This window comes from Stenotrophomonas sp. Steno-C18, assembly GCF_056393195.1.
Genome location: NZ_JBWJOX010000014.1, coordinates 1 through 57,060, shown reverse-complemented (window position 1 = coordinate 57,060; position 57,060 = coordinate 1). Strand labels below are relative to the sequence as shown.

Genomic DNA, 57,060 nt, shown 5'->3' with positions numbered 1-57,060 from the left:
CGGCGATTCTAGGCACGCCTTCGACAGGCTGAACAGTGACCCACGAAAAAGGGGCCCGAGGCCCCTTCTTTCCGGTCAATCGCACCGCAGCTTCAGTTCGGGCGCAGTTGCAGCTCACCATCGACCACGCTGGCCACCGCGGTGAAGGCCGCGTTGTCCACCTTGAAGCCGTCCAGGTGCAGGCGGCTGCCGGCACCCACGCCGGTCACCGGGATGGCAGTGAACTCCAGCGGCGTGCCGTCGCTGAGCCGCTCGGCGGCGCGCTGCGGCATCACCAGCCAGGCGTAGCCCCCGTTGAGCGAATACACCCGCGCACGCCCGTCAGCTTCCACACACAGGGCCGTATCCTCGTCCACGCCGATCCCGACGATGTCGCCCTTGCCGCTGTCCTGGGCCGCACGGGCGACGAAGACAATCAGCCGACCCAAGCGGTCGCGCTTGGCGAAATGGGTGTCGGTCACGACATTGGACAGGAAAGGCATGGTGAGGAAATCCTTGTCCATGGTGACTTCGCTGCCCATCGGGTCGCCCAGTGCGGATACCGAATCGACGCTCCCGCCATCCAGCGCGCCATAGGCATAGGCCCCGAGGATGGCCAGCCCGGCACTGGTGCCGCCAATCGGCTTGCCCGCCCGCACATGCGCGTTCAGTGCGTCATTGAGCTGCGTTCCCTTCCAGAAACGGATGTAACGCGCCTGGTCACCGCCGGCGATGAAGATCGCGTCGGCGCCACGCACCACGCGCAACACCTCCGGATCATCGGCGGCGGCGCGATTGTCGAACACCAGCGTCTGCACCGCGGTCACGCCACCGACGTCGTTGAATAGTTCCTTCTGCAACTCATCGTCGCCCGAAGCCCGCAGGATCACCACCCGTCCATGGCCGGCACGCTCGACCCACCAGTGGAATGCCTCCGGGGCCCAGTCGCCGCCGCCCATCAGCAGCATCGCCGCCTCCGTCTTGCCCGGGCGCGGCGCGTCGAGGTTGCCGATCTCGTAATAGCGGTAACCGTTCTGCGATGCAGCACCGGCCTGTGCCACGGCGGTACCGGCGATGCCCAGCGCCAACAGCACCAGCGCCAGCCGCCCAAGGCAGAAATTCACGCGTTTCATCCCCATCATCCACCGATCACATGTAATCGCTTTCAGGCGTAATGCCAGACTTTTCGGCAGTGGTCAAGCATGTAAAAAAGGTGTTAGATGCAGGAACCCCATTCACAGTTTCTGACAGGGGTAGGCGGCATTTCCTGACAGGAACTGCCGGGGGGATTTCCAGAACACTTTTCATCAGAGAGCTGATTCATGCGTAAGCACGCAATGGTGTGTTCGATACAGCTGGCCCTGCTCGCCATGACCGCACCGGCCATGGCCCAAACCACTTCGGGGAGCCAGCCCCAACAACTGGATACCGTGCAGGTCACCGGTTCGCGCATCCCGCGCGCACAGGTGGAGGGGCCCGCACCCATCAGTGTCATCAATGCCGAACAGATCAAGGCCGCCGGCCTGACCTCGGTACCCGATGTACTTCGCGCGCTCAGCCAGAACAACGGCTACACGCAGGGACAGCAGAACACCACCGGCGCACAGTCCACGCCCGGCGCACAGGCCGTGGACCTGCGCGGACTCGGACCGAATCACACGCTGGTGCTGATCAACGGCCGTCGCATCGCCGACTTCCCCCTCCCGCTCAACGGCAAGAGCAACTTCACCGACGTCGGCAACATTCCGCTGGGAATGATCGACCGCATCGAAGTGCTCACCGGCAGCGCCTCGGCCGTGTACGGCTCCGACGCGATGGCTGGCGTGATCAACTTCATCCTGAAGAAATCCACCGATGGCACCACCATCGACTACCGCTACGGCGACACCAGTCGCGGCGGCGGTGAATCGCATGACCTGACCCTGACGACCGGCTTTGACCGCGGCAACTTCACCGGCATCGTCGGCGTGGAACTGATCAACAAGCGTCCGCTGTGGGGCAGCGATCGCAAGGCCCAGGATTCCACGTTCGACGGCCCGACCGAGCGCAGCCGGCTGCCGCACCTGGTGGCCCGTCGCTATGACGTGGACGATGACGTGGCGATGGACCCGGAAGGCGCATGCGCGAACCTGGGGGCGCTCAATGGCGGCAGCACCACGCTGGCCGCCGACCGCTATGGCGAGCCGTACTGCGGCAGCGACCGCGTCGTCGGCTATCGCACCATCGTCAACGAGCGCAAGGGCGCCACCGCCTACGGTTCGTTCGAGTACCGCTTCAACGACGCGCTGTCGTGGTTCGCCGATGTCCAGCTGGGCCACCAGAAGGTCAAGCTGATGACCGGCAACGGCGGCAACAATGCGGTCAGCGACAACATGGGCTGGGAGTTCCACGACCCCGCCTCGACCGACAACAACGACAAGGTGTTCTACAACGCCGGCACCGGCCACTACGAGATCTGGCAGCGGCAGTTCAGCCCCGAGGAAGTCGGCGGCCTGGGCAACCGCATGAACACCACCACCCAAAAGACACTGGCGGTGACCACCGGCCTGAAGGGCATGTTCGGCGAGAACTGGAACTGGGAAGCGGCCTACAACCATTCCCAGTACAAGGCCGACGTGAAGATGCCGCGCATCAAGGCCGACGCCGCCAACCGCTTCTTCCTGGGCGAACGCCTGGGTTACGACGCCGATGGCTATGCGATCTACAACCCCGATCCCGCCCGCCTGTACACCCCGCTGACGGCGGCGCAGTTTGCCTCGTTCGCCGCCATGTCCACCTTCCGCCCCGAGGCGAAGAACGACAACGTCAGCTTCACCGCCGACAATGGCTCGCTGTTCTCGTTGCCGGCCGGTGACGTGGGCTTTGCCGGCGTCATCGAGTACGGCCGCCAGTCGTACGCGATCAATCCCGATCCGCTGGCATTGACCGCCGATGCCTACTACGGCCCGCAGTACGGCGATGGCGATGGCAGCCGCAACCGCTGGAGCGCGGCGGGCGAACTGCGCGTGCCGGTGACCTCGAACCTGGAAGCCAGCCTGGCCGGCCGCTATGACCGCTACAGCTTCGGCAACCGTAACCCCGGCAAGTTCACCTACAGCGCCGGCCTGGAATGGCGTCCGTTCGACACCCTGCTGGTGCGCGGCTCGTACGGCACCGGCTTCCGCGCGCCGGACATGCACTACCTGTTCGCCGGCGATGATTTCTACCGCAAGGTTTCCACCGATTACTACCAGTGCCGTACCGATGAACCCGGCTTCAACAACGGCAAGTGCTACGACGAGGGCGACTGGGACACCAACACCCTCGACGTCTATGCCGGCAACGAGGAGCTGGACGTGGAGACCAGCAAGTCGTTCACGGCCGGCTTCGTGTGGTCGCCGATCGACGGCCTGGACCTGGCGGTGGACTACTACAAGATCAAGGTGATGAACCAGGTGCAGTCGCAGGACCGCGAGGTGCTGCGCATCACCGAAGCCAACTGCCGGCTGGGCGTGACCGACAGTGGTGCAGCGGTGGACATCAACTCGCCGACCTGCGTCGATGCGCTGGCCCGTGTCATCCGGGACGCCGACGGCACCATCACCAGCGTCCACTTCGCGCCGATCAACATCGCCCGCGAGGAGACCTCGGGCGTGGACGTGACCGCCAACTACCGCCTGCCGACCACCCGCATCGGCAACTTCAACCTCAGCGGCAGCTACACCTGGGCACGCAACCACACCCGCCAGCAGTATCCCGGCGACCCGACCGAGGACATGCTGGCCGTCACCTTCGTCGACACCACCATGCCGCGCGTGAAGTCCAACCTGGGCGTGAGCTGGGACCGTGACCAGTGGGGTGCCAGCCTGTTCGGCAACTACCTGGGCCGCGTCGCCAACTACGACAACGACGCGTGGACCGAGGCCACCTGGCGCTTCAACGCCGCGGCGCGGTATGACATCACCGACCACCTGCGGGTGTCGCTGACGGTCAACAACCTGTTCGACAAGATGCCGCCGAAGGATGCCACCTGGGCGGCCTATCCGTACTACAACACCTCGTGGTTCGACACCATCGGCCGCAGCTACTTCGTGCAGGTGACCTGGAAGCTGGGCGGCAAGCCGCTGTGATCATCAACTGACCTGCCGTACCCGAAGCCCGCCGCAAGGCGGGCTTCGTTTTTCCGCCATCCACCGGCGCCTCCTGTCCTCGGATGGCATTTTAGGAATCCACTGATGTGCGCGTCAGTGACCGCTCCCTAGCATGCAGCGATGCACCGCCTTCTTCCCCGGCGTCATGCCATGGACGCCCCCGTGGTCGCCGCCAGCGTCCTGCTGCGCGCACTCTCGCTGTGTGTGCTGTTGTGCCTGCTCGGAACCGCCGTCTTCTACCTGTTGGGCCAGCTGGACGAAGCAGTGTCGCAGCACCGTCGCGACATGAACGCCCGCGCCTACCGCACCCAGCTCTACTTCGACCAGCGCGAAGCATTGCTGAACTACCTGGCCGATTCGGTCGTGCAGGTGCCCTTGCCGGAGGATGCCCGCCTCCCGGTGATCGAAGGCGCGGTCCGGCACCTGCCGCTGGGCCAGGTTGGCAGCCGCCAGCAGTTGCAGCTGCTGCTGCCCGCGCGAGCCGAGCGCACCTTGCGGGAACTGGGGGTGCGGCTGATCCACGTGGGCCCGGGCACTGATGCCTCCGGGCGCTGGCTCTCCCCGGTCAACACCGAAACCGCAGGCGTCCCCATCGGCGTGGATGCAACCCGCCTGCGCCTGCATGCCGGGCCCGGTCAGAGCCCGCCACAGGTGCAATGGCTGGCCTCGCCCCAGGCGCCCGGCATGATCCACCTCTATCGCGCCATCGATGATGCCGCCGTACCGCAGCACTGGCTGGTACTGGCGCTGGATGCCGCCGCATCCGCCGCCGTCATCGGTTGCGGCACCACCAGCGCCTGCGCGCTGCTCGATGCCAGTGGACAGCCAGTGCCGGCCACGAACCCCGACCAGGGAGCGCCGCCCTCCCCATGGCTGCGCGAACTGCAGGGCGATCGCTTCGGCTTCGCATGGCTGCACGGGCTGTCATTGCTGAAGGGGATCGGCCAGGACGACTGGCGATTGGTACAGCATGTCCGTCCAGCGCGGCTGCTGAAGGACATCGGCCTGCCCCTGGCGGTGACCCTGCTGTTGTGCGCGGCGGCGGCCGTCACCCTGCGCGCGCTGACGCTGAAGCTCGACCGCCAGATCATCGGCCCGGCACGTGACCAGCACCGGCAGCTGTTGGAGAGTTTCCATTTCGGCAGCACGGTCGTGGAGATGGCGCCGGTCGGCATCTGCGTGCTGCGCTGCCACGATGGCCAGATCATGCTGGAGAACCAACTGGCACGCGACTGGTTGGGCGCAGACCACCGCGGCGAGGACTGGAATGCGGCGTGGCGCAACATCGCCCGCAGCAGCCATGCGTCCACCGCGGCCCGGCAGGCGCGCGACTTCACCACCCACGATGGCCGCGAGCTGCAGGTGCTGTACAGCGCCACCCGCTACCACAATGAAGACGTACTGCTGTGCGTGTTCAACGACATCAGCCGCCACCGCCAGATCCAGGCCGCGCTGGCCAATGCAAAGTTGGCCGCCGACAACGCCAGCAAGGCCAAGAGCGCATTCGTGGCGACGATGAGCCATGAGATCCGCACGCCGCTGCATGGCCTGCTTGGCACGCTGGAACTGCTTGCCGGCACCTCGCTGGATCCACGGCAGGCACGCCTGCTGGAAACCCTGCAGCAGTCCTCGGCGGTCCTGCTGCAGCTGATCAGCAACGTACTGGACGTCTCGCGCATCGAATCAGGACAGCTCGGCATCCGTCCGGCGCCGTTCTGCCCGCTGGACCTGGCCGAGACGACGCTGCGCGGCTATGCCGATGCAGCACTGCGCAAGCAGCTGCAGATCATGGTCTGCACCGACCCGACCCTGCCGATGCATGTCACCGGCGACGCCGACCGCATCCGCCAGATCCTGGGCAACCTGCTGAGCAATGCGATCAAGTTCACCGACAGCGGGCGGATCGTGATGCGGGTCTGGCCCGAGCAGGACGAGGCCGGCACGCAGCGCATCTGCTGGCAGGTCACCGACACCGGCGTGGGCATCCCCGTAGCGGCCCAGGCACACCTGTTCAAGCCGTTCCAGCAGGTCGAAGGCCAGCATCGCGCGGAGGGCAGCGGGCTGGGGCTGTCGATCAGTCGCCATCTGGTCGACCAGATGCACGGCGAGCTGCAACTGGTCAGCGCCCCCGGATTGGGCAGCAGCTTCACCATCCGCCTGCCGCTGCCCAGCACCGCCGAAGAGGACGGAAACACGCCGCGCCTGCTCGCCGAACCGGTGGTGTATGTGCGCTGCCCGGTGCTGGAGCTGACCGAGAGCGCCTGCCAATGGCTGCAGCGCTGGGGCGCCACGGCGCGACCATGGCCGGGACTGATGCAGGCCATTGAACCCGGCGCCATCCTGGTGGACAGCGATCCCGGCGGTGCAGCGCCCCTGTCCTGGTCCGGCCCGCGCGTGGTCGCCACGCCCGATGCCGGTGACCAGCCCATCGCTCATCCGGCGCGGCCGGATGAACGCATCGTCAGCCTCTTCAGCATCCGCGCCATCGCCGCCGGCGTGGCACAACTGCAGCAGAGGGTGCTTTTGCCTGCGCCCACCGCTGCTTCCCGTCATGGACATGCCCTCGGGTTGCAGGTGCTGGTGGTCGAGGACAACCCCATCAACCGCCTGCTGCTCCAGGAGCAGCTCGAAGTGCTCGGCTGCCAGCCGACCCTGGCCGCCGATGGCCGCGAGGCATTGGCCTGCTGCCGCGCACGCGACTTCGACGTGATCCTGAGCGACATCAACATGCCGCGGCTCGACGGCTACGCGTTGGCGCGTCGGCTGCGCGCGGTCGGCATCTCCACGCCGATCATCGGCGCCACCGCCAACGCCACGCCCGAAGTCCGCGTGCTCTGCCACGAGGCAGGCATGGACGACTGCCTGTTCAAGCCCATCACCCTGCAAGCCTTGCAGGCGAAGCTGGTGACGCTTGGCCTGCCCGCCCGGCCTGCGGTGCGGGAACCCGCCCTCACGCCTGCTTCCTGCACGGCCACGGAGGCGTTGCAGGTGCCAGCGGACGTACTGCAGGTGTTCCTCGACACGATGCATTCGGACATCGGCCAACTGGGTGTGGCGATGGCCGATGCCGAGCGCCCGCTGGCCTCACAGTTGCTGCACCGGATCCGAGGCGCGCTGGTGGTGGTCTCGGCCGTCGGCCTGGCCGATGCCGCCCAGCTCGCCGAGCAGCAGGTGGCCGGTGCTGCGCCCTGGGCCGATGCCATCGATTCAACCAACACATTCGTCTTCCGGCTGGAGGGCGCGCTGCGCCAGCTGGAGACGGCCGGCCCGGCAGCGTCGCCACCTGCGCCGATGCCCGCAGCAGGGACGGAGGACGCTGATGCACGCAACCGTAGTGATCGCTGACGATCACCCGATCGTCCTGGCCGGCATCCGCCACGCCATCGAGCGCGACCCCCGGCTGGAAGTGGTCGGCCAGGCGCAGGACCCCTCCTCGCTGGTGGCGCTGATGCATGCGCATGCCCCGGACATCGTCATCACCGACTACAACATGCCGGGTAACGACGCACTGGGCGATGGAATCAAGCTGGTCTCCTATCTGCTGCGGCATTTCCCGCACAGCCGCCTGCTGGTGCTGACCATGGTGTCCAACCCGTCGATCATCGCTGCGATGTATCGCGCCGGTGCCGGTGGCGTGGTGCGGAAAAGCGGTGACTCCGCCGAACTGGGGCTCGCGCTGTCCGCGCTGCTGGCACGCCGCATCTACCGACCGGTGGAGCAGACATGGGCTGACCGCGCCGCGGTATCCATGACGCCTGCCGCGCGGTTGTCGCCACGCGAGTTCGAAGTGCTGCGCCTGTTCGCCAACGGCCGCTCGGTGGGGGATATCGCGCGCCTGCTCAGCCGCAGCATCAAGACGGTCAGCACGCAGAAGGTCAGCGCCATGCGCAAGCTGGGTACGCGCACCGACCAGGAACTGATCTCGTTCTGCCTGGCGTCGGATCTGTTCCGGTGATCGCAGTCTGCGTTGTCGCGTACCAGGCGGGAACCTGCCGCTGATCACGGCGTGGACGCTGCATTGCCGGGGGAAACCGTGGTGCGCATGCAGTTTTCCACATGGCATGTGGAGAGTGATGGGAGAAGCGTGTGGATAACCGCGTGCAGCCCCTGCGCTGCAAGGGTTTCGAAAGCGTGATCATATTTTCGCCAGCGTGCAATCCCGGCACCGGCAGCGAGCGCCTCGTCCCCCGCCCTCCCCTTGGTTTCGCCAGAGGGAGGGGATGGATGCCAGCACTCGGACGGTTTTCCACACCCCATGTGGAAAGCGATGGGAGAAGCATGTGGATAAGTGCTTGCAACCCTTGCGCGACAAGGCGCTTCAACCACTGATCAATAATTCGCCATATCGTGCGCGGGCACCATCGGGCAGAAACAACAAGGCCCCGCGGTGCGGGGCCTTGTGATGCGGCAAACGTCCGCGAATCAGACGTTGAAGCGGAAATGCAGGATGTCGCCTTCCTGCACACGGTATTCCTTGCCTTCCAGCCGCAGGCGACCGGCTTCCTTGGCACCGGCTTCACCGCGGTACTTGATGAAGTCGGCGTAGGAAATGGTTTCCGCGCGAATGAAGCCCTTTTCGAAATCGGTATGGATCACCGCCGCGGCCTGCGGTGCGGTGGCACCCTTGCGTACGGTCCATGCACGGACTTCCTTCACGCCAGCGGTGAAGTAGGTCTGCAGGCCCAGCAGGTTGTAGGCGGCACGGATCACGCGATTCAGGCCCGGCTCTTCCAGGCCCAGGTCGGCCAGGAAGGTGTCACGGTCTTCGTCGTCCAGCTGCGACAGCTCTTCCTCGATGGCCGCCGACACCGGCACCACTTCGGCACCTTCGGTGGCGGCACGCGCACGCACGGCCTCCAGGTGCGGGTTGTTGTCGAAGCCATCCTCCAGCACGTTGGCGATGTACATCACCGGCTTGAGGGTGAGCAGGAACAGGTCGCGCACCAGCGCCTTTTCTTCATCGTCCAGCCCGACGCTGCGGCCGGACTTGCCGTCGGACAGCGCCGCCTGCAGCTTGGCCAGCACCGGCTTGCGCGCGGTCGCTTCCTTGTCGCCGCCCTTGGCGGCACGCTCGGCGCGGTTGAGCGCCTTCTCGACGCTGTCCAGGTCGGCCAGCGCCAGTTCCAGGTCGATGGTGTCGATGTCGGCGATCGGATCGACGCGGCCGGCGACGTGGATGATGTCGGTGTGTTCGAAGCAACGCACCACATGGGTGATCGCGTCCACTTCGCGGATGTGGGCCAGGAACTTGTTGCCCAGGCCTTCACCGCTGGCGGCACCGGCCACCAGGCCGGCGATGTCGACGAACTCAACCGCGGTCGGCACGACCTTCTGCGGGTTGATGATGCCGGCCAGTTCGTTCAGACGCTGATCCGGTACCGGCACGATGCCGACGTTCGGTTCGATCGTGCAGAACGGGAAATTGGCCGCGGCGATGCCCGCCTTGGTCAGTGCATTGAACAGGGTCGACTTGCCGACGTTGGGCAGACCGACGATGCCGCATTTGATACCCATGCTAACTCCACGATTCGAGATTCCGGCTTGCGCTCTCCCGCGGGCCATCGCCCGGGAAACCGCAAGCCGCAATCATGGCCGGGCGGTATGCAACCGCTTCATGGCCTCATTGAAATCCCCTGCCACCGCCAACGGCATCACGTCGATGGCCGCATCGATGGCCTGGTCCATCAGCACCGCATCCTGCGGCGACGGGCGGTTCAACACCCAGCCCACCACGCGGTCCTTGTGGCCGGGATGGCCGATGCCCAGGCGCAGGCGATGGAACTTGCCGTGACCGAGCAGGCGGATGGTGTCACGCAGGCCGTTCTGGCCACCGTGGCCGCCATCGAACTTGAGCCGTGCCACGCCGGGCGGCATGTCCAGTTCATCGTGCGCGACCAGGGTCTGTTCGGGCTCGATCTTCCAGAAGCGCTGTGCGGCGGTGATCGACTTGCCGGAAAGATTCATGAACGTCGACGGCTTGAGCAGCCAGACCGACTGGCCACCGATCTCGACCTTGGCCACTTCGCCGAACAACTTGCTTTCCAGCGTCCAGCGCGCGCCCTGCCGCTGTGCCAGGGCCTCTACGAAATGAAACCCGGCATTGTGCCGGGTCCGGGCGTGCTCGGGGCCGGGGTTACCCAGGCCGACGATCAATCGCAATCCAGTCATCTGTACGAATCATCTGCCTGGCCCGCCCCGAAGGGCGGACCGGGCATTGCCGATTACTCGGCCGATGCTTCTTCAGCGCCGGCGGTCTTGGCGATGACCACGGCGTCGTCGTGGCTCTTGCCCAGCTTCAGCGCCGGGATTTCCACACCGGCCGGCAGCTTCAGGCCCGACAGGTAGATGATGTCGCCAGCCTTCAGCTCGCCCAGGTCGACTTCGATCGACTCCGGCAGGTCCTTCGGCAAGCAGGCGATGCTCACTTCCTTCAGTTCGTGGGTGACCAGCACGTCGGCGGACTTGCCGGCCGGCGAGGTGTCTTCGTTGATGAAGGTCAGCGGCACCGAGGCGTGCAGCACTTCGTTGTCGTTCACGCGCTGGAAGTCCAGGTGCATGACCAGCTGCTTGTACGGGTGACGCTGCATGTCACGCAGCAGCACCTTGTGGATGGTGCCGTCGAGGTTCAGGTCGATGATCGACGAGTAGAACCAATCGTTGAACTGGGCCAGCCAGATTTCGTTGTGGTTGAACTGAACCTTCACCGGTTCGCGATCACCACCGTAAACGATGCCCGGCACCACGCCAGCGTGACGCAGGCGGCGGCTCGCACCCTGACCTTGCACGTCACGACGGGCGACCTTGATTTCGTGAGACTTTGCCATTGTTGACTACTCTAGGTTGATGCACCGCCTCGCGGCGCTGCGTAAAGACTCTTCCGCGACCAGAAGAGCCTGTTGTGATCCCCGGCGGGTGCCAGGGACCGGAAAATCAATCCACGTACATCGAGCTGACCGACTCACCGAAGGCGATGCGGCGCATCGTCTCGGCCAGCATCTCGGCCACGCTGATCTGGCGGATCTTGGGACAGACGCGGGCCACCTCGGACAGCGGGATCGTGTCGGTCACCACCAGCTCGTCGAGCTGGGAGTTGTTCAGGTTGTCCACCGCCGGGCCGGAGAGCACGGCGTGGGTGCAGTACGCGGCGACCTTCAGCGCGCCACGCGCCTTGAGGGCGGCAGCGGCGGCGCACAGGGTGCCGGCGGTGTCGACGATGTCGTCGACCATCACGCAGGTCTTGCCCTCGACGTCACCGATGATGTTCATCACGGTGGCGACGTTGGCACGCGGACGGCGCTTGTCGATGATGGCCAGGTCGGCATCATCCAGGCGCTTTGCCACGGCGCGGGCGCGTACCACGCCGCCGACGTCCGGGCTGACCACGATCAGGTTGTCGGTGCCGTAGGCGCGCCAGATGTCGGCGAGCAGCAGCGGCGAGGCGTACACGTTGTCCACGGGCATGTCGAAGAAGCCCTGGATCTGGTCGGCGTGCAGGTCGACCGTGAGGATCTGGTCGGTGTTCACGGCCGAGAACATCTTGGCGGCGACCTTGGCGGTGATCGGCACGCGCGAGGAACGCATGCGGCGATCCTGGCGGGCGTAGCCGAAGTACGGCACCACCGCGGTGACGGAGGCGGCGCTCGCGCGCTTGAGCGCGTCGATGATCACCAGCAGTTCCATCAGGTTTTCCGCGCTCGGCGCGCTGGTCGGCTGCACCACGAAAACGTCCTGCTTGCGGACGTTTTCCTGGATCTCGACCTGTACTTCACCGTCGGAGAACTTCGACACCAGGGCCTTGCCCGGGCGGACCCCCAGCTCCTTGCAGATGCTTTGCGCAAGGCGCTTGTTGGCATTGCCGGAAAAGACCAGCAGGTTCGGGGAGTCTTGCATGACAGCTCTCTCGGGCGGGGGACGAGTAGCGAAAGGATCGGCGGGTTACTGCAGAGATGATGCGTGTTCCGGGGCGCGCACATCCGTTGCGCTTACAACCACAGGGAAAGGAATGGCAGGGGCGGTAGGATTCGAACCTACGAATGCCAGGATCAAAACCTGGTGCCTTGGGCCTCTTGGCGACGCCCCTGCATCAAACTATTCCCGTCGTCTCCAGCGCATCGAGCAGTGGCGAGTGGTCAACACCCGCGGCCACCCAAGCCCGCAGTTCCTTCGGCAACTCCGCCAATGCCTGCTCTGCGGCAGCGCGCGTGGCGAACTCGACGAAACAACCGCTTCCCGACCCCGTGAGCCGTGCCCGACCGATACCTGACAGGGCCAGGAACGCCGCCTCGATGGCAGGTTCCCGACGCCGCAGCACCGGTTCGAACGCATTCCCGAGGACGGTCCCGGAAGCGAAGTCCGCTATTTTCACGGGCGCGGCATCCCGCGTCAAATCCGGCGAACGGAAAAGTTCAGCCGTGGGCACGTGAACCCCCGGATCGGCCAGCACGTACCAGGCCTGCGGCAGCCGGATCGGCAGCAGTTCCTCGCCCACGCCCTCGGCCCAGGCGCTGCGGCCGCGCACGAACACGGGCACGTCGGCACCCAGCGCCAGACCGAGGGTGGCCAGCGCATCCTCGTCCAGCCCCGTGCCCCACAGCGCATTCAGGGCGACCAGCACGGTGGCGGCATCGGATGAGCCACCGCCGAACCCACCGCCCGCAGGAATGCGCTTTTCAACGCGGATATCGACACCTTTGGCGCAATTGGCGGCACTTTTAAGCGCGAGCGCCGCGCGCACCACCAGATCATCGACCTCGGCCACACCCGGCACCGAGGGCCCCTCGCGGTGAACCTGACCATCTTCACGCACGCGCAGGCCGATGTGGTCACCCCAGTCCAGCAGCCGGAACACGGTCTGCAGCACGTGGTAACCGTCGGGGCGGCGCCCGGTGATGTGAAGAAACAGGTTCAGCTTGGCCGGGGCCGGCCAGAACGACCAGCCTGCGGCGTCGGGACGAAGGCTCATGGTGCGCCGATGCTCCATTCATCGACGATCAGGCGCACCTTGGCGTCGCCATTGACCGCTTCGATGCGGCGCGGCAGTGCAGGCCGGCCGGCTTCGGCCGGGTACCAGTCCAGGTAATCGACCTGCCAGCCCTGCTGCCGCAGCACGCGCGGGCGCCCTTCGGCATCGAACCCCAGGTGTTCCGGGGCGATGGCCCCTTGTGCAGGCAAACCTCGCACCCAGTCCGGCAACTGCTCGACCGGGATCTCCCAGCCGGTCGCCTCGGCCAGCACCTGGCCGGCGTCGTCACCACTGCGCGGACCACCGTCCAGCCCTTCCAGGCGGGCCGGCTGACCGTCACCACCGCTCAGCTGCCAGCTCTGCCGGGTCACCGGCGCGGCGAGGCTGATCTGGTAACCGCCCCCCTGCTGCTGCCAGTCGATCCGACCATTGCCGCCGTTACGGCCCTTGCTGATCGCCACGCGCCCCTGGAACGCCCAGGCCGGCTGCGCGCGCAGCGCATCGCGCCGGGCCTGCTCGGCGGCCTGCGCCTGCGCCGACACCTCGGCCACTTCCGGCGTGACCGGCGATGCCTGCCGCGTTGAAACCGAGCCACAGGCGCTGAGCACCCCGGCCATCACCAGCACCCACGGCGCCCGCCACGTCATCTGATTCATACACCCAGTTTCTCGATCGCGCGCAGCAGCGCGCGGTTGTCCGGATCCAGCTTGCGGGCCTCGTCGAAGAAGCGCCGCGCCTCTTCCTTCTGCCCCGTCACCCACAGCACTTCACCCACGTGCGCGGCCACTTCCGGATCCTTGGTCAGGCTCCAGGCGCGGCGCAGCTGCACCAGGGCCTCTTCGTTGCGTCCCAGCCGGTACAGCACCCAGCCATAGCTGTCGATGATGGCCGAGTTGTCCGGCTCGGCGACGCGCGCACGCTCGATCAGCTCCAGCGCCTCCTGATAGCGATGGGTGCGATCGGCCAGGGTGTAGCCCAGCGCATTGAGCGCGGCCACGCTTTCCGGCTCGGCGACCAGGATCTTGCGCAGGTCCGCCTCGGCGCGCGGCACGTCGTCCTTGCGCTCCCAGGCCAATGCACGCGCATACAGCAGCGCGCTGTCATCCGGGTAGGCGGACAGGCCGCGGGTCAGCACGTCCACCTCGGCGGCGCTGTCGCCGTCACGCTGCTGCAGGTCCGATTCGAGCAGGTAGGCGTCCCGGCGAACGTCATCGTCGACGGAAGCATCACCCTGCACCTCATGCACTTCCTTGAAGGCCTGGGCCTTCTCGCCCATCAGATGCAGCGCGTTGACCGCGCGCAGCTGCGCCTCGCCACGCTGGTCGCCGCCGGGCACGCCGTGGTACCAGTCCACCGCCTCCTGGTACCGCTTGAGGTACTCGGCGATCTTGCCCAGCAGCAGGCGCTGCTCCGGGTCCGGCTTGCTGGCCTTGGCCGAGATGTCCTCGTACAGCGCGAGCAGCGCGGCATCGTCCTTCTGCTTGGCCATCAGCGAGGCACGCATGCCCCAGCTGTGCAGGTCCTGCTCGCCCTGCGCCAGCACCTGTTCGGCGGCCTTGGGCTCGCCGAGCGCGTCGTAGGCGATGGCCAGCGCATTGCGCAGCTCGACGTCGGCCGCGGCCTTGGGCTCGATGTCCTTGAGCAGCGCCAGCGCCTCCTCCTTCTTGCCCGCCTGGTTCAACTGCGTGGCGTGCAGCAGCACCACCCGCGGCTCTTCGGGAAAACGCCTGACCACTTCGCCCACCATCCGCTGGGCCAGCTCCGGGCGCTCCATGCGCAGCGCCAGGCGGCCGAACTCCTGCCAGGCCTCCAGGTCCTCGGGAATCGCATTGGCATCGATCAGCATGCCCAGCACCTGCGCCGGCACCGCCGGGTCACGCCCACCGGTGGCCAGCGCCAGCAGGGCGTTGCGCCAGGCGTTCGGCTCGGGGGAACGCAGCACCACCAGCAGTTCCTTGCGCGCGGTTTCGACATCGCCCTTGCGCATGGCCAGCGAGGCCCGGGTGGCACGTACCGCGATCGCGCCCGGATCACGCTGCGCCCACAGCGCCAGCGCCTGGGTGGCGCGCTCGTCGTCACCGGCCAGCATGGCGATGCGGGTGGCCCGTTCAGCCAGCCCCACGTCGCCGCGCGCTTCCTGCGCGGCCTGCAGGTACCAGCGGGCGGCATCGGGCAACTTGCCGGCCTGCAAGGAAAATTCACCGGCAAGGACCGGTGTCAGCGGCGGCGCGGCTTCGACCACCGGCCGCGCCTGGGCGGCCTTGGCCGGGGCCGCCGACAGCGGGAAAACCGGCAGGGAAAGCAACAGAACGGTGCATATGCGATGGAATACGGGCATCTGGCGCAACCGGGCCGTAAAATGGCGGCCTTCAACAGCCAGCAGCTTATCGCAAGCAACTGAACAGATGACCCTCTGGGTGCTCGGACTGAATCACCACACTGCGCCGGTGGAACTGCGCGAACGCGCCGCCTTCGGTGGCGACGTGCTGCCGCGCGCGATGGATTCACTGCGCCGGAGCCCGCAGCTGTCCGAGGCGGTCCTGCTGTCCACCTGCAACCGCACCGAGCTGTACGCGGTGGCCGAGGATGGCCAGGCCCTGCAGCAGTGGCTGGAGCAGCATGCCGGCGACCTGCAGGGCTACCTGTACCAGCACGCCGACGCCGAAGCGGTGCGCCACCTGTTCCGCGTCGCCACCGGGTTGGACTCGATGGTGCTCGGCGAGCCGCAGATCCTGGGCCAGGTGAAGGACGCCTGGTCGCTGGCCCACGACAGCGGCGCCATCGGCCACCAGCTGGACAAGCTGTTCCAGCAGACCTTCTCCGTGGCCAAGCGCGCACGCACCGATACCCGCGTGGGCGCCAACCCCATCTCGGTGGCTTCCACCGCGGTACGGCTGGCGCAGGACTCGTTCGCACGCATGGACGAATCCACCGTGCTGCTGGTCGGCGCCGGCGAGACCATCGAGCTGGCCGCCAAGCATCTGGGCGAAGCCCGGGTGAAGCGCCTGCTGATCGCCAACCGCACCCTGGCCCATGCGCAGGACCTGGCCACCCGCCACGGTGGCGTGGCGTTGCCGCTGACCGAGCTGGAACGCCACCTCGGCGAGGCGGACGTGGTGTTCTCCGCCACCGCCGCGCGCGAGCCGGTGATCCTGCACCGCCAGGTCGCCAGCGCCCTGCGCAGCCGCAAGCACAAGCCGATGCTGTTGTTCGACCTGGCGGTACCACGCGACATCGAGGCCGAGGTGGGCACGCTGTCCGACGCCTACCTGTACACGGTCGATGACATGGAGCGTGCCGTCGAGGAAAACCGCCGTAGCCGCCGTGAGGCCGCCGCCGAGGCCGAGGCGATCATCGACCTGCAGGTCTCGCGCTACCAGGACAACCTGCGCGCGGCCAGCCTGCAGGCCCCGATGCGCCAGCTGCGCGCCTTCGGCGAGGCCACCCGCGCCGAACTGCTGGCCAAGGCCCGGCAGCAGCTGGCCCATGGCAAAGAGGCCGATGAAGTCCTCGAGCAACTGGCGCACGGCCTGACCAACCGCCTGCTGCACCCGCCCACCGCGGCGCTTCGCCAGGCCGCGCTGGAAGGCGATACTGACCTTACCCGCGCCGCCGAGCGCCTGTTCCCGGCCACGCCCGGGTACCACCACCCCGTAGCGAGAACCGATGACGCCGACCCTGCGCCGTAAGTTGCTGGCCCTGGCCGAGCGCCGTGAAGAACTGGAACGTCTGCTGGCCGACCCTTCGGTGGTCGCCGACAACGAACGCTTCCGCAATTTCTCCCGCGAGTTCGCACAACTGGAGCCGGTGGCCAACGCGCTGGCCGAGGAGTCGCGCGCCAAGGCCGACCTGGCCTCGGCCGAGGCCATGCGCGGCGACCCGGAACTGCGCGAGCTGGCCGAGGAGGAAATCAACGCTGCCCAGCAGCGCCTGCACGCTCTGGACGAGGAACTGGCGCTGCTGCTGGTGCCGCGCGACCCGCGCGATGAAGGCAACCTGTTCCTGGAAGTGCGCGCCGGCACCGGTGGCGACGAGGCGGCGATCTTCGCTGGCGACCTGTTCCGCATGTACGCCCGCTACGCCGAGCGACAGGGCTGGAAGGTGGAGATCGAGTCGGACAACCCCGGCGAGCACGGCGGCTACAAGGAAGTGGTGGCACGCGTGGTCGGCCGCGGCGCCTACTCGCGGCTGAAGTTCGAATCCGGCACGCACCGCGTGCAACGCGTGCCCGCCACCGAATCGCAGGGGCGCATCCATACCTCGGCGGCGACGGTGGCGATCATCCCCGAAGCCGACGACGTGGAAGACATCACCCTCAACCCGGCCGACCTGAAGGTGGACACGTTCCGCTCCTCGGGCGCCGGCGGCCAGCACGTCAACAAGACCGAATCGGCCATCCGCATCACCCACGTCCCGAGCGGCGTGGTGGTCGAATGCCAGACCGAGCGCAGCCAGCACGCCAACCGCGACAAGGCGATGAAGCGACTGAAGGCGCAGCTGCTGGACGCCGAGCGCAGCAAACAGGCCGCGGCGCAGGCGGAAAGCCGACGCCTGCAGGTCGGCAGCGGGGACCGCAGCCAGCGCATCCGCACCTACAACTTCCCGCAGGGCCGCATCACCGACCACCGCGTGGAAGGGCTGACGCTGTACGACCTGCCCAACATCATCGAAGGCGAGTTGGATGCGTTGGTGAGCCGCCTGCAGCACGAGCACCAGGTGGACGAGCTGGCGCGGTTGGCCGAAGGCAGCTGAGGCCTTGTTCTACGGCCTCGCGTGAGGCTGCGGAGACGGTTTCGAAGCAAACGCGGAACACCCCTCCCCAACCCTCCCCTTCGCTACGCGAAAGGGAGGGGGCCGACGCGTCGACTGCCGGCTGGCTTCCCGCTGTTGCTGTTGCCCTGCCCTCTCCCGCACGCGGGATGGCTGGGGTGAGGGCAGCCTTTGCTTCAAAGCCTCCTTCACTGCGCCAAACGATGGAGATCGAACAGCAACGCGCGGGTGACCTTCTTGCACGACCCGGGCGACCCAAGCAAAAACCACGCAGGCACGGCAGAATCCCCTGCAGTACCGTCCGTCGCCGTTGATCCCATGTCCCACGCTTCCAGCGAACGCGCGCAACTGCGCGCCGCCGTCACCCGCCAACCCGCGGACTTCATTGCCTGGGTCATGCTGGCCGATGCCGAACTCGGTGCCGGTGACATCCAGGCCGGCGAGCAGGCCGCGCAACGTGCCCTGCGCCTGCGACCGGACCACCCCGAAGCCCTCGCCCGCCTCGGCCGTGCGCGCTGGATGCAGAACCAGCATCAACAGGCGGCCGAACTACTGCAGCGCGCCTGCCAGCTCGCCCCGCACCATCCGGGCATGGCGCTGTGGCTGGGCCATGTCCTTGAGGATGCCAACCAGCCGGAGGCTGCCGCCGAGGCGTATCGGCGCGCACACGCGCTCGCCCCCGACGAGCCCTACATGGCAGCACAGTTGTTGAACTGGCAACGCCGCCTGTGTGATTGGCGCAACCTCGACGCGCTGTCACGCCAGGTGCGTGATGCGGTCGCACACGGCAACCCCGCCGTCGAGCCATTCGCCTTCCTCAGCGAGGACGCCAGCCCCGCCGAACAGTTGGCCTGCGCGCGCCAACGCGCACAGGTGCTGGCGCAATCCGTTCCGCGCCTGCCGCCACGCCCGCTGCGCAGCCACGGCCCGTTGCAGGTGGGCTTTCTTTCCAATGGCTTCGGCGCGCATCCCACCGGCCTGCTGACGGTGGCGCTGTTCGAACAGCTGCGCCGGCAACCGCAGCTGCAGGTACAGCTGTTTGCCCTCAACGCCGATGACGGCAGCCCGATCCGGCGACGCCTGCAGGCCGCCGCGCACGTGCTGCATGTGCTTGCAGGCCAACCGCATGCCGCCATCGCGCAGCAGATCCGCGCGGCCGACATCGACATCCTGTTCGACCTGCGCGGCTGGGGCGGTGGCGGCACCCCGGAAGTACTGGCGATGCGGCCGGCGCCACTGCAGGTCAACTGGCTCGCCTACCCCGGCAGCTCCGGCGCGCCGTGGATCGACTACCTGCTGGCCGACGGCTTCGTCGTGCCGCACACGGCCGAAGCGGGCTTCAGCGAGAAGGTGCTGCGCCTGCCGCGCGCCTTCCAGCCCTCGGACAACACCCGCAAGGTGGAGCCCGCGCCGACGCGCGCCGAGTGCGGGTTGCCCGCACAGGGCGTGGTGTTCTGCTGCTTCAACAACAGCTACAAGCTCAATCCGCGCAGCGTCGCCCGGTTCTTGCAGGTGCTGGCCGGCGTGCCCGGCAGCGTGCTGTGGTTGCTGTCCGGCCCCGGCCAGGCCGATCAGCGCCTGCGCCAGGTTGCCCGCCAGCAGGGCATTGATCCGGAGCGGCTGGTGTTCATGCCCAAGTTGCCGCATCCGCAGTACCTGGCCCGCTACCGCCACGCCAACCTGTTCCTGGACACACACCCCTACAACGCACACACCACGGCCTCCGATGCACTGTGGGCCGGCTGCCCGGTGCTGACCACGCCCGGGCAGACCTTCGCCGCGCGGGTGGCCGGCAGCCTCAACCATCACCTCGGGCTGGACGCGATGAACGTCGCCGATGACGCCACCTTCGTCGCCACCGCCATCGCGCTGGGCAATGACCCGGACGCACTGCAGGCAGTGCGCGGGCAGCTGGCGATCGCCCGCGAGCAATCCGGCCTGTTCGACATGGCCGCGTTTGCCGAGGACTTCACCGCCCTGCTGCACGGCCTGGCCCATGGGCATGGCTGGCAGGGCGATGACGCCGGCTGACACAGGGCTGCGCTAGTCTCGGCATTCCAGACCGGGAGCCATCATGGGCAAGCTCAAGCGCAAGGATTACGAACAGCTGCTGGAACCGATGCAGCTGGAACTGGCGAACATGGCCCGCTGGGCCCAGCATTGCGGGCAGCGCATCCTGGTGCTGTTCGAGGGCCGCGACACCGCCGGCAAGGGCGGCGTCATCCAGGACGTGGCCAAGCACCTGAACCCACGGCAATGCCGCGTGGTCGCCCTGCCCAAGCCCACCGAGCGCGAGGACACGCAGTGGTACTTCCAGCGCCACGTCGCGCACCTGCCGGCCGCCGGCGAGATCGTGCTGATGGACCGCAGCTGGTACAACCGCGCCGGCGTGGAAAAGGTGATGGGCTATTGCACCCAGGCCCAGTACCACGCCTTCCTGCAGCAGACGCCGGTGTTCGAGAAGCTGCTGGTGGACGACGGCATCCTGCTGTTCAAGTACTGGCTGTGCGTGGACCAGGTGCAGCAGGAGAAGCGCTTCGCCGAGCGCCGCGAGGATCCGCTCAAGGGCTGGAAGCTCTCGCCGGTGGACCTGAAGTCACGGCTTGCCTATGCCGACTACACCACGGCACGCGAAGCCATGCTGCAGGCCACCCATACCGCCCACGCGCCGTGGACGCTGGTGGATTTCAACGACCAGAAACATGGCCGCCTGACCCTGATCCGCGACCTGCTCGACCGGCTGCCCGACACCCGCGTCGACGAGCCGCTGGTCGCGCTGCCGCCGCTGCCGGGCAAGCCGAAGAAGGAAAAGTACGGCGTGGTGAAGCCGATCGCGTCGGTGCCGATCGGCATCGATTGAGGCCTGCCGGCAACCGCATCGCCCCCGCCATGGCACATGGGCGGGGTTGGGAACCCGGCCTACGTCGGCGCGTTCCGCGGGCCGGGTCAGGCCGCCTTGCCGCCGGCCGCGCTGATGGCCTGCTCGATCTCCTGCGCGTTGACCGGGCCAACGAACTGCTTGGCCACCTTTCCGTCCGGTGCGATCAGGTAGGTCATCGGCAGGCCACGCGGGGTCGCGAAGTCCTTGGGCGGGTCGTAGACATCGAGGATGGCGATGGGATAAGCCACCGGCCGCGCCTTGAGAAAGCCCTGCATCTCGTCCAGCTCGATGTCCTCGTAGGCCAGCCCCACCACCTCGACGTTGCTGCGCATGGCGTGCAATGCCGACAGCTCCGGCATTTCCTGCAGGCACGGCGCGCACCACGTCGCCCAGAAGTTGACCACCACCCACTTGCCGCGGTGGCTGGCCAGGTCGTAGGTCTTGCCGTCGACGGTGGCGACCTGCAACTGCGGGAACTCCGCGGTCTGCTGCACCGCTTCGACCGGCGCGTTGGCCGGTGCAGCCGGTGCGGCCGGAGCAGGTGTCGCCGCCTCCGGCGCGGCGGTGGGCGCCTGCGGCGTGCAGCCGGCCAGCACCAGTGCCAGCACGGCGAACGGAACGAGGGTGCGGTTCATCAGGTTTCTCCGGAAGATGTATAGATATCGTCGACGCGGCGCTTGAGCAGGGTGCGCAGCGGTACGCGCAGCTCATCCAGCGCGCGGCATGCGGCCTGCCCGAGCAGGTCATCGCGGAATGGCAGGTATTCCTCGGCCACGGGGATGCGCAGCTGCGAGCTTTCGTACAGCTCGGCCAGGCTGAGGCCATCCAGGTCGCGCGCCAGCAGCCACTGCCCGCGCTCGTCGCGGCGCAGCAGGTCGATGCGCTCCATCTGCTCGAGCAGCTGCTGCAGCAGCGAGTCGGTCAGCATCGGTTCGAGCAGCAGGATCTGTTCCTCGTCCAGCCCCTTGCCGTCCTGGCGCGCCTCGCGGAACCGACCGATCAGGCGCAGCAGGCCGTACAGCTCGCAGCCCTGCGGCAGGCGCAGCGCCACCGGCTGGTAACGGAAGGCAGCGATCGAGGAGGCCAGCGAGGCCCCCATCAGCACCGATACCCAGCCCAGGTAGATCCACAACAACAGGATCGGCACGAAGGCCACCGTGCCATACAGCTTCTGGTAGGACTGGAAGCTGCCCAGGTACAGCCCCATGCCCCACTTCACCAGCTCCAGCATCACCACCGCCAGCAATGCGCCGGGGATGGCATGCCGCCACTTCACCGAGTGGTGCGGCACCACCCGGTAGATCAGCATCACGCAGGCCAATTCGATCAGCACCGGCGCCAGGCGCAGGCCCAGGTCGGCCAGCCAACGCCCTTCGTTGGTCCCGAACAGGGGCAGCGACAGCACCTTGGCCGAAACGGCCAACGACGCCGCCGCCAGCAAGGCGCCCAGCGTCAACACCGTCCAGTACACCAGGAAGCGGGTCAACTGCGGGCGTGCCGAAGCCACCCGCCAGATGCGGTTGAAGGTCTGCTCGATGCTGTTGAGGGTGATCAGCAGCGATGCCACCAGGGCGATGAAGCCGGCCGCGGTCAGCTGCCCGGCGCTGGCCGAGAACTGGCGCAGGTAGCCTTCGGCGGCACGCGCGGCCGAGGGCACGAAATTGGAGAACACGTAGTCGCTGAGCGCTTCGCTCCAGCGGTCGAACATGGGGAATGCGGACAGCACGCCGAACACGACGATCGCCAGCGGCACCAGGGCGAACACCGTGGTGTAGGCCAGCGAGCCGGCGGCCTGGAACAGGCGGTCGTCGATGAAGCGGCGCCACAGGAAGCGTGCGAAGGTCGCCGTACGCGCCCGGTCACGCAGCCGCTCCGTCCATAGATTGAGTGAATCCAGAGGTTCCATTGGGGAAGGGTACCCGATGCAAAGCGCGGCCCGCATCGCCGATACTGCGGACTCCTGCGTGATGAATGGATGGTGTGATGGCGGAAATTCTGGTGCTGTACTACAGCCGCGGCGGTTCGGTGGCCCGGCTGGCCCGGCAGATCGCCCGTGGTATCGGCGAGGTGCCCGGCATGAGCGCCCGACTGCGCACGGTGCCGCCGGTGGCCGCCGTCACCCAGACCAGCGCCCCGCCGGTGCCCGAGGACGGCGCGCCCTACGTGGAGATCGCCGACCTGGCCGAATGCGATGGCATCGTGCTCGGCAGCCCCACCCGGTTCGGCAACATGGCCGCGCCGGTCAAGCACTTCCTCGATGGCCTGGGCGCGGAATGGGTGAACGGTACGCTGGCCGGCAAGCCGGCGGCGGTGTTCACCTCCACCGCCTCGATGCACGGCGGCCAGGAATCGACGCTGCTGTCGATGCAGGTGCCACTGCTGCACCACGGTTGCCTGATCGTCGGCATCCCGTTCACCGAACCGGCGCTCAGCCATACCACCACCGGTGGCACGCCCTACGGCGCCAGCCACGTCGCCGGTGCACAGGACGACCCGCAGCCCAGCGATGACGAAGCCCACCTGGCCCGCGTGCTGGGCCGGCGCGTGGCCGACATCGCGCGGCGGTTGGCCGCGCCATGAAGGCGCGGGCGCGCGACGGGGTCCTGGGCCTGGCGCTGCTGGCGCTGGCGGCCCTGTACGGCGTGTGGTTCCGGGCCGACCGTCATCTGGTCGCGGTGCTGCTGGTGTTCGTGGCCCCGCCGCTGCTCCTGCTGGCCGGTGTCATCGCCCGGCGCGCCGGTGCCCGTTTCTGGGCCGGTGTACTGGCCCTGTTCTGGTTCAGCCATGGCGTGATGAGCGCCTGGGCGCACCGCGAGCTCGCGTTGTACGCCTGGCTGGAGATCGGCCTGTCGCTGCTGGTGATCGGGCTGGTGAGCGTGCCCGGGGTACGCGCGCGGTTCGCGCGGAAGACACCGCGATAGCCGCTGGCACCGGGCCCTGCCCGGGTGGCGGCTTGGATTATCATGCGCAGCATCGCGGCATGGCGCCGCTGGCAGTCACCGCAAGGATTTACCGCAATGATGGAAGAACTCCTGGTCGTCACCACCGGCGGCACCATCGACAAGATCTACTTCGACGACAAGTCCGATTACCAGATCGGCGACCCGCAGATCGGCATGATCCTGCGCGAGCTCGGCGTGACCTTCCGCTTCAACGTGATCCCGATCCTGCGCAAGGACTCGCTGCACATCACCGACGATGACCGCGAGCTGATCCGCGCCACCATCGCCGCCCAGCCCACCCGCCACGTGCTGGTCACCCATGGCACCGATTCGATGGTGGCCACCGGCAAGGTGCTGCAGACCATCGCCGACAAGACCATCGTGATGACCGGCGCACTCAGCCCGGCGCGGTTCCGCGGCTCCGATGCCGAGTTCAACATCGGATGCGCGATCGGTGCGGTGCAGTCGCTGCCGCCCGGCGTCTACATCGCCATGAATGGCCGTATCTGGGACCCGACCAAGGTCCGCAAGAACGTGGACGCGAACCGCTTCGAAGCCGTCTGATGGCCAAGGGCACCCGCGCCACCGCGGCACTGGACAAGGCCGGCATCGTCCATGGGCTGCACGCCTACGATTACTCGGCCGACGTCGACAGCAAGGGCCTGGCGGCGGCGCAGGCGCTGGGCATCGACCCGGCGCGCATGTTCAAGACGTTGATGGCGTGGGTGGACAAGCAACCGGTGATCGCGGTGATCCCCAGCGACCGCCGGCTGTCGCTGAAGAAGCTTGCCGCCTGTTGCGGGGGCAAGCATGCACAGATGATGGACATCCCCGAGGCCGAACGGCGCAGCGGCTACAAGGTGGGCGGCATCAGCCCGTTCGCCCAGCAGCGCCCGGCCGGGGTGGTGTTCGCCCAGGACGCGCGGCTGCACGAGCGCCTGTACATCAATGCCGGACAACGCGGGCTGCTGCTGGACATCGCGCCCGACGCTGCCGTGCGTTTCCTGCAGGCCTCCCTGGTCGATGTCTGCGAAGACTGAGCCCTCGCACCAGCATCGCTGCACGCCCGACGCGTAAAAACGGCCCCGGCGGTGCCGGGGCCGTTACCTCATGCGCGTTGAGGACGGCGCCACCGAGGGCGCCGTCGTTGCCGCCGGATCAGAACGTGATCGACCAGCGGTTGATCCTGCCGGTATCACCACTGGCCTTGTCGTTCACCCGCAGCTTCCAGGTGCCGTTGAGGGCTTCGCTGGACAGGTTCACGTTGAAGGTCTGCTTGATGTCGTCGGCGCTGCCGCCGGCGTAGTTGCTCAGCACGTACACGCTGCCGTCCGGCGCCACCAGGTCCACCTTCAGGTCCCCCTTCCAGGTGTGGCTGATGTCCACCGCCACCGGCGTCGATGCGGGCGCATTGCCGCTGCGCCCGGACACGCTGATCGCGCTTTCCACCGTGGCGTTGTCGACGATGTTCACCGCCGTGGCGTTGCTGTAGGTCTGCGCACCCCCGGCTCCGCCGCCGGCGCTCCAGCTGGCCTGCAGGGTCACCCCCGAATAGGCCGCGTAGGCGTTGAGCATCACGTGGTAGGTACCAGCCGTGGGCGTGGCGAACGTGCAGCTTTCCGCATTGCCGCTCTTGTACGGCCGGCAATCGTAGGTGGAGGTGGTCGGCTGGCTGCCGGCACGCACGTACAGGTCGGCATCTCCACTGCCACCGGAGCTGGCGATCACCAGGTTGCTGGCACCGGCAGGTACCTGCACGGTGTAGTACTGGCTGCTGCCGGCGGCGCCGGACTGGCCGGTCAACGGCACGCCGTTGCCAAGCACCGTGCCACCCGGGTTCGGCGTGGTCCCGCCATTGACCGCATCCACCACCGCCTTGGCATTGAGGATGCCCGGGCCGATGGACTGCGACGGGGTCGACGGGAACGCGGTCACGTTGGCCTTGATCAGCGCCTCCACCTGGGCCGGCGTCTTCGGCGTGGTGGCCACCGCCTGGATCAGCGCCACCACGCCAGCCACGTGCGGGGTGGCCATCGAGGTGCCGTTGTAGGCCGCGTAGGTTTCCGTGCCCGGCGTGGTGCTGCCGGTGTTGAGCGTGGACAGGATGTTCGAACCCGGCGCGGCGATGTCGATCAGCGCCCCGTAGTTGGAGAAGCTCGAACGCGCGCCGGTGCTGGTGATCGAGGCCACCGCGATGACGTTGTTGCAGTTGGCCGGCGAGGCGTTGGACACGTTGACGTTGTCGTTGCCGGCGGCGATGACCAGGGTGGTGCCACGGCCGACCGCGCTGTTGATCGCGTTCTGGGTGGTGGTGCCGCAGGCACCGGAGCCGCCGAGGCTGAGATTGATCACCTCGGCCGGGTTGGCATTGGCCGGCACGCCGGACACGGTGCCACCCGAGGCCCAGACGATGGCATCGGCGATGTCCGAGTCATAGCCGCCGCAGGTGCCGAGCACGCGCACCGGCACGATCTTGGCGCCGTAGGCCACGCCGGCCACGCCCTTGGCATTGTTGGTCACCGCCGCGATGGTGCCGGCGACGTGGGTCCCGTGCCAGCTCGACCCCTGCGCGGCATGGATGCCACCGCACTGGTTGGCGCTGACCCAGTCGCCCGGGTCGCTGGGGTCGCTGTCGCGGCCGTCACCGTCGTTGGAAACGCTGGTGTCGTTGATGAAGTCGTAGCCGGGCAGCAGGTTGGCGTTGAGGTCGCTGTGGTTGGTGATGCCGGTGTCGAGCACCGCCACCACCGAGCCGGCCCCGTTGGTCACGTCCCAGGCCTGGTTGGCCTTGATGCCGTAGGTGCCGGAGTAGCCCCACTGCTCGCTGTAGCGCGTGTCATTGGGCGTCAGGCGGACCGTGTTGAGACGATCGACCTCCACGTATTCCACGTTCGGGTCGGCGGCGAGCTTGCGCATCAGCGTCTCGGCGTCGGCACGGTCAAGCTGGGCATCGGCGCGGATCACGTCCGCCCCCACCGCCAGCCGGCGCAGGTGCTGCACGCCCACGCCCTTGCCGGCACGCACCGGCAGCGCACGCGCCGCCGACCCCAGGGTCCGCTGCAGGGCGGCCTCGCCGGCAAGCTGCCGGCTGTCCTGCTTGTACTTGACGATGAAGCGCTGGTGCGTGGGCGCGCTGTCCAAGCCGGCCAGGTGGACATCACCGGCGAAGGCCGGCGTACACAACAACAGGGAGGACAACGACACCGTGCCTGCTACAACCAACCCACGGCCAAGCCTACGGTCTGATTTGCGTGACATTGATGAGCCCTTCTGCAAGAGGATGCCGCGTTGCGCGGCCAAGGTCCTGCCCGGGCTCCAGACATCGGTGGGGAAGCGTGTATTGCCCGGGTAGGACTACCCGAACCAGTCCCCTGTAACCGATCCGTCGGCCGAGAGTAAACGCCGGATAAACCCCTGCCAAGAGGGTTGCAGGCGAAACCATCGCTTCCGCCACTGCCATAAGTCGCTGTTTCACAAAACAAATGCGATGTAGTTCTCAGATTCTGGCAATGAAAAACCCGCCCGGGCACAGGGCCCGGGCGGGTTGGGATCGGTCACGCCGTGGCGGATCAGGCCAGGCGCACCAACCAGCCGTGGCGGTCCGGCAAGCGGCCGTACTGGATGTCGGTCAGTTCCTTGCGCAGCGACATGGTCACCTCGCCGGCCGGGGCGGCCAGGTCACCCACCGAGAAGCCTTCGCCCTTGAGCTGGCCGATCGGGGTGATGACCGCGGCGGTACCGCAGGCGAACACTTCGGTGATCTCGCCGGAGGTCACGCCCTGCTTCCACTCGTCGATGGACACCTTGCGCTCTTCCACGGTCATGCCGCGGTCGCGCGCCAACTGCAGGATCGACTCGCGGGTGATGCCTTCCAGGATGCTGCCCGACAGTGCCGGGGTGACCAGCGTGTTGGTCTTGCCGTAGACCAGGAACACGTTCATGCCGCCCAGCTCTTCAAGGTACTTGCCCTCGACCGGGTCCAGGAACAGCACCTGGGAGCAGCCCTGCGCCTGCGCCTGCTGTTGCGGCAGCAGCGAGGCAGCGTAGTTGCCACCGCACTTGGCCGCGCCGGTACCGCCCTTGGCGGCGCGGGCGTAATCGGTGGACAGCCAGATCGCCACCGGCGCCACGCCCTTGGCGAAGTACGGGCCGGCCGGGCTGGCGATCACGTAGTAGGTGGCCTTGTGCGCGCCGCGCACGCCGAGGAAGGCCTCGTCGCCGATCATGAACGGACGGAAGTACAGGCTGGCCTCGTCCGCGTCGGACACCCAGTCCTTGTCGACCGCGGTGATCTGCTTGAGTGACTCGACGAAGATTTCCACCGGCAGCTCCGGCAGCGCCAGGCGACGTGCCGAGCGCTGCAGGCGCGCACCGTTGGCTTCCGGACGGAAGGTCCAGATCGAGCCGTCGGCGTGGCGGTAGGCCTTGATGCCTTCGAAGATCTCCTGGCCGTAGTGCAGCACCGCTGCGGCCGGGTCCAGCGAGATCGGGCCGTACGGCGTGACCGCCGCATCGTGCCAGCCGGTGTCCTTGTCCCAGCGTACGGCCACCATGTGGTCGGTGAAGTACAGGCCGAAGCCCGGCTTTTCCAGGATCTTGGCGCGCTCTTCTGCGCTGCGCGGATGGTCCGAACGGGTGACGGCAAAACTCGGGGAAGACTGGGACACCGGATGATTCCTTCCAGATTGCGGGATGGGACACAACGCCGGCGCGGGGGGGTCACCGGTTCCAACGCGTCCGGCCGGCGGCAGCTGCGGTACGGGAAATGCCGGTACCGCAGGCACGCAGGCCAGCCGTTACAGCATGCCAGTTTCCAGACGGGCCGCCTCGGACATCATGTGACGCCCCCACGGCGGGTCGAACACCAGCTCGACGTCGGCCTGGGCCACCGTCGGGATCATTTCCAGCTTGCTGCGCACGTCGTCGACCAGGATCTCGCCCATGCCGCAGCCCGGCGCGGTCAGCGTCATCTTGACGTCCACCTCGCGCTGGCCGTCGTCCAGGTGCCTGAGGTCCACCTCGTAGATGAGCCCCAGGTCAACGATGTTGAACGGGATCTCGGGGTCGAAGCAGGTGCGCAGCTGCTGCCAGACCAGCTTTTCGACATCCTCGTCGCCGGCGTCGTCCGGCAGTTCCAGCCCCGGCGGCGGCTCCTTACCGATCGCGTCGCCGTCCTTGCCGGCGATGCGGAACAGGTTGCCTTCGACAAACACGGTATAGCTGCCACCCAGCGCCTGGGTGATGTAGCCATAGCTGCCGGCGGGCAGGGTCACGCTGTCGCCCTGCGGCACCATCACGGCCGGGCAATCACGTTCGAAATGGACGGGTTCGCTGCTACGGGAATACATGTGGATCGATATGGGGACGCGGTCGCTACCCGCAAGACGGCCATTTTATCCGACTGGGCGCGTCGCCCGCTGAAGGGCTATGCTGCGGGACCTGTCCGGGAATGCTCATGTCCTCCGTTTCCTCGTCGGCGCGCGCCGTCCACCACTGGCTTTGGCCGCTGTTGCTGCTGCTGGGAAGCATCACCCTGACCGTATTGTGGCTGCTGGTTGCCCTGTCGCTGGGCACCCAGGCCGGCTGGATGGCGATCGTCGCCGCGCTGGAAGCCGCGTGGATGCTGCGTCTTGGCGGTTTGCCCGGCGGCCGGGCGCGGGTCCTGATCACCCTGGCGGCCACCGTGCTGATCGCCGCAGCCACCAACTGGCTGATCGCCTCGGCCTACATGGGCGGGCCGATGGGGCTCACTCCGTGGGAATCTGCGTTGCGCATGGGGCCCCATCTGGCCTGGACCCTGCTGTCCATGGCCAACGGCCTGGCCGAGGGTATCTGGCTGCTGATCGCCCTGGTGGTCGGCTGGCGCATGGCCCGCTGAGACCCGCGGCCGGCAACTCCTGCTCGCCGTAGTATCCCCCTCCTCCATACCCCTGCCGACATGCCCGACGCCGCCGACGGCAGGTCGTTGCGGGGGCCGACCTTGCCTGCGCGCACGCCATGTGACGCCACGATCTCGCAATGTTTCAGACACTGCGAGACAAAATGTCAGTTCCGGCACATGGTTCCCTGCCGGAGACGCACATTTGTTGGAGTTAATAATTCGTAATTTCAAGGCTCCCCCGCACCAGCCAAGCGGAGTTGCCCGTGAGCATCAAGCCCCTGAGTCAGGCCGTACGTAGTGCACTGCTCCCCCTTTCCACCGCCGCCCTCGCATTGGGGGCCGCAGGCAGCGTCCTGGCCCAGGACACACCGCCCAAGGAGGAAGCCACCAACCTGGACCGCATCCAGGTCACCGGCTCGCGCATCAAGCGCGCCGACCTGGAGACCTCCAGCCCCGTCTTCACGATCGACCGCCAGAACATCGAAAGCTCCGGTGCGGCCACGGTCGGTGAGTTCCTGCAACGCACGCCGGCCATTGCCGGTGCGGCCACCAACCCCCAGGTCAACAACGGTGGCGGTGCCGGCGCGGCGACCGTGGACCTGCGCGGCCTGGGCGTGAACCGCTCGCTGGTGCTGGTCGACGGCAAGCGCTGGATCGGCACCATCTCCAACGCCAACGGCGCGGTGGACGTGAACTCCATCCCGATGGCGCTGATCGAACGCGTGGAAGTGCTCAAGGACGGCGCCTCGGCGATCTACGGCTCCGACGCCATCGGCGGCGTGGTCAACTTCATCCTGCGCAAGGACTTCCAGGGACTGGAAGCCAGCGCCTTCTATGGCATTTCCTCGCGCGGTGACGCCGATACCCAGCGTTTCGACGCCACCTTCGGCATGCATGGCGACAAGGGCCGGCTGATGCTCGGCGCCAGCTATGACAAGGAAGACTCGGTCAGCGCCGCCGACCGCACCTACTCCAGCCAGCCTTACCAGCTGTATGCCGGCGAAAAGGGCATCGGCGGCACCAGCCGCATCCTGACCGGCCGCTACGTGGTGCCGCGCACCGCCGCCGGCGGCGTGGACCTGAGCGACCCGAACTGCGGCACTGGCGACAACGTCACCCTGACCCGCATCGATGGCCGCCCGGGCACGTCGCAATCGGACTTCCGCTGCTTCAACGCGGCCACCGACGTCTACAACTTCCAGGCCGACGGCAACCTCAACCTGACCCCACAGGAGCGCACCTCGCTGTTCATGAGCGGCAACTACCAGCTCACCGACAACATCGAGGGCTTCCTGCTGGGTTCGTGGCTGCGCACCGAATCCTCGTTCTTCATCGCGCCGCTGCCGTTCGACGGCCGCGCGGCGGTGGACAACGTGCCGATCAGCGCGGACAGCATGTACAACCCGTTCGGCGTGGACATCACCGACGCACGCCTGCGCCTGCGTGACTTCATCCCGACCCGCACCACCCGCTTTGAAACCGAGACCTACCAGATCACCGCCGGCCTGCGCGGTGCCTTCGGCGACAGCAGCTGGAGCTGGGACGCCTCCTATGGCTACGGCCGCACCCCGCAGACCACCGCGGTCCGCGGCTACCTGTACAGCCCGGGTCTGACCGACGCACTGGGCCCCTCGATGGTCGACCCGGCCACCGGCAACCCGATCTGCGTGCGCACGCCCGGCGACCCGGCCACCGCCATCGCCGGCTGCCTGCCGGTCAACTTCCTTGGCCCGCCGCCGGACCCGAGCACCGCCGCCGGCCAGGCCCAGCTGGCCGCGCTGGAGCTGATCAACCCGACCATCCACAGCAGCAGCGAGAACGACCTGAAGGTCTTCAATGCCAACGTCACCGGCGACCTGTTCCAGTTGCCGGCCGGCGCCGTCTCGCTGGCGGTGGGCGTGGAACGCCGCGAGGAATCGGCCAGCTCCAGCAGTGATTTCCTGACCATCATCCCGCCGGGCGAGACGGTCTGCCTGATCACCCAGGAAGCCTGTACGTTCGGCGACATCAACGGCAAGTTCGACGTCAACGAGATCTACGCCGAAGCACTGATCCCCCTGCTGGCCGATGCGCCGTTCGCCGAGAAGCTCAACGTCTCGCTCGGCACGCGTTACTCGGACTACTCCAACTTCGGCGGCACCACCAATTCCAAGATCGGCATGGAATGGAAGCCGTTCGCCGACCTGCTGATCCGCGCCACCTATGCCGACGTGTTCCGCGCCCCGACCATCGGTGACCTGTACGCCCCCACCGTGCCCAGCGCCAGCACCTACACCGACCCCTGCAACGGCTACACCGGCGGCAACCCCAACGCCTGTACCGGCGTCCCCACCGACGGCTCGTTCCGGCAGAGCAACAACCAGGTCACCTCCTTCCAGGTGGCCAACCCGGACCTGCTCCCGGAAGAAGGCGACGTGCTCACCTACGGCTTCGTCTACAGCCCGAGCTGGCTGGAAGGCTTCAGCATCACCGCCGACTACTGGCGCGTGAAGCTGGACCAGTTCATCACCAACCTGCCGGAGAACGTGCTGCTCAACCAGTGCTTCAACTTCGGCCGCTTCTGCGACACCTTCGTCCGCGACGATGCCGGTGACGTGGCGCAGATGACCAACGTCACCGGCAACTTCGGCACGCTGAAGACCGCGGGCATGGACATCGGCTTCCGCTACCTGTTCCCGGAAAGCGCATGGGGCAAGTTCAGCTGGAACCTGGATACCACCTACCTGGCCCAGTACGACGTGCAACTGCTGTCCGGCGACCCGAGCAGCAACGTCGGCGCTTTCCCGGGCATTCCGGGCAGCACCGGCCTGGCCGGCACGTTCGTCGACAACGCCTCCTCGGGCTTCGGCAACATGGCCCGCTGGCGTGCACTCAACGACATCAGCTGGTCGCGCGGCAACCTCAGTGCCAGCCTCACCACCCGCTACGTACACCACGTGTACGAAGCACCGGACGTGGCCGATGTCACCGAGCCCGGCTACGTGGCCAGGCGCCGGGTGCCGTCCTTCACCCAGACCGACCTGCAGATCGGCTACCGCTTCGAGGACCTGAACAACAGTTCGATCCAGATCGGCGTGCGCAACCTTACTGACCGTCAGCCGCCGTTGATCTATTCTGGCTTCAACGCCTCGACGGACATGCGGACCTACGATGCAATCGGACGTTACTACTGGATGCGCTGGACAGCCCGCTTCTGATCCCGCAGCCGTCACCACCCCTTCCGCCGCGGCCCCGGCCGCGGCGGAAGGACACGGCGGCGACCTTCGCCACTACATCCGCACCTACGATGACAGCCTGCCAGCGGAGATGTGCGGCAAGTTGATCGCGTCGTTCAACGCATTGGGCCGCTTCCAGCAACGCAACGGGCGTGGCGTGCGCGTCGGGCTCGAACAAAGCGCCTGGACCGAGCTGGACATCAGCCGGCTCTCCGATGCGCCGTTCCTGGCCTTCTTCCGGCAGCTGATCAGCCAGTCGCTGCAGCGCTACAACGCCGACGTCGGGCTGCCACTGGCCCTCCCCGACAGCCCCCTGCTCAGCCCGCTCATCCTCAAGCGCTACCGCGCCGGTGGCGATGAGAAGTTCCAGACACACTTCGATGCCATCAACGAGGTCTGCGACCGCTACCTGGTGTTCCTGTGGTACCTCAACGACGTCGGGCACGGCGGCCAGACCTGGTTTCCCGGCCTGCACACCGGCGTGGCCCCGCGTGCCGGCCGCCTGCTGATGTTTCCGCCGTACTGGATGTACGCCCACCAGGGCCAACCGTCGCCGGACCAGGACAAGTACATCCTGTCGACCTACCTGCGCTTCCCGCAGCGTCACTCCATCGTGTAGCCGTACCGTATTGCCCACGGCTCCAGTTCGGCCAGCACGGCATCGCCAAAGAAGGCGCGGTAGCGCTTCCAACGGCCCACCGCGTTGGCATTCACCGGCTCGATCACCTGCGAATAGCTGGGTGTGTTGATGCGCCGGCTGCGCTGCGCCGCGGCATGGTGCGACTGCAGCTGCGCGGCCTGCATCGGCAGCGACAGGAAGCCCATCAGCGCCTCCAGATGCTGCGCCCTGGCCTGCACCAGATCCTCGTAGCGCAGCACATGCACGCGCGCCGGCACCCATTCGCGCTGCGCATGCCACCATTCCATCACCCGGACGTAGGTGTGCGCCGTGGACGCCAGCGATTCGAAGGCCAGCGCGCCGCCGTTCAAGCCGAATGCCTGCATGTGGCAGCTGAGCACGCAATCACAGGGGTGGCGCAACAGCAGCAGCCAATCGGCCTGCGGAAATAGACGGGCCACGTACGGCAGCCGCGTCATCGTCAGTGGGTACTTGTCCACCAGCCGCCCCTGCGGCACGAGGTGGCGATGGACCTGTTGCCAATAGTCGGCGCGCGCCTGGTCCACCGCGGCGCCGGGAAGACCATCCAGCGATGCATCCAGTGCCGCGTCACGCCAGCCATCGCGCCTGCGCAGGTTCTCGATCATCACTTCCAGCGCTGGCCGCTCATCGAGCACGTCCAGCGCGCTGTGCGCATCGAGCATGCGCTCCAGCAACGTCGTACCGGAACGCGGGAACCCCACCAGGAACACCGGATCGGGCGGCCCCTGCCGCTTGCCTGCATCGACCGCCACGGCCGGCGCGTGCCGCCGGCGCTGGTCCAGCCAGCCCAGCACGGCCGGCAATACCGTTTCCGGCCAGCGTGCCTGGAACGCAAGGCGAGCCTGTGCGTGCGCGTGTTCGAGCGCATGGATCGCAGCAGCCGCGTCGCCTTCCTGATCATGGTCCTTCGCCATCTCGAACCAGAGCTGGGCGCGCATGGCCGGGTCGGCCCCGGACGGCAATGCGGCCTGCGCTAGCGCGGCCGCCGTGCGCGGCTGCCCGCTGCGTCGCGCGATCCGTGCCGACGCCAGTGCCAGCATCGCCCGCCCGTCATCCGACGCCGGTGGTGGCAGACCGGCCAACACCTGCGCCGCCTCGTCCACGCGGTTGAGCCGTTCCAGCAACAGCGCCAGCTGGATACGCGGTTCCGCATCCTCCGGCATCTGCCCGATCAACCCGATGTACAGCGCCAACGCCGCCTCGTCCTGGCCGCACTGCATCTGCAGCCACGCCAATGCCTTGCGCTGCTGCCCGCCCAGGTGGCCGGCTTCCAGCCCCGCCAGCACCTGCGCCGCGTCGTCAAAGCGTTCGAACTCGACCAGGCAGCGTGCGTAGGCCAGGCGTACGTCCGCCGCCTCCGGTTCCAGCGCATACGCCTGCACAAGCAACTGGCGCGCAGGGGCGAACCCGCCCTTGCCGAGGCAGGCCAGCCCATGCCCGAGCAGGTAGGCCACTCCCTCCGCGCCCTGGCGGCGCGCGTTCTCGAATGCCTGCACGGCCGCGTCGATGTCATCCAGTTCCAGGCAGGCGTTGCCGAGATTGATCCAGGCCTCGACCAGGTCCGGCTGCAGGCGCAACGCGTGTTCGAGCAGCGGCCGGGCATGCCTGGCCTGGCCATGCTGGAGATGGAACGTCGCCAACAGCGCCAGGCCGGGCGCGAATGCCGGCGCCACCTGTACCAACCGTCGAGCCAATGCTTCGGACTGTGCGCACTGGCCGTCATGCCACAACGCCAACGCCTGCTCGTAGAGATCGCGCACCTGTCATCGCCCCTGGAAGTTGCATGGGAAATCATCACAACGCTCGACGCGGAATCGCAATAAATGCAAATCAAGCTGCAAACCCATGCACGCGCGGCTTGCGCCTGCGAGTTCAGCATGGGCCATCCGGCCTCCTGGCAACTCTCTCCCAGGCGAGACCTTCCTCAGCCCCCGGCGTAATGGGGAAAGCAGGGCCAAAAAAACCGGATCTGCCCGGCTCGTCCGGGCTATTTTTTTTCCTGCGATTTGGTCATACGCTACACCCGATTGATGTCGCGGGCAGAAACACGCAAGGGCATTCCCAGCAGCGCTGCTTTTCACGTTGAAGCCATCCATCCACGACACGGTCGGGACTCCCGACGGTGGAGGCGCAGTGAAGATCCGGCACCACCAGCTCCACGGATCGCAGGCCATGAGCCTGCCTTCCGGTCCCAGCGACAGCGTGCATGTTGTCGCCAGTTCAGGACGCGGGACACGCCTGCAGGTGCCGGCAGGCTGGGTAAGCGTAACGGCCATTCTGCATGGCGAACTCGAGCTCTCCAGCAATGACACGCCCTGGCTGCTGCCTTCGCGCCACGTGCAGGTCTGGCTGGAGGGCGGGCTGCGGCATCACAGCCGCAGCCATGCGCGCTGGATGTGCATCACCGCCCCGCTGCAGACGTGGCGCCAAGCACACCCCGGCCCGCTGCCGGGCAGTGCGTTGATCCCACGCCAGGAACCCTGTCCGCACGCCCTCGCCCGCCCGATCGTGCACCTCACGCGCACGCGCTGGTTCCCGACCGACGCCGATACCCCCGAGGTAGCCGATGCGTTCATGCAGCTGCACGACGCCCTCATCGAGCAGCAGCAGGCACTGCAGGGCGAACTGGAACGCTGCAGCGGGCGTACCGCCGCGCGCCGGCACCAGACGCTGCTGCGCCTGCTCAAGGTGCAGCACCTGATCCGCTGCAACGTCGACGACCGGCTGGATCTTTCGCGACTGGCGGCGATCGCCAACTACTCGCCCACGCACCTGATCCGCGTCTACCGCGAGGTGTTCGGCGAAACGCCGAGCGAGTACGCCATCCGCCTGCGCCAGCAACGTGCGTGGGAGCTGGTCCAGGGCACCGGACTCTCCGTCTGCGAGATTGCCGAATCGCTCGGCTTCGAGAGCGAGAGCGCGTTCTGCCGGGCGTTCAAGCATGCCTTCGGTTGCACCACGTCCGAAGCGCGACGCCGCCAAGGCGCCGGCCCGCTGCAAACCGCCCGACCACCATCCTGCGCGGATGCGGCATCTGCCGACCAACGGGCACCTGCCCTGGCGCCTTGACGCGGGCACGCTGCCTCACCACCGCCATGCGCGCTGGATCGACGGCCAATGTTCCGGATGATGAAATGGCGGGCTCAGTGCCCGCCGTCGAGCGCCTTCAACTCACTGACCAGCGCGCTTGCCGCTTCGGCACCGTCGCCGTACAGCATGCGCGTGTTGTCGGCGTAGAACAGCGCGTTTTCGATGCCGGCAAAGCCGGTGCCCTTGCCGCGCTTGATGACGATGGTGTTCTTCGAATTGACCACGTCCAGGATCGGCATACCGTAGATCGGGCTGCTGGGATCGGTCTTGGCCACCGGGTTGACCACGTCGTTGGCACCGATCACCAGCGAGACGTCGGTGGTGGCGAACTCGGGGTTGATGTCGTCCATGTCGGCGATCAGGTCGTAGGGCACGCCGGCCTCGGCCAACAGCACGTTCATGTGCCCGGGCATGCGTCCGGCCACCGGGTGGATGGCGAACTTCACCTTCACCCCGCGCTCGGTCAGCCGCTGCGCCAGTTCCCAGATCTTGTGCTGGGCCTGCGCCACCGCCATGCCGTAGCCGGGCACGATCACCACGCGCTCGGCGAAGGCCATCATCGCCGCCACGTCGGCCGCTTCGATCGGCTTCTGGCTGCCGCTGATCTCCGCGCCCTGGCCGCCGCCACCAAAGTTGGAGAACAGCACGCCACTGATCGGCCGGTTCATCGCCTTGGCCATCAACCGGGTCAGCAGGATGCCGGCCGCGCCGACCATCATGCCGGCGATGATCAATGCCTCGTTGCCGAGCACGTAGCCCTCGAAAGCCACCGCCAGGCCGGTGAAGGCGTTGTACAGCGAGATCACCACCGGCATGTCGGCACCGCCGATCGGCAAGGTCATCAGCACGCCCAGCGCCAGCGCCACCACGAAGAAGCTGATGATCGCCACCGGCTGCAGGCTCACCGCCGCCCACGCGCCCAGCCCCACCATCGCCACCGCCATCAACAGGTTGAACGCCTGCTGGCCGGGGAAGGTGACGCGCTTGTCCAGCCGGCCGTCCAGCTTGGCCCAGGCAATGATCGAGCCCGACAGCGATACCGCGCCGATCGCCGAACCGATCACCGCCAGCGCCAGCACCGTCGCCGACGGCTGTCGTGCGGCAAGCGCGGCGATGGCCTCGGCACTCCAGTGGCTGGTGTCGCGACCAGCAACATCGGAAAAACGCAGCAGTTCAACCGCGCCGATGGCCGCCGCCGAGCCGCCGCCCATGCCGTTGTACAGCGCCACCATCTGCGGCATGTCGGTGATGGCCACCTTCTTGGCCGACACCCAGGCCAGGCCGGTGCCCAGCAACAGCGCTACCGCGATCAGGCCCAGGTTGTGCAGCCCCGGCAGCAGGAAGGTGGCGGCAGTGGCGATCAACATGCCCGCTCCGGCCCAGTGGATGCCGCTGCGCGCGGTCCTGGGCGAGGCCATGCGCTGCAGGCCGAGCAGGAACAGCGTCGCAGCCACCAGGTAACTCACCTTCACCAGCACCGTCATGCTCATGCAGCCTTCTCCAGAACCGTTGTGTCTTGAGCGGCAACCCGCCGATCACGGCGGTGGTGTTCCCGCATCTCGATGGCCGTCTTCAGCAGGCCGATCATGCCCAGCCCGAACGCCACCAGCCCCAGCGACAACTGCGACAGCGCCGTCGACGCGGCCAACGCGGTACCCGCCAACCCGAGAAGGATCGGCAGCAACGCCTGCACGGTCAGCAGCCACAGCATCCAGTAGCCCTTGCGCGGGTCTTCCCAGACCTTGCGCGAGACTTCGTTCTGGGTACGGGTCGGATCCTGCAACGAGGACATGCCGATGCCCACGCCGGCGTACAACAGCGCGTTGTTCAGCGCCTCCAGCAGCCCGCCCAGGCCCGTGAAGAACGGCGAAGCGACGTAGTACAGCGCAACCAGCATGGCCGGGTACTGCAGGTAGCTCAGCCACTGGAACACCTGCCGGGCGTCGAACCGGCGGGATGGCGATGGCCCGGTCACCGGCCCTTCCCGTCCGGCTTCTTGGAACTCTTGAACATTTCCAGCATGCGCTCGGTGACCACATAGCCACCGGCGGCATTGCCCGCGCCCAGGGCCACGGCGATGAAGCCGATGGCCTTCTCCAGCGTGGTATCGGCGTGGCCGAGCACCACCATGGCACCGATCAGCACGATGCCGTGGATGAAGTTTGAACCGGACATCAACGGCGTGTGCAGGATCACCGGCACCCGCGAAATGATCACGTGGCCGGCGATCGCCGCCAGCATGAAGATGTACAACGCCACGAACCCGTCGCTCATTGCTGCTCTCTCCAGGGCTGGAACCGCCCGCACGGCATCATAACCACGGCGACCGAGCGGATGCGACGGTTGCGCTGTCAACCAATGCCCGGCCCGTGCGTTTACACCATCAGACCCCCGCCGGAACGCTACCCTGTGCTGGTGACCAGCCCGCCCCTGACGTCCACAGCCACGCCTGCCTCGCTGGAAGCCTTCCTCGCCGGCGTGGGGCCGCGCGCCTTCCGCTTCGCCGAGGCCGGGCTGCGCCAGCGCGAGGATGCGCTGGACGCCGTGCAGGACGCGATGGAGCGCATGCTCGGCTACGCCGACCAACCGCCGGAAGAATGGACGCCGCTGTTCTGGAGCATCCTGCGCCGGCGCATCATCGACCTGCAGCGGCGCCGCAGCTTCCGCCTGAAGTTCTGGGCCCCGCAGGACGATCAGGACCAGGACAGCGCGATCGACTGGGCCGACGAAGCCGCCGGCCCGGCCCGGCAGCATGAGCAGCAGCAGGACTATGCGCGGCTGGTGCGGGCCCTGCGGCAACTGCCGGCGCGGCAACGCGAGGCCTTCAGCCTGCGGGTCCTGCAGGAACTGGACGTTGCCACCACCGCCAGGGCGATGGGCTGTTCGGAAGGCTCGGTAAAAACCCACCTGTCGCGCGCGCGCGACGCATTGCAGAAACAACTGGAGGCCTCGCGGTGAACCGCCTGCCCACATCGCCGGATGATTTCGACCGCTCCCTGCGGCAACTGCAGCAGCAGGCCGAGGGCGCGCTGTCGCCCGCCACGCTCGCCCGGCTGCGCCAGGCACGGCAGCAGGCCGGGACGGCCAGCGCGCCCTGGCGTCGCCGTGGCCTGTGGCTGGCCACCGCCTGTTCGGCGGTGCTGGCCGTGACCTTCGCGCTACGCTTCAACGGCACCGATGCACCGGTGGCCGCACCGGCCACAGCCACGGCAGCGGCCACGGTCGACAGCGACGATGCGATCGATGCGCCCCTGCCGTTCGATGAGAGCCCCGAGCTGTACCTGTGGCTGGGCTCGGACAACCTGGCGATGGAATGACCCTGATGAACGCCCTGATCCCCCGCGTGTTGCCCCTGCTGCTAGTCCTGGCCGCGATCCCGGCGCTGGCCCAGCAATCCCCGCCATTGCCCGAATGGGACCAGCTGACGCCGGCCCAGCGCGAAACCCTGATCACGCCGATGCGTGACCGCTGGAACGCCTCGCCGGACCGCCGCCAGCGCATCTATGACCATGCCCGCAGCTGGCAGCAGATGACCCCGGAACAGCGTGAGCAGGCGCGCCGTGGCATGCACCGCTTCGAACACATGTCACCGCAGCAGCGCCGCGAGGCACAGGCGCTGTTCGCCAGGATGCGCGGCCTGGACAGGACCCAGCGCCAGCAGCTGCACGACCAGTGGGTGAAGATGACGCCCGAGCAACGCCGGCAATGGGTGGAAGCCAATCCGCCACCGGCCCGTCCGCAGCGGTAGAGCGTCAAAGGCCCGCCCTCATCCGCCCCTGCGGGGCACCTTCTCCCGCCCACGGGAGAAGGGATGGGTTCGCCGCAACCTGAGCCCGCCCGTGAACCGGAAGTCCGCATGACACGTCCTTCTCCCGCTTGCGGGAGAAGGTGCCCCGCAGGGGCGGATGAGGGGGCTTTGGATTTCCGCCTCCCCCCACCCCGCGAGACCCACCTCACACCGGCGGGATCTCGCCGCCCGCCGGACGCTGCGGCCACACCGTCCTGACCAGCAGTTCGTCGCTCCAGTCCAGGCGCAGCGCGCCCTCCTTCAGGAACAGCGACACGAAGTTGTAGACGTTGCGCGCATACATCTCGCTGGCATGGATGGCCCCCATGCTGGCCAGGTCCAGCGGACCGGCCACGGTGACGCCCCCCACCTCGACGGTCTCACCCGGACGGGTGGCCTCGCAGTTGCCACCGGTCTCGGCGGCAAGATCGACGATCACGCTGCCCGGCCGCATGCCGGACACCATCGCCGCGGTGATGATCTTCGGCGCCGGGCGCCCGGGTACCGCGGCGGTACAGATCACCACATCCACACCCTTCAGGTGCTCGGCCAGCCGCCGCTGCTGCTCGGCGCGCTCGTCCTCGGTCAGCTGGCGCGCATAACCGCCCTCGCCCGCCGCACTGACACCCAGGTCCAGGAACTTGCCGCCCAACGATTCGATCTGCTCGCGGGTTTCCGGGCGCACGTCGAAGCCCTCCACTGCCGCGCCCAGCCGCTTGGCGGTCGCCACCGCCTGCAGGCCGGCCACGCCGGCACCGACCACCAGCACCTTGGACGGGCGGATCGTGCCGGCGGCAGTGGTCAGCATCGGGAAGAAGCGCGGGGTCAGCTGCGCGGCGATCAGCGTGGCCTTGTAGCCGGCCATGCCGGCCTGCGAGCTGAGCACGTCCATGGCCTGCGCGCGGGTGGTGCGCGGCAGGCGCTCCAGCGGGAAGCACTGTACCTGCCGGGCCTGCAACGCCGCCGTACGTGCCGGCTCGGCCTGTGGATGCAGCATGCCAACCAGCACCACGCCGGCCTTGAAACGCTCGATCATCGCCACCGGCGGTGGCTGCACGCACAGCACCAGGTCGGCGGTCTCCACGGCTTCGTCCAGTGTCGCCCCCGCTTCCAGATAGGCCTGGTCGGTGAAGCCGGCGGCCACGCCGGCACCGGGCTGCACCCGTACGCTGGCACCGGTGGCCAGCAGCTTCCTGACCGTCTCCGGCGTGGCGGCGACACGCCGCTCGCCCTGGGCGGCTTCCTTCAGAACACGTACATCAACGGCCATTCCAGTCCCCGATGCGCAGTGGATCAACTGCCCGGATCGTAGCAAAGCCCCGAACGTGCGCGGCGATCAGCCGACCGCGGCCGGCTGCGGCTCCAGGCGGTCGATCACGCCCTGCATGGCGCTGTCGAAGGCGCCATCGTCCACGTGCGGACGCAGGCGGCCCAGCCGCACCATCACCGCCAGTTCTTCCGGCGAGGCCACGCAGAAGCGGATGCCGCGGCGGTTGACGAACAGCAGGCGCGAGGAAATCGGGCTCACCCAGGACAACTTGCCGGCCTGCAGCTTGCCGTCCTTGTCGATGAAGTCCAGCCAGGTGCCGATCTCCATCCGACGGAAGCGCTCGGCATCACTGTCGTCGAAGTCCTCGGCCTTGGCCGTGCTGCCGAAGTCGATGGCCGGGGCTTCCTGCGCCGGCGGGGTCGGCAGCGCCACCTGCGGCAGTTCGGGCAGCGCGCGCTCCAGCTCCGGCCGCACTTCGGCGATCGACTGCAGGGTGTCGTGCAGGGCATCGATGGCCGCCGTCCCCGCATCGCCATGGACACCGACGCTGGCGAACACCTTGCGCAGCCCCGGCTGGCAGGACTGCAGCCACGGCTTGCCGACGATATGACGGCGCGCCTCGGCAACTTCCTCCAGCACCTCGTCGGCCAGCTTCAGGGCCTCGGTGACGCCCTCGCCCTCTTCGCCTTCGCGCAGCAGGGTCAGGGTCAGGTGGTGGTTCCATGGCTGGCGCAGGAAATCGTCGATGGCCTTGGGCAGGCCCTGGTCGGCGACCCGACGTTCCAGCTCGAGGGCGGCGCGGCTGCGCGCGACCTCCAGTTTCTCCTGGCCACGCTGCGTTTCGGCGGCGCGGCGCTCGGCGATCTCGATGCGGCGGCGGTGCTGGGCCAGGAATTCGCGGAACTCCTCCTCCAGCGTCAGGAAGATGGCCAGGTTCTCGTTGAACTCGGCCGTCAACCTCTCGATGATTTCCTCGACCTTGCCCATCAGCGCGCGCTCGGACTGGCTCTCGCCCGCGTTGCCCTCGCAGGCCTCAGCCAGCGAGTTGAGCAGGCGCCGCGCCGGGTGGGTCTTCTGCACGAACATGCGACGGTCGAGCATGGCGACCTTGACGAACGGCACCACCAGCCGGCCGATCAGCTCGCGCGAACGGCCTTCCAGGTCACGTTCGTCGAGCATCACGTCGAACAGCATGCCAACCAGGTCGATGGCATCTTCGTCCTGCGGATCCAGGTGCGCCTGCGCCGGGTCCACGCCCAGCCGGGTCGCGCCGGCCAGCACTTCACTCTTGAGCCGCTGCGCCAACGATTCGCCGTCTTCGCCGACGGCCGCGCGCAGGGTGGCACTGGGCGTGGCCTGCAGCAGCGACAGCACCGACATCATCTCGCGCTGGTTCAAGGCGCGCTGCAGGCCTGGCTCACCGCCGTGGCCGGCGGCAGCGCCGCCGATGCCACTGGCGGCTGCGCCGCGCGCCTGCCGCGACTGCACCAGCAGCTCATGCAACGCCTCGAGCACCATGCCCTGCTGGGTGGCGCCATCGACTTCGAATCCGCCACCGCCCTGCGCGTATCCCTCGCCCTGGGCTTCGCCCATGCGGCCGAGGTTGGCGCGCTGCTGCGCGAAGCGTTCGGAGAAGCGTCGTGCCCAGCCCGGTGCCCCGCCCTGCGGGTCGAAGCCATCCTCGTCCGGGGCATCAGCGTCCGGTACCGCCGCCGGCCGCCGCGGCGGCTGGCGGCGCGGCGCACCCAGTTCAGGGGCTGCGCCGGCCTGGGCCAGGCGCTCGTCCAGCGCCTCGTACAACTTGCCGATACTGCCGGCCAGTTCCCGTTCGCACAGCTTGAACAGCACCAGGCGCACTTCCGGGGTCAGGTCACACGGGGCGAAGGCCTCGTGCAGGGCGACGCCGATATGTTCGGGACTGATCGGATTGGTGTCGGCATTGAGTTCCTGACCGCCGGCAACCCAGCCCAGGCGATGGTCCAGCCGCGCCAGCACCTGCTTGTACTCACGCAGCAGCACGGTGGCCAGGTTGCGCACCGCCAGCCGCGACTCCAGGACGTGTTCGGGCACCAGCGCCAGCCCACCCTCGCCGGCACCGGCCATGACGCTTTCCGCCGACTGCGGCGCACCCGATTCCAGCGCGGCCCAGGCCTGCTGCAGGTGGCTGGAGAAAAGACGGGAAACCTCGTCGCGGCGGCGGCGCAGCTCGCGCATGCCGTCGAGGAAGGCCATCTGCGAGGCGCCGGCACTTCCGGCCCGATCGAACAACGCATCGTCGAACCCGGCCAGGACCTTGTCGAACAGCTTGGACAGCGCCGGCAATGCCGCTTCACGCGCCACGGCCAGAAGGTTCTGGTTACGACCGGGCTGGCCCGGGACTTGCGGGTTGGACATCATGCGCAAAGGCTCCACACCCGTGAAGGCGCTGGACTTTTGATAGACGGGTTAGGACAAGCGGACGCGGCCCCTGTTTCCGCCCGTGGATGGTAGGGCGAGTAGCTGAACAGGGTCAGTGATGCAGTAAGCACTTCAAACCTCATGACCGGCATCCCGGCACGGCCGTCTATGCTAAGCGGGCCGCGGAATATTGGCGAATTTCACCGCCCTTCCAGGGCGATGATGGCAATCACAGTTTGCGCTACCCAAGGTGTCATCGTCCCGCCGTCTATAATCCCCGACCGTGTTTTGCCCCCGGTGAGTCATGTCCGACAACTGTTTCCTGCACGCCTTGAACCAGCGCGTTTCGGTTCCGTCCAAGCAACTGGGCGAACCCGCCCCGGACCCGGCCACCCTGCTGCGCATGCTTGAAGCCGCCGTGCGCGTACCCGACCACGGCAAGCTGGTCCCGTTCAGATTCCTGCAGATCCGCGGCGATGCCCGTCACGCTTTGGGCGCGTTCCTCGCCCGGCGCAGCCGTGAGCGCGACCCGCACGCCGCCGAAGCGGTGATCGAGAAGGACCGCCTGCGCTTCTCGCATGCGCCGCTGATCGTGACCGTCATCGCCCACCTGCAACCCGACCACAAGGTGCCGGTGCAGGAACAACTGCTGACCGCCGGTTGCGTCTGCTTCGCGCTGCTGCAGGCCGCGCAGGGGTTCGGCTTCGGCGCGCAGTGGCTGACTGCCTGGATGGCCTATGACGCCGCAGTCGCCGACCACCTTGGCCTGGGCCAGGACGAGCACATCGTCGGCTTCATCCATGTCGGCACGCCGAAGCTGCAGGTGCCCGACCGTGACCGCCCGGACCCGGCCGCGCTGCTGCAGGACTACCGGCCGTGAGCACCGCCCCGGCCAGCGCGCCGCTGTACCTGGTCGACGCCAGCCTGTACGTGTTCCGCGCCTGGCATTCGATGCCGGACGAGTTCCAGGACAGCCAGGGCTGGCCGGTCAATGCCGTGCACGGCTTTGCCCGCTTCCTGCTGGACCTGCTCGAACGCGAACGCCCGCGGCATATCGCCGTGGCCTTCGACGAGGCACTGGACAGCTGCTTCCGCCACCGCATCTACCCGGCCTACAAGGCCAACCGCGACCCCGCCCCGGATGAACTGCGCCGCCAGTTCGCGCACTGCAAGGCGTTGTGCGCGGCGCTGGGCCTGGACGTGCTGGCCGACCGCGAGTACGAGGCCGACGACCTCATCGGCACGGCGCTGCACGCCGGCCGCGGGCATGGCCTGCGCGGGGTGATCGTCTCGGCCGACAAGGATCTCTCGCAGTTGCTGCTCGAACACGACGAGCAATGGGACTACGCGCGCAACCAGCGCTGGGGCGCGGCCGGGGTGAAGGCGCGCCACGGCGTGCACGCACACCAGATCGCCGACTACCTGGCGCTGTGCGGCGATGCGGTGGACAACATCCCCGGCGTGTCCGGCATCGGCACCAAGTCGGCGGCGGTGCTGTTGTCGCACTTCGGCAGCCTCGACGCCCTGCTCGAACGCATCGACGAAGTGCCGTTCCTGCGCCTGCGCGGTGCGGCGACCATGGCCGTGCGCCTGCGCGAGCAGCGCGAACTGGCCCTGCTGTTCCGCCAGCTGACCACCATCGCGGTGGACGCACCGCTGGCCACCGCGCGCCCCGGCTTCACCCGCGGCAATGCCGACGCGGACATGCTGGGCGGGCTGTGCGATGCACTGCGCTTCGGCCCGATGACCCGGCGCCGGTTGCTGTCGGCCGCGGGCATCGAAACGTCCTCTCCTTCCGCCAACGAGTTCGCATGAGCCAGAACACCGCAGCCCCCCGCGTCGTCTACGAAGGCAAGTACCAGCGCATGGTCGTGCGCGGCACCTGGGAGTACAGCGAGCGCACCCACGCCGGTGGCCTGGCCGCGATCATCATCGCAGTCACCCCGCAGGACGAGGTGCTGTTCGTCGAACAGTTCCGCGTGCCGCTGCAGGCACGCACCATCGAGATGCCGGCAGGCCTGGTCGGTGACGTCACCGCCGGCGAGTCCATCGAGGAGTCGGCGGTGCGCGAACTGGAAGAGGAAACCGGCTGGACCGCCGACCACGCCGAAGTACTGATGATCGGCCCGACGTCATCCGGCGCCAGCAACGAGAAGATCGCCTTCGTGCGCGCCACCGGCCTGCGCAAAGTTGGCAACGGCGGTGGCGACGACAGCGAGGACATCACCGTGCACAGCATCCCGCGTGCGCGTGCCGCGGCATGGCTGGTCGAGAAGATGGGCGAAGGCTACGAGCTGGACGCCAAGCTCTGGGCCGGCCTGTGGATGATCGAGCACCACCTCGACGGGAGGCCGCGTGGCTGATTCCGGAGAGCAGGCATTGCCGCCGCTGCTTGATGCCGGCGACCCGGCGATCTTCACCGTGCACCACCCGCACGGGCGCTCGCCGTTCGTGCTGCTGGCCGATCATGCCGGCCAGCAGGTGCCCGCAGCCTTGCACGACCTCGGCCTGCCGCAGGCGGAGCTGGACCGGCATATCGGCTGGGACATCGGCATCGCCGGCACCACCCGCGCACTGGCCAAGCGGCTGGATGCCTGGGCGATCGAACAGACCTATTCGCGCCTGCTGATCGACTGCAACCGCCCGCTCGCCTCGCCGACGCTGATCCCCGAGGTCAGCGACGGCACGCTGATCCCCGGCAACGCCGGCCTGAGCGCCGCGCAGCGCCAGCAACGCATCGACGCCATCCATGCGCCCTACCACGCGCGCATCAGCGCCGAGCTGGACCGTCGCCGTGAGGCCGGCATCCCCACCGTGCTGGTGATGATGCACAGCTTCACCCCGGCGATGAACGGTATGCAGCGCCCGTGGCACGCGGGTGTGCTCTACCACCAGGACACCCGCTTCGCACATGCACTGCTGCAGGCGCTGCGCGCCGAAGGCGACCTGGTGGTTGGCGACAACGAGCCGTATTCGGTCAACCGCAACAGCGACTACGCCGTGCCGGTGCATGGCGAAGGCCGCGGACTGGTGCACGTGGAGCTGGAGATCCGCCAGGACCTGATCGCCGATGCCGCCGGCCAACAGGCCTGGGCCGAACGGCTGGAACGCATCTTCCGCACGTTGCAGCCCAGCCTGACCAGGTAGGAGCGCGTTCAAGGGCGAAGCAGGTGCGTCGTCAGATGTGGGGCTGACCGCGACCGGATGACCTGCCGGCTTCGCGGCCGAGGCCGCTCCTGCGTTCAACGCCTGTAGTGGCGGGTGACCTCGAAACGCGCGCCCGGACGCGGCACCGGGCCTTCGGCCAGTATGTCCACGCGCAACACGCCAGCAGCCTCATCGCGGTAGCGATAGTTGACGCGGATGCCGTTGGAGGTGGTGACCTCCACGCGCAGCCCATCGGGCACATCATGCAGGCGGGCTTCCACGCCCGGGGCAATGCTCACCGCCGCACCCGACAAGGGCAGCATCACCACGTCAGTGGTGTCCTTGCGCCCGAACAGCACCGATTCACGGCTGCGGTACAGCACCAGCGTGTCTTCCAGCGGCGCGGCGAATTCCATCTCCGGGCGCAGCATCGATGCCGGCGTCGCATGGCCCGCACCGGCAGCACCCGGACCGCCCGTGCCATGGCCGCCTCGACCACCACGGCCACCGCCCATCCCGCCGCCATCGGGGCCACCGCCCATGCCACCGGGTGGACCTCCACCCCCGCGGCCGCCAGGACCACGCGGACCCGCTTCCGCATCCGGCCCCGCATCACCTGTACCGGTTGGACGATCCGCGCCGCGCGGCGGCGAAGCCTGCCCGGCGGCCCTTTCCGCGGCCTTCTGTGCCTGGCGGTTGCCCGAGGCATCGGCCTTCCATTCCACCGGCGGATCACCGGCCACCTGCTGCGCTGCCGCCGGTGCGATCACCAGCACGCAGGCAAGCACCCATCCACCCTTTGCATGCAACACCACGATGCAGATCCTGTCCGGTAACACCGGCGACCATGCTGCACGGCGACCGGCGGCGTGATGTGTCAACACCGACACATCACGCCAGCGACCGCTGCACCGTTCAGCCGGCCGATGGTGTCCCGTCGCAGGCCGGTTGGGGTCGCCGCGCCAGCATCACCAGCACCACGCCGAGCAGCGCGAATGCCGCTGCGCCGAACTCGGCGCGCACCAGGCCGGCCAGGGCCGGTGCCGTCCCCGGCTCGCCGCCCGCGGCGTTGGCCAGCATCACCAGCACCGCCAGACCCAGCGCACCACCAATCTGCTGGGCGGTGGCGGCCATGCCCGAGGCCACGCCCTGCTGTGCCGCCGGCACGCCCTGCCCGGCCACGATCCACATCGCCGTCCAGGTCATGCCCTGGCCGATGCTCAGCAGCACCACGCCCGGCAGCAGTGGCCAGAAACCCGCTCCCTGCGGCAGCAATGCCGCAACCAGCGCGATACCCGCCGCGCCCAGTCCCAACCCCCATACCAACACCTGCTCCACCCGCAGCCGCTGCAGCGCGCGCTCGGCGATCCGGATGCCGAAGGTGCACACCGCGGTGGCCGGCAGGAATGCCAAGCCGGCCTGCAACGGGCTCCAGCCATAGCCATCCTGGAAGTACAGCGCCAGGAAGTAGTACTGCACGCCATAGCTGCTCATGAACAGGAAGGTCAGCCCCATCGCCAGGCGCAGGCCGGGCAGGCGCAACAGGCTGAACTGCATCAGCGGGTCATGGCTGCGCCGCTCGATCCACACGAAGGCCGCCAGCAACACGGCCGCCATTGCCAGGCAAAGCACGGTGCGCGGTGCCAGCCAGCCCCATTCCGGCCCCTGCACCAGGGTGGCCACCAGCAGGCTGCCGCCGACGGTGACGGTCAGGCAGCCGGCCAGGTCGAACGAACGCCCGCGCGGCATTTCGCCGTCACGTGGCAGCCAGGCCCCGCCCAGCACCGCGCAGGCCGTGGCAAACGGCACGATCACCCACAGCACCGAGGACCAGCCGAACACCTGGGTCAGCACACCGCCCAGCAGGGTGCCCAGCGCCAGCCCGAGCGCGCTGGCCATGCTCCAGATCGCCAGCGCGCGGTTGCGCACCGGGCCTTCGGCATACAGCGTGTTGATCAACGCCAGCGTGGCCGGGAACAGCAATGCCGCTCCCACGCCCTGCGCCGCCCGCGCGGCGACCAGCCCACCGACGCTGCCGGCGAACCCGCCCAACAGCGAGGCCAGCGCGAACACGATCATGCCCAGCCGGTAGATGCGGCGGCGCCCCAGCAGGTCGGCCGCGCGCCCACCCAGCAGCAGGCAGCCGCCAAAGGCCACGGTGTAGCCGCTGACGATCCATTGCAGTTGTTGGGCGTTGACCTGCAACGCCCGGCCCATGTCGTGCAGGGCGACGAAGATGATGGTGGCGTCCAGCGCGATGATCAGCTGGGCCATCGCCAGCAGGCTCAGCGCCAGCCGCGGGTATCGAAGAGGGGGCATGACGGCCTCGCTCAAAAGGGGCTGGCAGTGTCATTGATGCGCATGAATGCATAAACCACCTAATGTCGATTTCTGCGATGATTTTTCGCATGAATGACATTCCCTTCGATCTCAACGCGGTGCGGATGCTGGTGCAGGTGGCCGAGGCCCGCAGCTTCACCGTGGCCGCCGGGCAACTGGGGCTGAGCCAGTCCGGGCTGTCACGGGCGATCAGCCGCCTGGAGGCCGGGCTGGGGGTCAAGCTGCTGCAGCGGAACACCCGCAACGTCGGCCTGACCCCGGACGGCCGCCAGTTCATCGACCAGGTCACGCCGCTGCTGTGCGGGCTGGAAGATGCGCGCCGCCAGCTCGGCGACCGCCCATGCACGCCCTCGGGCACGCTCAAGATCACCGCCCCGTCGATGTTCGGGCGCAAGGTGCTGGTGCCCCTGGCCGGGCAGCTGATGGCCAGGTACCCGCAGCTGCAGATCGAGGCGGTGCTGAGTGACCGCCTGGTCGACCTGTTCGAGGAAGGTTTCGACGCGGCCCTGCGCACCGGCCCGGTCGCCGACCAGCGCATGATCGCGCGACGGCTGCGGCCGCTGCGCTGGGTGACGGTGGCCAGCCCGGCCTACCTGGCCCAGCACGGTGCGCCGGACAGCGTGCAGGCGTTGCGCGAACACCGCTGCCTGGCGGTGCGCAACCTGCGCAGCGGGCGGCTGGTGGACTGGCAGTTCCGTGATGCGGACGGCCAGCTGCGCGAGTTCACGCCGCCGGCGCGGATGGTGTTCGACAGCGGCGACCCGCTGGTGGAAGCCGCGCTGGCCGGCATCGGCATCGTGCAGGTGATGGACTTCGCGGTGGCCGACGCACTCGCCGATGGTCGCCTGCAGCGCGTGTTGCAGGCCGCCGAAGGGCGCAGCCGCGAGCTGTCGTTGATCTACCCGCCCTCGCGGCAATGCTCGCCCAAGCTGCAGGTGTTGGCCGATGCACTGCTGGCCGGGGAATGGTGAGGCCGGCGACGGAAACAGAACGGGCGGCCTGCGCCGCCCGTCCATGCCACATGATCGAGCAGCTCAGCCGGCGAACGAATCGGTGGCGCGCACCAGCGCATCCACGTTCTCGGCCTCGAACGCCGAGTGGCCCGAGGCCGGCGTGATCTGCAGCTGGGCCTTCGGCCACACCTTGTGCAGGTCCCACGCATTGGCCAGCGGGCACACCACGTCGTAGCGGCCGTGCACGATCACGCCCGGGATATGGGCGATCTTGTGCGCGTCGCGCAGCAGCTGGTCTTCCACCTCGAAGAAGCCGCCGTTGACGAAATAGTGGTTCTCGATGCGCGCGAACGCCAGCGCGAACTGCGGGTCCTCGTGGCTGTTGATGAAGTCATCGTCCACGTGCAGGAAGCTGGTGGCGCCTTCCCACACGCTCCACGCCCTGGCCGCGCCCAGACGGGTGGCCTCGTCATCGCTGGTCAGGCGGCGATGGAAGGCCGAGATCAGGTCGGCGCGTTCCACTTCCGGGATCGGCTTGAGGTAGTGCTCCCAGGCGTCCGGGAACAGGCGGTTGGCGCCTTCCTGGTAGAACCATTCCAGTTCCCAGCGGCGCAGCATGAAGATGCCGCGCAGCACCAGCTCGGTCACGCGCTGCGGATGGGTTTGCGCATAGGCCAGCGCCAGCGTCGAGCCCCAGCTGCCGCCGAACACCTGCCAGCGGTCGATACCCAGCTGCGCGCGCAGCTTCTCGATGTCGGCCACCAGGTCCCAGGTGGTGTTGTCCACCAGGTCGGCATGCGGCGTGGAGCGGCCCGAACCGCGCTGGTCGAACAGGATGATCCGGTACTTGGACGGGTCGTGGAATTGGCGCATCTTCGGCGTGCAGCCGCCGCCGGGGCCACCGTGCAGCATCACCACCGGCTTGCCGTCCGGGTTGCCGCATTGTTCGAAGTACAGGGTGTGGCGGTCATCGACCTTGAGCGTGCCGGTTTCGTACGGCTCGATGGCGGGGTAAAGCGTGCGCATGGCGACCTCACGGGAACAGAAGCGGCAGTTTAGCGCAGCGCTGTTTTGTTCTTGTCGGCGCACGCCGGTGGAGCGCAGCCCTGCCGCGCGGGGCGTTGCCGGGAAGGTCGCTTGCCGAGCGTGGCTCGGCACTGCCGCTGCGGGGGCCTATGCGGGCAGGCGGCCCAGCGTTACCCGGTCGCGCTGTTCCAGGTCCTGCACGGTCTGCGCGTCGACGAAGCCGGCCTGCTCCAGCAGTGCGCGGATCGCTTCCCCCTGGTCCCAACCGTGTTCCAGCAGCAACCAGCCTCCGGGCACCAGGTGCTCGGGCGCGCCGGCCACGATCTCGCGGATCGCGTCCAGCCCGTCGGCACCCGATGCCAGGGCCGGTGGCGGCTCGAAGCGCAGGTCGCCCTGCGCCAGGTGCGGGTCACCGGCGGCGATGTACGGCGGGTTGCTGACGATCATGTCGAAACGGTCCGCCCCCAGCGCCACGAACCAATGCCCACGACGGAACCAGACGTTCTCCAGGCCATGTGCCTGCGCGTTCTTCACTGCCACCGCCAAAGCCGGGCCAAGCACGTCGGTGGCCATCACCGTGGCCAACGGCCGCTCGCTGGCGATGGACAGAGCCACCGCACCGCTGCCGGTGCCCATGTCGGCCACCCGCACCATGTCGTCGTCGGGCAACCGGGCCAGCGCCTGCTCGACCAGCAGCTCGGTTTCCGGGCGCGGGATCAGGGTGGCGGTGTTGACCTGCAGGTCCAGCGTCCAGAACCCGCGCCGGCCGACCAGGTAGGCCAGCGGGTGGCCTTCGGCCCGGCGTGTGACCAGCAGCTCGAAGCGCTGCCGCGCGTCCTGGTCCACCGCGTCGGTGGCATGGGCGAACAGCCAGGCACGTTCCACGCCCAGCACGTGCAGCAGCAACTGCTCGGCCTCGTGGCGGGCATCGGCACCGGACAGGCGCCCGGCAGCTTCCCGCAACAGCTCGGCAACGTTCACCGTGGACACTTCACTACCTCTTCGCGGGATGTTTTCAGGACGGCGAGGATAGTCACCGCGCTCCGGCCTGCCTACCTCGGTCGGCATAACCGTTGCCTATGTGAATCGATTCATGTTCATCCGGCCCCGGCTTGCGAACCGGGCAAAAGCCCCGATATCCGGACGTATCGGCATTTCACGCCGCTGAACGATAGTCAAAATCTATTGATGCGATGCATCCAATTCATTTGTTTTATTAGTTTTTGCCTATTAGTCTTCTTTCCAACGCTTCACCCCCGCCCCTTCAACCAAGAGGAAGTTCCATGTCCCTGATCAACACCCAGGTCCAGCCGTTCAAGGCCAACGCTTACCACAACGGCAAGTTCATCGAAGTCACCGAGGCCTCGCTGAAGGGCAAGTGGTCCGTCCTGATCTTCATGCCGGCAGCGTTCACCTTCAACTGCCCGACCGAGATCGAAGACGCCGCCGAGCACTACGCCGAGTTCCAGAAGGCCGGCGCCGAGGTCTACATCGTCACCACCGACACCCACTTCTCGCACAAGGTGTGGCACGAAACCTCGCCGGCCGTCGGCAAGGCCCAGTTCCCGCTGGTCGGCGACCCGACCCACCAGCTGACCAACGCCTTCGGCGTGCACATTCCGGAAGAAGGCCTGGCCCTGCGTGGCACCTTCGTGATCAACCCGGAAGGCGTGATCAAGACCCTGGAGATCCACTCCAACGAGATCGCCCGTGACGTGTCCGAGACCCTGCGCAAGCTGAAGGCCGCCCAGTTCACCGCCGCCAACCCGAACCAGGTCTGCCCGGCCAAGTGGAAGGAAGGCGAGAAGACCCTGACCCCGTCGCTGGACCTGGTCGGCAAGATCTAAGCCGCAACACGCCGGTCGGGATGCGCCAGGCCTCTGGCCCATCTCCCCGGCACTCCCACCCCGCCTTCGCGGCGGGCGTGGGGGTGAACCGCAGCGTGTTGATGCCAGCCAGCATCACGCAAGCAAGCCCGACAGCCCGCTGCGGTTCACCCCTACTTTTCCGGCGCGTTGCCCAGGCAACCGCGTCCTCCCCCCGTTTTGCCTCGTTCAAGGAGTTGCGCCGTGCTTGACGACACCCTCAAGACCCAGTTGCAGCAGTACATGGGCCTGCTGCGCCAACCGTTGCGCCTGATCGCCTCGCTCGATGACAGCGCCGCCGCCCAGGAAATGCGTGGCCTGCTGGACGACATCGTCGCCGCCGGCAACGGCAAGATCACCCTGGACGCCTCCGGCACCGACACCCGTCGTCCCTCGTTCGTGGTTGCCCGCGAAGGCCAGGACCATGGCGTGCGTTTCGCCGGCCTGCCGCTGGGCCACGAATTCGAATCGCTGGTGCTGACCCTGCTGTGGACCGGCGGCCATCCGCCCAAGGTTGCCGAGGAGGTGCTGGACAGCATCAAGGCGATCCATGGCACGTTCGACTTCGACGTCTACATGTCGCTGACCTGCCACAACTGCCCGGACGTGGTGCAGGCGCTGGCGCTGATGGCCATCGTCAACCCGAACATCCGCACCACCGTGATCGAAGGCGGTGCGTTCCAGCAGGAAGTGGAGCAGCGCCAGGTGATGGCCGTGCCGATGGTGTTCCAGGGTGGCCAGATGTTCGACTCCGGGCGCATGAGCCTGGAGCAGATCATCGCCAAGCTCGACACCGGCGCCGCCGCCCGCGATGCCGAGAAGATCAACGCCAAGGACGCGTTCGACGTACTGGTGGTTGGCGGTGGCCCGGCCGGTTCGGCCGCGGCGATCTATGCCGCCCGCAAGGGCATCCGCACCGGCGTGGCCGCCGAGCGTTTCGGTGGCCAGGTGCTGGACACCATGGCCATCGAGAACTTCATCTCGGTGCAGCACACCGAGGGCCCGAAGCTGGCCAGCGCGCTGGAAGCCCACGTGCGTGAGTACGAGGTGGACATCATGAACCTGCAGCGCGCCACCGAACTGGTGCCGGCCGGTGCCGATGGCCTGGTCGAAGTGAAGCTGGAGAACGGTGCCTCGCTGAAGTCCAGGACGGTGATCCTGTCCACCGGCGCACGCTGGCGGCAGATGAACGTCCCGGGCGAGGACGCGTACCGCAACAAGGGCGTGGCCTACTGCCCGCACTGCGACGGCCCGCTGTTCAAGGGCAAGCGCGTGGCGGTGATCGGCGGCGGCAACTCCGGCGTCGAGGCGGCCATCGACCTGGCCGGCATCGTCAGCCACGTCACCGTGTTCGAGTTCGACAGCAAGCTGCGCGCCGACCAGGTGCTGCAGGCCAAGCTCAACAGCCTGCCCAACGTGAAGGTGGTGCTCAACGCACAGACCACCGAGGTGCTGGGCGACGGCCAGAAGGTCAACGGGCTGGTCTACACCGACCGCGTCGGTGGCGATTCGCACCGTGTCGAGCTGGAAGGCATCTTCGTGCAGATCGGCCTGCTGCCGAACACCGAGTGGCTGCGTGGCACGGTGGAACTGAGCAACCGCGGCGAGATCGTCATCGACGACCGCGGCCAGACCAACGTGCCGGGCGTGTTCGCTGCCGGTGACTGCACCACGGTGCCGTACAAGCAGATCATCATCGCCATGGGCGCCGGCTCGACCGCCGCGCTGAGCGCGTTCGACCACCTGATCCGTACCCCGGCCCCGGCGGTTGCCAAGGCCGAAGTGGCTGAAACCGCCTGACCTCAGGCGTCTGCCCGAACAGGAGCGAGGGGAACACTGCCCTTCGCTCCTGTTGCCGTTGCGTCCATTGACCGGAGTCCGCCATGAACCTGCGTGACCTGAAGTACCTGGTGGCACTGGCCGAGCACAAGCACTTCGGCCGCGCGGCGGCGGCGTGTTTCGTCAGCCAGCCGACGCTGTCCACCCAGATCAAGAAGCTGGAAGAGGAACTGGGCGTGCCGCTGGTCGAGCGTGCGCCGCGCAAGGTGATGCTGACCCCGGCCGGGCGCGAGGCCGCGATGCGCGCGCGCGGCATCGTCGCCGAGGTCGAGCAGATGAAGGAAGCCGCGCGCCGCAGCCGCGACCCGGAAGCCGGCACGGTGCGGCTGGGCATCTTCCCCACGCTCGGCCCCTACCTGCTGCCGCACGTGGTGCCGGCGATCCGCCAGCGCTTCCCGCAGCTGGAGATGCTGCTGGTCGAGGAAAAGAGCGACGTGCTGATGGCACAGCTGCGCAATGGCCAGCTCGACGCCGCGCTGCTGGCGTTGCCGGTCAACGATGAGCAGCTGCACACCGAGTTCCTGTTCGAGGAACCGTTCGTGCTGGCCGCGCCGGAAGGCCACCCGCTGGCCGCGCACGACACGCTGCGGCTGGACGACCTGTCCGACCAGCGCCTGCTGCTGCTGCAGGACGGCCATTGCCTGCGCGACCAGGCGCTGGATGTCTGCCACCTGGCCGGCGCCCTGGAGAAGTCCGAATTCCAGGCCACCAGCCTGGAAACCCTGCGGCAGATGGTGGCCGCCAACGTCGGCGTCACGCTGTTGCCGATGCTCGCGGTCAAGCCGCCGGTGGCGCGCTCGGAGAACATCCAGCTGGTGCCCTTCCAGGGCGACCCCCAGCCCAACCGGCGCATCGCCATGGTCTGGCGGCGCAGCTCGGCGATGGGCGCCTTCCTGGAGCAGTTCGCGCAGTTGTTCAAGCAACTGCCGGCGGGGTTGTTGCGGTTGCACTGAGGGCTGGGGCTTTACCCCTCGCCCCCCCCTCCCCTGCGCGATGCGCGAGGGAGGGGGCGGAAGCGGCGTTGGCTGCAATCTGAAGGACCCCGCGGAACCGCTCCCTCCCTTTGGCGCAGCCAAGGGGAGAGTTGGGGAGGGGTACAGCCCCAACCCGCAATCTGAACAGTCCCCCGCCCCACATTGCATCCCGGCCGTGGCGGCCCCATCATCCTGAAAGGGTCGCAAGCGACCCCTGACATCTGCACAATAGTGCCCGGGCGGCGCCGGCAAGGCGTCGCCTTTTGCTTGCATTTTTTCTTCATTAGATAAGGAACATCCCATGACCAGCCACAGCGGTCTCCCGCCATCGATCATCGTTTCCACCCGCGACATGGCCCGCCTCGAGGCCCTGCTCGACTCCCCGGCCCTGAGCCGGCACCCGGCCGCCGTCGCCCTCTCGCAGGAGCTTGAACGCGCCCAGGTGTTGCCGCCGGAGGAAATCCCGGCCGGTATCGTCACCATGCACTCCCGCGTGGACTGCGAAGACGAACTGCACGACGAAAAGCATTCCCTGACCCTGGTCTATCCGCACGAGGCGGATTTCGACAAGGGCCGCGTGTCCGTGCTGGCACCGGTTGGCAGCGCCCTGCTGGGCCTGTCGGTCGGCCAGACCATCGACTGGACCGCCCCCGGTGGCCGCCAGCTGCGCCTGCGCGTGATCGCCGTCCACTACCAGCCCGAAGCTGCGGGCGATTTCCACCGCTGAGCGCCTCGCGCCGGCCTGTACCAGGAACCTGCAATGACCCAGCCCCGCTCCAAGCTCGCCCAGCTGCGTGAACTGTCCGTCGTCGTCGCCGATACCGGTGACTACGAGGCCATCAAGCGCCTGCGTCCGGTGGACTGCACCACCAACCCGACCCTGGTGAAGAAAGCCCTCGACCTGCCGGTCTATGCCGCGTTGATCGAGCGCGAGCTGCAGTGGGGCCGCAA

At 67.7% G+C, this 57,060-nt stretch carries 50 protein-coding genes, 1 tRNA gene and 2 pseudogenes; 28 read left to right on the top strand and 25 right to left on the bottom strand.

The window, feature by feature from the left end; genetic code table 11:
- Positions 1-92: 92 nt before the first annotated feature.
- Positions 93-1,112, bottom strand: coding sequence for a cyanophycinase (locus AC06FE_RS19245; RefSeq protein ID WP_478073960.1), 1,020 nt, complete (start codon positions 1,110-1,112; stop codon positions 93-95).
- Positions 1,113-1,301: 189 nt separating this feature from the next.
- Here AC06FE_RS19245 and AC06FE_RS19240 point away from each other — a divergent pair, with 189 nt between their 5' ends.
- The 3 genes from AC06FE_RS19240 to AC06FE_RS19230 all read left to right on the top strand — a co-directional run bounded on the left by AC06FE_RS19240 (position 1,302) and on the right by AC06FE_RS19230 (position 8,064).
- Positions 1,302-4,088, top strand: a complete 2,787-nt coding sequence (locus tag AC06FE_RS19240) for a TonB-dependent receptor plug domain-containing protein (RefSeq protein WP_313254179.1) — start codon at positions 1,302-1,304, stop codon at positions 4,086-4,088.
- 171 nt (positions 4,089-4,259) lie between these two features.
- On the top strand, positions 4,260-7,454 hold the full coding sequence (locus tag AC06FE_RS19235; RefSeq protein WP_478073959.1) for a hybrid sensor histidine kinase/response regulator: 3,195 nt from the start codon (positions 4,260-4,262) through the stop codon (positions 7,452-7,454).
- Complete coding sequence (locus tag AC06FE_RS19230; protein ID WP_132864882.1) at positions 7,429-8,064, top strand: response regulator; 636 nt, start codon at positions 7,429-7,431, stop codon at positions 8,062-8,064. Before AC06FE_RS19235 ends, AC06FE_RS19230 begins: the two co-directional genes overlap by 26 nt.
- A gap of 467 nt (positions 8,065-8,531) precedes the next feature.
- Here the strand turns inward: AC06FE_RS19230 and ychF are convergent, their stop codons facing one another.
- From ychF to AC06FE_RS19190, 8 genes are all read right to left on the bottom strand, one after another.
- Complete coding sequence (gene ychF / locus AC06FE_RS19225; protein ID WP_132864883.1) at positions 8,532-9,623, bottom strand: redox-regulated ATPase YchF; 1,092 nt, start codon at positions 9,621-9,623, stop codon at positions 8,532-8,534.
- 72 nt (positions 9,624-9,695) lie between these two features.
- Positions 9,696-10,277, bottom strand: a complete 582-nt coding sequence (gene pth / locus AC06FE_RS19220) for an aminoacyl-tRNA hydrolase (RefSeq protein WP_132864884.1) — start codon at positions 10,275-10,277, stop codon at positions 9,696-9,698.
- Positions 10,278-10,330: 53 nt separating this feature from the next.
- Complete coding sequence (locus AC06FE_RS19215; protein WP_192286604.1) at positions 10,331-10,933, bottom strand: 50S ribosomal protein L25/general stress protein Ctc; 603 nt, start codon at positions 10,931-10,933, stop codon at positions 10,331-10,333.
- 106 nt (positions 10,934-11,039) lie between these two features.
- Complete coding sequence (locus AC06FE_RS19210; RefSeq protein ID WP_132864886.1) at positions 11,040-11,999, bottom strand: ribose-phosphate diphosphokinase; 960 nt, start codon at positions 11,997-11,999, stop codon at positions 11,040-11,042.
- A 113-nt stretch (positions 12,000-12,112) separates the two neighbouring features.
- Positions 12,113-12,189, bottom strand: a tRNA-Gln gene (locus AC06FE_RS19205).
- Positions 12,190-12,192: 3 nt separating this feature from the next.
- Positions 12,193-13,071, bottom strand: a complete 879-nt coding sequence (ispE, locus tag AC06FE_RS19200) for a 4-(cytidine 5'-diphospho)-2-C-methyl-D-erythritol kinase (protein WP_478073958.1) — start codon at positions 13,069-13,071, stop codon at positions 12,193-12,195.
- Complete coding sequence (gene lolB / locus AC06FE_RS19195; RefSeq protein ID WP_192286606.1) at positions 13,068-13,727, bottom strand: lipoprotein insertase outer membrane protein LolB; 660 nt, start codon at positions 13,725-13,727, stop codon at positions 13,068-13,070. Before lolB ends, ispE begins: the two co-directional genes overlap by 4 nt.
- Positions 13,724-15,409, bottom strand: coding sequence for a tetratricopeptide repeat protein (locus AC06FE_RS19190; protein WP_478073957.1), 1,686 nt, complete (start codon positions 15,407-15,409; stop codon positions 13,724-13,726). The genes lolB and AC06FE_RS19190 overlap by 4 nt, the downstream gene beginning before the upstream one ends.
- Before the next feature lie 67 nt (positions 15,410-15,476).
- Here AC06FE_RS19190 and hemA point away from each other — a divergent pair, with 67 nt between their 5' ends.
- From hemA to ppk2, 4 genes are all read left to right on the top strand, one after another.
- Positions 15,477-16,760 carry a glutamyl-tRNA reductase gene (gene hemA, locus AC06FE_RS19185; RefSeq protein WP_478073956.1) on the top strand — a complete coding sequence of 428 codons (1,284 nt, stop codon included), beginning with the start codon at positions 15,477-15,479 and terminating at the stop codon, positions 16,758-16,760.
- The gene (gene prfA / locus AC06FE_RS19180) at positions 16,738-17,823 is read left to right on the top strand and encodes a peptide chain release factor 1 (RefSeq protein ID WP_313254195.1); all 1,086 of its coding nucleotides are present in this window, start codon (positions 16,738-16,740) and stop codon (positions 17,821-17,823) included. Before hemA ends, prfA begins: the two co-directional genes overlap by 23 nt.
- A 336-nt stretch (positions 17,824-18,159) precedes the next feature.
- On the top strand, positions 18,160-19,872 hold the full coding sequence (locus AC06FE_RS19175; protein WP_478073955.1) for an O-linked N-acetylglucosamine transferase, SPINDLY family protein: 1,713 nt from the start codon (positions 18,160-18,162) through the stop codon (positions 19,870-19,872).
- 43 nt (positions 19,873-19,915) lie between these two features.
- On the top strand, positions 19,916-20,701 hold the full coding sequence (gene ppk2 / locus AC06FE_RS19170) for a polyphosphate kinase 2 (protein WP_478073954.1): 786 nt from the start codon (positions 19,916-19,918) through the stop codon (positions 20,699-20,701).
- Positions 20,702-20,787: 86 nt separating this feature from the next.
- On the opposite strand, the gene AC06FE_RS19165 is transcribed toward ppk2, so the two are convergent.
- A complete protein-coding gene (locus AC06FE_RS19165) occupies positions 20,788-21,357 on the bottom strand; it encodes a TlpA disulfide reductase family protein (RefSeq protein ID WP_192286611.1) in 570 nt (189 codons plus the stop codon).
- Complete coding sequence (locus AC06FE_RS19160; protein WP_192286612.1) at positions 21,357-22,628, bottom strand: YihY family inner membrane protein; 1,272 nt, start codon at positions 22,626-22,628, stop codon at positions 21,357-21,359. Before AC06FE_RS19160 ends, AC06FE_RS19165 begins: the two co-directional genes overlap by 1 nt.
- Before the next feature lie 77 nt (positions 22,629-22,705).
- Here AC06FE_RS19160 and wrbA point away from each other — a divergent pair, with 77 nt between their 5' ends.
- The 4 genes from wrbA (at position 22,706) to ybaK (ending at position 24,704) form a co-directional block, all read left to right on the top strand.
- A complete protein-coding gene (gene wrbA / locus AC06FE_RS19155; protein WP_192286613.1) occupies positions 22,706-23,302 on the top strand; it encodes an NAD(P)H:quinone oxidoreductase in 597 nt (198 codons plus the stop codon).
- Entirely contained in the window at positions 23,299-23,643 is a 345-nt protein-coding gene (locus AC06FE_RS19150) for a DUF2069 domain-containing protein (protein WP_446541865.1), read from the top strand. Before wrbA ends, AC06FE_RS19150 begins: the two co-directional genes overlap by 4 nt.
- 99 nt (positions 23,644-23,742) lie before the next feature.
- On the top strand, positions 23,743-24,228 hold the full coding sequence (locus tag AC06FE_RS19145; protein WP_132866171.1) for an asparaginase domain-containing protein: 486 nt from the start codon (positions 23,743-23,745) through the stop codon (positions 24,226-24,228).
- A complete protein-coding gene (gene ybaK / locus AC06FE_RS19140) occupies positions 24,228-24,704 on the top strand; it encodes a Cys-tRNA(Pro) deacylase (protein ID WP_478073953.1) in 477 nt (158 codons plus the stop codon). The genes AC06FE_RS19145 and ybaK overlap by 1 nt, the downstream gene beginning before the upstream one ends.
- 118 nt (positions 24,705-24,822) lie before the next feature.
- Here the strand turns inward: ybaK and AC06FE_RS19135 are convergent.
- The 4 genes and pseudogenes from AC06FE_RS19135 to sufT form a co-directional block, all read right to left on the bottom strand.
- Positions 24,823-25,044 (bottom strand): annotated as a pseudogene (locus AC06FE_RS19135) (proprotein convertase P-domain-containing protein); the annotation flags it as partial.
- 144 nt (positions 25,045-25,188) lie between these two features.
- Positions 25,189-26,922 (bottom strand): annotated as a pseudogene (locus AC06FE_RS19130) (S8 family peptidase); the annotation flags it as partial.
- A gap of 311 nt (positions 26,923-27,233) precedes the next feature.
- Positions 27,234-28,331, bottom strand: a complete 1,098-nt coding sequence (locus AC06FE_RS19125; protein WP_132864899.1) for a branched-chain amino acid aminotransferase — start codon at positions 28,329-28,331, stop codon at positions 27,234-27,236.
- A 129-nt stretch (positions 28,332-28,460) separates the two neighbouring features.
- Positions 28,461-29,012 carry a putative Fe-S cluster assembly protein SufT gene (gene sufT, locus AC06FE_RS19120; RefSeq protein WP_132864900.1) on the bottom strand — a complete coding sequence of 184 codons (552 nt, stop codon included), beginning with the start codon at positions 29,010-29,012 and terminating at the stop codon, positions 28,461-28,463.
- A 107-nt stretch (positions 29,013-29,119) separates the two neighbouring features.
- Between sufT and AC06FE_RS19115 the strand changes: the two genes are divergently transcribed.
- From AC06FE_RS19115 to AC06FE_RS19105, 3 genes are all read left to right on the top strand, one after another.
- Positions 29,120-29,542: a hypothetical protein gene (locus AC06FE_RS19115; protein WP_132864901.1), complete on the top strand. Its 423-nt coding sequence runs from the start codon at positions 29,120-29,122 to the stop codon at positions 29,540-29,542.
- Positions 29,543-29,808: 266 nt separating this feature from the next.
- Entirely contained in the window at positions 29,809-32,742 is a 2,934-nt protein-coding gene (locus tag AC06FE_RS19110; protein WP_192286616.1) for a TonB-dependent receptor domain-containing protein, read from the top strand.
- A gap of 109 nt (positions 32,743-32,851) precedes the next feature.
- Complete coding sequence (locus tag AC06FE_RS19105; RefSeq protein ID WP_478073952.1) at positions 32,852-33,379, top strand: 2OG-Fe(II) oxygenase; 528 nt, start codon at positions 32,852-32,854, stop codon at positions 33,377-33,379.
- Here the strand turns inward: AC06FE_RS19105 and AC06FE_RS19100 are convergent.
- A complete protein-coding gene (locus AC06FE_RS19100; RefSeq protein ID WP_478073951.1) occupies positions 33,364-35,181 on the bottom strand; it encodes a tetratricopeptide repeat-containing sulfotransferase family protein in 1,818 nt (605 codons plus the stop codon). The two genes, AC06FE_RS19105 and AC06FE_RS19100, sit on opposite strands and share 16 nt — an antisense overlap.
- A 412-nt stretch (positions 35,182-35,593) precedes the next feature.
- On the opposite strand from AC06FE_RS19100, the gene AC06FE_RS19095 reads away from it, so the two are divergent.
- On the top strand, positions 35,594-36,490 hold the full coding sequence (locus tag AC06FE_RS19095; protein ID WP_478073950.1) for a helix-turn-helix domain-containing protein: 897 nt from the start codon (positions 35,594-35,596) through the stop codon (positions 36,488-36,490).
- Between the two features lie 74 nt (positions 36,491-36,564).
- On the opposite strand, the gene AC06FE_RS19090 is transcribed toward AC06FE_RS19095, so the two are convergent.
- The 3 genes from AC06FE_RS19090 to AC06FE_RS19080 are packed head-to-tail and all read right to left on the bottom strand — an operon-like array spanning position 36,565 to position 38,785.
- Positions 36,565-38,001: an NAD(P)(+) transhydrogenase (Re/Si-specific) subunit beta gene (locus tag AC06FE_RS19090; RefSeq protein ID WP_478073949.1), complete on the bottom strand. Its 1,437-nt coding sequence runs from the start codon at positions 37,999-38,001 to the stop codon at positions 36,565-36,567.
- Positions 37,998-38,486, bottom strand: coding sequence for a hypothetical protein (locus tag AC06FE_RS19085; protein WP_132864908.1), 489 nt, complete (start codon positions 38,484-38,486; stop codon positions 37,998-38,000). The genes AC06FE_RS19090 and AC06FE_RS19085 overlap by 4 nt, the downstream gene beginning before the upstream one ends.
- Positions 38,483-38,785, bottom strand: a complete 303-nt coding sequence (locus AC06FE_RS19080; RefSeq protein ID WP_132864909.1) for an NAD(P) transhydrogenase subunit alpha part 2 — start codon at positions 38,783-38,785, stop codon at positions 38,483-38,485. The genes AC06FE_RS19085 and AC06FE_RS19080 overlap by 4 nt, the downstream gene beginning before the upstream one ends.
- An 84-nt stretch (positions 38,786-38,869) precedes the next feature.
- Here AC06FE_RS19080 and AC06FE_RS19075 point away from each other — a divergent pair, with 84 nt between their 5' ends.
- From AC06FE_RS19075 to AC06FE_RS19065, 3 genes are read left to right on the top strand one after another with little or no spacing between them, the layout of a single operon-like run.
- Positions 38,870-39,469: an RNA polymerase sigma factor gene (locus tag AC06FE_RS19075; protein WP_425603673.1), complete on the top strand. Its 600-nt coding sequence runs from the start codon at positions 38,870-38,872 to the stop codon at positions 39,467-39,469.
- Positions 39,466-39,828 carry a hypothetical protein gene (locus AC06FE_RS19070; RefSeq protein WP_192286622.1) on the top strand — a complete coding sequence of 121 codons (363 nt, stop codon included), beginning with the start codon at positions 39,466-39,468 and terminating at the stop codon, positions 39,826-39,828. The genes AC06FE_RS19075 and AC06FE_RS19070 overlap by 4 nt, the downstream gene beginning before the upstream one ends.
- On the top strand, positions 39,825-40,259 hold the full coding sequence (locus AC06FE_RS19065; protein ID WP_192286623.1) for a DUF3106 domain-containing protein: 435 nt from the start codon (positions 39,825-39,827) through the stop codon (positions 40,257-40,259). Before AC06FE_RS19070 ends, AC06FE_RS19065 begins: the two co-directional genes overlap by 4 nt.
- 205 nt (positions 40,260-40,464) lie before the next feature.
- Here the strand turns inward: AC06FE_RS19065 and AC06FE_RS19060 are convergent, their stop codons facing one another.
- Positions 40,465-41,568, bottom strand: coding sequence for an NAD(P) transhydrogenase subunit alpha (locus AC06FE_RS19060; protein WP_446541875.1), 1,104 nt, complete (start codon positions 41,566-41,568; stop codon positions 40,465-40,467).
- 66 nt (positions 41,569-41,634) lie between these two features.
- Positions 41,635-43,965, bottom strand: coding sequence for a DUF1631 domain-containing protein (locus AC06FE_RS19055; RefSeq protein WP_478073948.1), 2,331 nt, complete (start codon positions 43,963-43,965; stop codon positions 41,635-41,637).
- A 304-nt stretch (positions 43,966-44,269) separates the two neighbouring features.
- On the opposite strand from AC06FE_RS19055, the gene AC06FE_RS19050 reads away from it, so the two are divergent.
- Genes AC06FE_RS19050 through AC06FE_RS19035 form a run of 4 tightly spaced genes read left to right on the top strand, consistent with a single transcriptional unit; the run spans position 44,270 to position 47,112 of the window.
- Entirely contained in the window at positions 44,270-44,845 is a 576-nt protein-coding gene (locus AC06FE_RS19050) for a nitroreductase family protein (protein ID WP_478073947.1), read from the top strand.
- Positions 44,842-45,780, top strand: a complete 939-nt coding sequence (locus tag AC06FE_RS19045) for a 5'-3' exonuclease (protein ID WP_313254232.1) — start codon at positions 44,842-44,844, stop codon at positions 45,778-45,780. Before AC06FE_RS19050 ends, AC06FE_RS19045 begins: the two co-directional genes overlap by 4 nt.
- Positions 45,777-46,328, top strand: a complete 552-nt coding sequence (locus AC06FE_RS19040; RefSeq protein ID WP_478073946.1) for an NUDIX hydrolase — start codon at positions 45,777-45,779, stop codon at positions 46,326-46,328. The genes AC06FE_RS19045 and AC06FE_RS19040 overlap by 4 nt, the downstream gene beginning before the upstream one ends.
- Entirely contained in the window at positions 46,321-47,112 is a 792-nt protein-coding gene (locus AC06FE_RS19035; protein ID WP_478073945.1) for an N-formylglutamate amidohydrolase, read from the top strand. The genes AC06FE_RS19040 and AC06FE_RS19035 overlap by 8 nt, the downstream gene beginning before the upstream one ends.
- 95 nt (positions 47,113-47,207) lie before the next feature.
- Here AC06FE_RS19035 and AC06FE_RS19030 read toward each other — a convergent pair whose 3' ends face one another.
- On the bottom strand, positions 47,208-47,927 hold the full coding sequence (locus AC06FE_RS19030; RefSeq protein ID WP_478073944.1) for a hypothetical protein: 720 nt from the start codon (positions 47,925-47,927) through the stop codon (positions 47,208-47,210).
- Between the two features lie 100 nt (positions 47,928-48,027).
- Positions 48,028-49,431, bottom strand: coding sequence for an MFS transporter (locus tag AC06FE_RS19025; protein WP_478073943.1), 1,404 nt, complete (start codon positions 49,429-49,431; stop codon positions 48,028-48,030).
- A gap of 89 nt (positions 49,432-49,520) precedes the next feature.
- On the opposite strand from AC06FE_RS19025, the gene AC06FE_RS19020 reads away from it, so the two are divergent.
- Positions 49,521-50,423, top strand: coding sequence for a LysR family transcriptional regulator (locus AC06FE_RS19020; protein WP_478073942.1), 903 nt, complete (start codon positions 49,521-49,523; stop codon positions 50,421-50,423).
- A 63-nt stretch (positions 50,424-50,486) separates the two neighbouring features.
- On the opposite strand, the gene pip is transcribed toward AC06FE_RS19020, so the two are convergent.
- A complete protein-coding gene (gene pip / locus AC06FE_RS19015) occupies positions 50,487-51,431 on the bottom strand; it encodes a prolyl aminopeptidase (protein ID WP_478073941.1) in 945 nt (314 codons plus the stop codon).
- A 147-nt stretch (positions 51,432-51,578) separates the two neighbouring features.
- The gene (gene prmC, locus AC06FE_RS19010) at positions 51,579-52,421 is read right to left on the bottom strand and encodes a peptide chain release factor N(5)-glutamine methyltransferase (protein WP_243694018.1); all 843 of its coding nucleotides are present in this window, start codon (positions 52,419-52,421) and stop codon (positions 51,579-51,581) included.
- A 293-nt stretch (positions 52,422-52,714) separates the two neighbouring features.
- On the opposite strand from prmC, the gene ahpC reads away from it, so the two are divergent.
- The 5 genes from ahpC to AC06FE_RS18985 form a co-directional block, all read left to right on the top strand.
- On the top strand, positions 52,715-53,278 hold the full coding sequence (ahpC, locus tag AC06FE_RS19005; RefSeq protein WP_132864922.1) for an alkyl hydroperoxide reductase subunit C: 564 nt from the start codon (positions 52,715-52,717) through the stop codon (positions 53,276-53,278).
- Between the two features lie 222 nt (positions 53,279-53,500).
- Positions 53,501-55,096, top strand: coding sequence for an alkyl hydroperoxide reductase subunit F (gene ahpF / locus AC06FE_RS19000; protein WP_478073940.1), 1,596 nt, complete (start codon positions 53,501-53,503; stop codon positions 55,094-55,096).
- Between the two features lie 83 nt (positions 55,097-55,179).
- On the top strand, positions 55,180-56,088 hold the full coding sequence (locus tag AC06FE_RS18995; protein WP_132864924.1) for a LysR substrate-binding domain-containing protein: 909 nt from the start codon (positions 55,180-55,182) through the stop codon (positions 56,086-56,088).
- Between the two features lie 322 nt (positions 56,089-56,410).
- Positions 56,411-56,836 carry a nucleoside diphosphate kinase regulator gene (rnk, locus tag AC06FE_RS18990; protein ID WP_132864925.1) on the top strand — a complete coding sequence of 142 codons (426 nt, stop codon included), beginning with the start codon at positions 56,411-56,413 and terminating at the stop codon, positions 56,834-56,836.
- 33 nt (positions 56,837-56,869) lie between these two features.
- Positions 56,870-57,060 (top strand): transaldolase family protein (locus AC06FE_RS18985; protein ID WP_478073939.1); only part of this gene is annotated, 191 nt, incomplete at its 3' end.

Bases quoted from the DNA above. Each gene is read 5' to 3' on its own strand.
- AC06FE_RS19245 (WP_478073960.1), bottom strand. From the start codon at position 1,112: ATGAAACGCGTGAATTTCTGCCTTGGGCGGCTGGCGCTGGTGCTGTTG.
- AC06FE_RS19240 (WP_313254179.1), top strand. From the start codon at position 1,302: ATGCGTAAGCACGCAATGGTGTGTTCGATACAGCTGGCCCTGCTCGCC.
- AC06FE_RS19235 (WP_478073959.1), top strand. From the start codon at position 4,260: ATGGACGCCCCCGTGGTCGCCGCCAGCGTCCTGCTGCGCGCACTCTCG.
- AC06FE_RS19230 (WP_132864882.1), top strand. From the start codon at position 7,429: ATGCACGCAACCGTAGTGATCGCTGACGATCACCCGATCGTCCTGGCC.
- ychF (WP_132864883.1), bottom strand. From the start codon at position 9,623: ATGGGTATCAAATGCGGCATCGTCGGTCTGCCCAACGTCGGCAAGTCG.
- pth (WP_132864884.1), bottom strand. From the start codon at position 10,277: ATGACTGGATTGCGATTGATCGTCGGCCTGGGTAACCCCGGCCCCGAG.
- AC06FE_RS19215 (WP_192286604.1), bottom strand. From the start codon at position 10,933: ATGGCAAAGTCTCACGAAATCAAGGTCGCCCGTCGTGACGTGCAAGGT.
- AC06FE_RS19210 (WP_132864886.1), bottom strand. From the start codon at position 11,999: ATGCAAGACTCCCCGAACCTGCTGGTCTTTTCCGGCAATGCCAACAAG.
- ispE (WP_478073958.1), bottom strand. From the start codon at position 13,071: ATGAGCCTTCGTCCCGACGCCGCAGGCTGGTCGTTCTGGCCGGCCCCG.
- lolB (WP_192286606.1), bottom strand. From the start codon at position 13,727: ATGAATCAGATGACGTGGCGGGCGCCGTGGGTGCTGGTGATGGCCGGG.
- AC06FE_RS19190 (WP_478073957.1), bottom strand. From the start codon at position 15,409: ATGCCCGTATTCCATCGCATATGCACCGTTCTGTTGCTTTCCCTGCCG.
- hemA (WP_478073956.1), top strand. From the start codon at position 15,477: ATGACCCTCTGGGTGCTCGGACTGAATCACCACACTGCGCCGGTGGAA.
- prfA (WP_313254195.1), top strand. From the start codon at position 16,738: ATGACGCCGACCCTGCGCCGTAAGTTGCTGGCCCTGGCCGAGCGCCGT.
- AC06FE_RS19175 (WP_478073955.1), top strand. From the start codon at position 18,160: ATGTCCCACGCTTCCAGCGAACGCGCGCAACTGCGCGCCGCCGTCACC.
- ppk2 (WP_478073954.1), top strand. From the start codon at position 19,916: ATGGGCAAGCTCAAGCGCAAGGATTACGAACAGCTGCTGGAACCGATG.
- AC06FE_RS19165 (WP_192286611.1), bottom strand. From the start codon at position 21,357: ATGAACCGCACCCTCGTTCCGTTCGCCGTGCTGGCACTGGTGCTGGCC.
- AC06FE_RS19160 (WP_192286612.1), bottom strand. From the start codon at position 22,628: ATGGAACCTCTGGATTCACTCAATCTATGGACGGAGCGGCTGCGTGAC.
- wrbA (WP_192286613.1), top strand. From the start codon at position 22,706: ATGGCGGAAATTCTGGTGCTGTACTACAGCCGCGGCGGTTCGGTGGCC.
- AC06FE_RS19150 (WP_446541865.1), top strand. From the start codon at position 23,299: ATGAAGGCGCGGGCGCGCGACGGGGTCCTGGGCCTGGCGCTGCTGGCG.
- AC06FE_RS19145 (WP_132866171.1), top strand. From the start codon at position 23,743: ATGGAAGAACTCCTGGTCGTCACCACCGGCGGCACCATCGACAAGATC.
- ybaK (WP_478073953.1), top strand. From the start codon at position 24,228: ATGGCCAAGGGCACCCGCGCCACCGCGGCACTGGACAAGGCCGGCATC.
- sufT (WP_132864900.1), bottom strand. From the start codon at position 29,012: ATGTATTCCCGTAGCAGCGAACCCGTCCATTTCGAACGTGATTGCCCG.
- AC06FE_RS19115 (WP_132864901.1), top strand. From the start codon at position 29,120: ATGTCCTCCGTTTCCTCGTCGGCGCGCGCCGTCCACCACTGGCTTTGG.
- AC06FE_RS19105 (WP_478073952.1), top strand. From the start codon at position 32,852: ATGTGCGGCAAGTTGATCGCGTCGTTCAACGCATTGGGCCGCTTCCAG.
- AC06FE_RS19095 (WP_478073950.1), top strand. From the start codon at position 35,594: ATGAGCCTGCCTTCCGGTCCCAGCGACAGCGTGCATGTTGTCGCCAGT.
- AC06FE_RS19090 (WP_478073949.1), bottom strand. From the start codon at position 38,001: ATGAGCATGACGGTGCTGGTGAAGGTGAGTTACCTGGTGGCTGCGACG.
- AC06FE_RS19080 (WP_132864909.1), bottom strand. From the start codon at position 38,785: ATGAGCGACGGGTTCGTGGCGTTGTACATCTTCATGCTGGCGGCGATC.
- AC06FE_RS19075 (WP_425603673.1), top strand. From the start codon at position 38,870: ATGCCCGGCCCGTGCGTTTACACCATCAGACCCCCGCCGGAACGCTAC.
- AC06FE_RS19065 (WP_192286623.1), top strand. From the start codon at position 39,825: ATGACCCTGATGAACGCCCTGATCCCCCGCGTGTTGCCCCTGCTGCTA.
- AC06FE_RS19060 (WP_446541875.1), bottom strand. From the start codon at position 41,568: ATGGCCGTTGATGTACGTGTTCTGAAGGAAGCCGCCCAGGGCGAGCGG.
- AC06FE_RS19055 (WP_478073948.1), bottom strand. From the start codon at position 43,965: ATGATGTCCAACCCGCAAGTCCCGGGCCAGCCCGGTCGTAACCAGAAC.
- AC06FE_RS19050 (WP_478073947.1), top strand. From the start codon at position 44,270: ATGTCCGACAACTGTTTCCTGCACGCCTTGAACCAGCGCGTTTCGGTT.
- AC06FE_RS19040 (WP_478073946.1), top strand. From the start codon at position 45,777: ATGAGCCAGAACACCGCAGCCCCCCGCGTCGTCTACGAAGGCAAGTAC.
- AC06FE_RS19025 (WP_478073943.1), bottom strand. From the start codon at position 49,431: ATGCCCCCTCTTCGATACCCGCGGCTGGCGCTGAGCCTGCTGGCGATG.
- AC06FE_RS19020 (WP_478073942.1), top strand. From the start codon at position 49,521: ATGAATGACATTCCCTTCGATCTCAACGCGGTGCGGATGCTGGTGCAG.
- pip (WP_478073941.1), bottom strand. From the start codon at position 51,431: ATGCGCACGCTTTACCCCGCCATCGAGCCGTACGAAACCGGCACGCTC.
- ahpC (WP_132864922.1), top strand. From the start codon at position 52,715: ATGTCCCTGATCAACACCCAGGTCCAGCCGTTCAAGGCCAACGCTTAC.
- AC06FE_RS18995 (WP_132864924.1), top strand. From the start codon at position 55,180: ATGAACCTGCGTGACCTGAAGTACCTGGTGGCACTGGCCGAGCACAAG.
- rnk (WP_132864925.1), top strand. From the start codon at position 56,411: ATGACCAGCCACAGCGGTCTCCCGCCATCGATCATCGTTTCCACCCGC.